The organism is Frankia sp. Allo2, assembly GCF_000733325.1.
In the GTDB taxonomy this organism is placed as follows: Bacteria; Actinomycetota; Actinomycetes; order Frankiales; family Frankiaceae; genus Frankia; species Frankia casuarinae.
The window spans coordinates 122624-168423 of sequence record NZ_JPHT01000009.1 but is presented as its reverse complement, the minus strand read 5'-3'; the positions used below and the strand labels follow the sequence as shown (position 1 = coordinate 168423).

Here is a 45800-nt window from a genome sequence, read left to right as displayed (position 1 = left end):
GACCGGGAGTGGACCGGGCTGGTCGCCCACCGCAACCATCCCATGATCGGTCTGGACAACAACCCGGCCGAGAGGATCATCCGCAAACCGGTGATCACACGGCGGAACACCGGCGGCTCCCGCACCGACGACGCCGCCCGCCGCGCCGCCACGATCTTCACCGTCACCGCGACCGCCGACCTGCACGGCCTCAACCCACTGACCTACCTGGCCGACTACCTCGACGCCTGCGGTCGCGCCGGCGCCAGAGCACCCACCGGGACGGACCTCGACCGGTTCCTGCCCTGGGCTGCCAACCCCGACGACCTCGCCCGCTGGAGGAAGCCTCCCGGCTGACCCAGCCACGCCAGCCCGACTCCAGCGGTGTCACACCCGGTGACACCNCCCGTCAGCATTCCCCCACGCGACTTCCGACTACTTACATCGAATCGACGGTTTCGAATAGGTCGCCACTGCCGTCGCCGCGCAGCGGCATAGGCTTTCTACGTCACCACGTAGGACGCGTGAGCCATCACGCCCGGGCACTTACCAGACGTAGTTGATCGTAACCGACAGCTACCTCCGCGCAGCCCTGCGTCCGCACCAGAGACAGCCGACGTCGACCGGGCAACGCCCCACCATCATCCCAGACACAACCCCGAACGCGACAAACAGGCCACCGCAGCCCCACAGAATTCTCATCCGATCAGGTGGCGGCCACGCCGCCAGGAATGCTCAAAAAGACGCACCCTCTACGTGCTCAAAAAGACGCACCCTCTACGTGCTGCATATCCGGCGGAGTCTCCGGCTGCCGTCGGTCCAGGATTCTCGCGAGGTTCTCGTCACCCGGAACCATGCATACCAGATCGTGGCGGACGGATACGACTTCGACCGGTGCCGATTCGATGATCTATATCGGGCCGGGCGGACTGCCGCGGCTCGGCGCGATGCCGAGGCGGCGAGCCGGCTGTTGGGCCAGGCGCTGCGCGAGTGGCGCGGCCCTGCCCTCGCGGATGTCAAACGTGGCAGCCTCAGCGCACCGCACGTCATGGCGCTGGAGGAGGCCAGGCTGCACGCGACCGAGCTCAGGATCGAGGCCGACCTGGCGCTCGGGCGGCACCACGAGCTCGTGCCCGAACTGGAAGACCTGATCAGCCTGCATCCGATGCACGAACCTGCACGCCCAGCTCATGGTGGCCCACTCCCGGTCCGGCCATCCGAAGCGAGCCGCCTCGGTCTTCCGTCGCCTCCGCTCCACGCTCATCGACACGATGGGCATCGAGCCGACGTTCCGGACGTCCAACCTCATGCGTGCCATCCTCGCCGGCAGCGACCTGCTGCTGGGCGACCGGTGGGAGTCGTCGCCGCAGGCGTTTCGGCAGGGAACGGGCCGCCAGCTGACCCGCGCCCGCTGATCCTGGGCGCTCCGTCGCGGCCTGCGGCCTGGGCCGTCGAGTGCCAGGCCTGTCCTCCACGGGCAGGCCGGCACCCGGCGGCCGCAGCGACTCCCGCCGGACCGAACCCCGTCACGCCTGGTGGGTCATGCCGGTCGGGTGCGGCGCGCTGCTACCCGGGCGCGGTGTTTGCTACCAGGCTACGATGCCGTTCTGGTCGAAGAATGTGCCCGAGGGGGCGTCGTCGGGCAGGGTCGCGGCCCGGACGACGACCTGCGCGGCTTGGTCGGCGGTGAGTTGAGCCTGCTCTCTGTTGATCGGGGTCAGGTCGGTCTGCACGAAGCCCGGGCAGACTGAGCTGATCTTGATGGGGGTGTCGGCGAGCTTCTTGGCGAGCGAGATCGTGATGCTGTTCAGCGCCGCCTTCGAGCTCTGGTACGCCGGCACGATCAGGCCGTAGTAGGGCGATGCGGGGTTCGCCTGGTCGCTGAGCGAGCCCATCGTGGTGGAGACGTTGACGATGCGGCCGGCCGGGCTCCTGCGCAGCAGCGGAAGGAGCGCCTCGGTGACGGCAACCGGGCCGAAGACGTTGGTCGCGTACGTCTTCCCGAACAGATCGAGGGAGGCGAACTCGTGCTGCTCGCCGTCCGTGGCCTCGGGCAGGATCCCCGCGTTGTTGACCAGAATGTCCAGGCCGGCCGGCAGCTCCGCGACCCGCCTGGTGGCTGCCGCGATGCTGTCGGGGGAGGTGACGTCGAGCGCGATGGCGTCGGCGTCGAATCCCTGCGCCGTCAGATCGGCCGCGGCCTTGTCCGCCGCGGCCTGCTCCCGCGCGGTCACGAGGACCCGGTGCCCGAGCCGCGCCAACGCCTGCGCGGTTGCGAAGCCCAATCCACGGTTGCTCCCGGTGACAAGTGCTGCAGACATGCGTTGTCCCGTCCAGGGGTTCGGCCCGCCGCCGGGGCGGCGGCGAGAGCGTTGACGAGGCTCTCGGCAAGGAGACGCCCGGACAGGCCGGAACGTGAGGTGTCGATTGCGATCCGATGCCCTGTGACCTCTCCGCGCCGCGTCAGAGTGCCCCCTCGAGCCGCAGCAGGGATTGCTTGGCCTGCTCGCCGCCCAGGTAGCGGCCGATCCGGCCGTCGCTGTATATGACGCGATGACATGGAAGGATCACGGGCAGTGGATTCGTCGCGCAGGCCGTCCCCACTGCCCGGACCGCGCGAGGGCTGCCCGCCAGCGCGGCGACCGCCGCGTAGCTGGCCGTGCTGCCATAGGGGATGTCGCGCAGGTGCTCCAGCACCGAGAGCCGGAATCCCGTCGCGAGCCGCAGATCGAGGCTCAGTGTGAAGCGTGACCGGGCCCCGGCGAAGTACGCGTCGAGCTGAACGGCGACGGGATCGAGCCGCCCGTTCGCCCGCAGAACGCGGGGGCTGATCCGCTCGGACAGCGACGCGAGCACGGCGTCGTGGTCCTCCACCTCATAGGCGACCCGGACCAGCCCCTGCGGGGTCGCTGCGAGCAGGAGCCGCCCGACGGGCGAGTCCACGCTGCGGTAGGCCACGTCCAGCAGACCCTCCCGCTCGGCCTCGGCCGCGAGCCGTTGGCGCAGGCGACTGAGCCGGGCATCGAGGTCCGGCATGGCGGCGAACGGATCGGGCGCCCGAAGATCGTCGCTGGTCATCGCGACTCGTCCTCCTTCGCCAGTGCAAGCATGCTCCGCAGCGATGCGATGGCGTCAGCGCCCGCGCGCCGCGCGGCGGCGGGATTGCCACCGACGAGCCGGGCGACCTCGGCGTACGGGAGTCCGGCGAGATAGTGGAGCGCGACGGCCTCCCGTTGCCTGGGCGTGAGCCGTTTCAGCGCGTCCCACAGATCCAGCTGCGTGTCACGCTCCTCCCACCGGGCCGGCTCCGGGAGGCGCTCCGTCGGCGCGGGCCGCCGTGACTGGGCCCGCAGCTGGTCGATCGCCTTGTTGCGCGCGATCGTCACCAACCACGCCTCGACGTTGCTGCCCGCAGGCAGCTCCGGATACGCCCGCAGCGCCGCGAGAAACGTCTCCGACCAGGCATCCTCGGCCAGATCCGGCCCGGCGACCGCCCAGCAGACCCGCAGCACCATCGGCCCGCACCGCTGGACCACGGCGTCGAACGGTTCGCGCTCCATGCCAGAAGAACGATCCACACGGCCCAAGTGTGAGCCCGGGCTCGGGCCTGGTCGGATCCGGTCGGCGCAGCGGCCGGGGCCCGTCCCGGGCGGACGAGGACGCGAGGACCTGCCCGGGGCTCACAAACAGCCCGGCCCGGACGTCGTAGGGGTGAACGCACGAACCGTCGCATTCCGGAGGCCGGCGATCAGCGAGATGCCTGTGCACTGAGCCCCGCTTCACGCCGCCGTGACCTACCGCCACGTGGACACGGCTGTCGGCCGGCTCTTCCTCGTGCGGACCCAGCGGGGTGTGGTGCGCGTGGCCTTCCGCGACCAGGACGCCGACTTCGTGCTGGACAGCGTGACCAGGCAGGTCGGGCCGGCCGCCGAGGCCAGGTGCGGCCAGCTCGACGACGTGTACCGCCAGATCGTGGAGTACCTGGACGGCGACCGCCGGGAGTTCGCGGTGCCGCTGGACACGTCGCTGGTTGGCCCGGCCCAGCGGGAGGTCCTGCGTGCCCTGTGCGCCGTGCCCTTCGGCGCCGCGGTGACGGTCGGTGAGCTGGCTGTCGCGGCGGGTCGACCGGCGGAGGCGGCGGCGGTGGGGCTGGAGGTAGCGGCCAATCCACTGCCGATCCTCATCCCCTGCCACCGGGTGCTGCGCGTGGGGCCGGATGCCGCCGTCTATCCGGGTGGCTGCCATGTGCGCCATCAGCTGCGGGCCCTGGAGGCCCGAGGGTGAGCGCGGCCCGGGCCGGCTCTCGAGCGTCGCTGTAGCCGAGCCGCACAGTCTGGTCTGGCGCTACCGCTACCGCTACCGCTACCGCTACCGCTACCGCTACCGCTACCGCTACCGCTACCGCTACCGCTACCGCTGCCACGGCAGGCGCCCGACCGGGCGGCGGAGGCGGCGAGTGCACATCGCCCGGACCGGTCCGCCCCGCACTCGGCCGTGACCGCGACCGGACCTCCGTCTGCGAGAGGAAGCGGCACGATGGACGACCTACGACACGGTGACGGGCGGGCGGCGTCCTGGGCCGGAACTCTCATCGATACGGCGACGAGCGGTGCGGCGTGGCTGCGGGCGATGCTGGACGTGGAGGCGGCCGTCGTGCGTGCGGAGGGCCGGCTGGGTCTGGTGCCTGCCGCCTGCGTCGCCGCGATCGACAAGGCCGTCGCGGAATGCTCCGCGGACGTCGAGCGGCTCGCCACCGGCGGGCAGTGGTCCGCGAGTCCGGTGGGTGGGCTGGTGGCGACCCTGACCGAGACCACGCGGCGCATCCACCCCGCCGCCGCCGAGCATGTGCACCGCCATCTCACCGATGCGGATGTCGTTGCAGCCGCGTCGCTGGTCGTAGCGACCCATGTCCTCGCCCTCGCCGACGCCGATCTGCAGCGGGTGGCCGCGGGACTCGCCGAACTGGTCGACCGACGGCGGCCGGGCGGGTCGGCCGTGGACGGGGCCGGTGCACCGGGCCGGGCGGCGCGCAGTCTTCCGACGGTCGCCGCCGGTTGGCTCAACGACGTCCTCGACGCCCGTGACCGCCTGGCCCGCCTCGTCGCCGACGGCCTGCCCGCCCCGTTCGAGGGGATCCTGACCCTCCAGGTACCGGCGCCGCTCGCGGCGGCGCGGGAAGAGGTACCGGGCCCGATCGACGGGGCCCTGGCCGCGGTGTTCGCTGCCGAAGCGGGCCTGTCCGAGCCGTCACTGCCATGGCGTGGGCCTCGTACCATTCTGCTCGATCTGATGGCTTTCGCCGTCTTCGTCACGTCCACGGCGGCCACGGTGTCCGCCGGGATGCGGCGCTGGGCTCCCGCACGCCCCGAACCGGCTGGCGTGAGGGACGCAGCCGCGGCACGCCACTCGGCTGCGGCGGTCGACGTCATGGTGATCTCCTCGGCCATCCGGACGCCCGTGCTGGTCGTCTCCCTCGTCCACGACCTGGCAGCCGAGCTGTGGAACGACAACGACCGGCACGTCGAGTGGGAGACGCTGCGCGGGGCACTGCGTGCCCTCGGCGGTTCCGCGCACGCTGTCGCGGAGCTGGTCGAGCATGAGGTGACGGACGGCCTGTTCGCCGACCCGGACCGGTACCGACGCGCGGCCGACGCCGAGACCGAGGTCGACGCCGACGCCGACCCCCAGGCAGAGGCCGGCGGCCCTGGTGTCGGCCGGATATTCGTCGATCGGGTACTCGAGCGCTATCTCTTCAGCGCGCGGTGAGCGCGATGCCCAGTCGTCCGAAACTTCAGCGCTGTCGCGGAGAATTGCAGGGTGACGAGCCACTCACGCCGAAGACCACGGGAGAGGTGGATGTATGTCCGTTGCGCTGTCGACCGGCAAGGCTCCAAGAGCCTGTTTTGGATCTTTTTGCATATGCGGAGCGTGACGGAAAGTTGGTGTGGATGTTGCTGGTGGGGTTTGGACGGGGGTGATGGCGGCAGGGGCTGGTCATGGTACGTACACACCGGTATCCATCGGATCTGACCGACGCCGAGTGGGCGCTTGTCGAAGCTGTGTTGCCGCCGGTATCGAAGGACGGCCGGCCCGAGGCGCACTCTCGCCGGGACATCGTGGACGCCATCCTGTACGTGACACACAACGGGATCGTGTGGCGCGCGCTGCCGGCGGGCTTCCCGCCGTGGCAGACGGTCTACGGCTTCTTTGACCGGTGGAAGAAAAAAGGCGTGACCGCCGGGATCCATGACGCGCTGCGGGGCAGGGTCCGGCTCGCGCGGAGCCGACCGCGGGGGTGGTGGACTCCCAGTCGGTCAAGGGCGCCCAGACGGTCGGCGCCGACTCCGGCGGCTACGATGCCGGCAAGAAGGTCAACGGCCGCAAGCGGTTCGTGATCGTCGACACGCTGGGTCTCCTGCTGACCGTCCTCGTCGTCCCTGCCAACGTCCAGGACCGCGACGGCGGCCGGCGCCTCCTGATAGACCACTACTTCACCCATCATCGCTGCCGTCATCTGTTCGCCGACGGCGGTTTCGCTGGCCAGCTTGTTGCATGGGCGCGGACCATCATGAGGACCACCGTCGAGATCGTTCGGAAGAAACCCGGTCAGAAAACCTTCGAGGCCCTGCCGAAACGATGGGTGGTCGAACGTACCCTTGCCTGGCTCACCGCCCACCGGCGGCTTGCCCNCGACTACGAACGCCACCCCGCCACCTCCGCATNGTTCATCCACTGGGCGATGATCCGCACCATGGTCCGCCGTCTCGTTCGCGGGAATCCCGTCCCACGCTGGCAACCCCGCGATACTACAGAGCGTTAACATCACTCAAGATCCAGGACAGGCTCTCAGTAGCCATGGCCACGCCGTGGCGGGAGTCAGGTCCACCGGGTCGTGGAGGGCACGGCCGGTGGATCTGTGAACCACGAATACCCGGCGTCTGTCACCCGGTCGTGTTCTCGCTGCCTGCGGATGCCCGAATCGCGATCGTGATCTCGTTACCGGCCGCGGGGGCGACGGTGCAGTGCAGCCCGAGATCGGTGACACGGCCGTCGCGGGCGTTCCATTCGCGGGCGCCGTCGTCTTGGTGTGACCTGGCATTTTGTTGAACTTTTTTCTTGGTGCAAAATTCGCACAATCCGAACCGTCGCCTGATTCGCCCGGCGGGCGCTGTGGTCCAGAGCTCGTTTGCCGGTGTTGAGTTAACCCCTTAACCGCCTCGGGGTGCCGCTGGCCTCGGTCCGAGTCGCCGGGGCGGGCGTGATGCCAGTGAGTCGCGGTTTGCCCGTGCGGCTGGTCAACGGGCAGTCATGATCAGCGGCGATGCGCGTTGGAACGGTGCGCCCTGGACCTTGAGCTTCCTGCGGCTACCCTTGACCTGTGGGGTCCATCGCCGGAGTAGAGATCGACAGGGCACGCCTGGCCGCGATCTGCGCTCGTTACGGGATCGCGGAACTCCAGGTGTTCGGCTCGCAGGCGCGCGGCACCGCGACCGCTGACAGCGACATCGACATCCTGTACACCCTTGCGCCGGGCCGGCGTCTGGGCTGGGACATTGAGCAGCTCGCCGATGACCTCACCGGCCTGTTCGGACGGCCCGTCGATTTGGTCTCCGCCCGCGGGCTCCACCCGCTGCTCCGCTCGTCCGTCCTGGCTGAGGCACGGCCCGTCTATGCGGCGTGACGTCCTCCTTCTCAGCGAGATGATCGAAGCGGCCGACCAGGCACAGAAACTCACCGACGGAATCACCGTCAGCGCCCTGGAAGCGGACCGGCAGCGCCGCGACGCACTCCTGTGGAACTTCACCGTGCTCGGCGAAGCCGCCANTTAGCTCTCCGAAGAGATCACCAAGAGCTATCCCGACATCGCCTGGAAGCAGCCCGTCCGGCTACGCAACCGGATCGTCCACGGCTACTGGTCCGTCGACCTCGAGATACTGCACACCGCGGCCAGAGAGCAACTACCCCAGTTCTCTGTCGACCTGCGTCGAGTCCTCGCAGCTGTACGCGAAGGCACCTGAACCCACCGAGGGCTGGAGCGTGAGTGGCCTGGTCGCCTGATGTCGGGCGCGGGCACAGGCAGTCGGTGAGGGCCACCGACGGGGTCAGCCGACCGGGGCGACCGACTCGATGTTGGCCACGGTGAAGTCCCGTTGTGCGTCCCGCAGGTGACACCACGCCTCGAGCCATCGGCCGTACAGCTGGTGCGGCTGGATCTCCCGGGCAGTCCGGTTTCCTGCCTTGTTCCGGTAGCTGATCAACACGTCGCGCTGGGCCTCGATCGCGTCGGCAAGCAGGATGATCTCGGTATCGGTCAGGCCAGGGTTCAGCTGCGCCAGCCGCGCGGACGTCTCCGAGATATCCGACCCGCCGCTGTCCGTGCCATCCGGGTCCGCGAGCAGCCGTGCGGCCAGCTTCTCCGCGTCCATCCGGGGCCGGNCCCGGGACGCGGCCCGCGTCGGCGACCGGGGCGCAGCCGCGCGGTGCTCCTGCTGCTTCTCGACGATCACTGTGCCCGTCGCGTCCTCGGCGACCGGGGACAGCCCGGCCGCACGCAGCCGTGCCAGCACCTCGTGCGGCTCGTGCGAGCTGGACAGCACCGTCGGCGCCACCCGCGCCAAGGACAGCTTCGCCAATGACCGGGTATGCAGAATCTCGCTGATCAAGGCCTCTTCGGCCACGACGCACGAGCGCATTCCCCGCACCCGGATCTTCCCGTGGAGGCGAGCCACATCCTTGACCAGATATTCCAACTCCCGTATCGCGGCGGCCGCCTTGTCCCGCAGCTCGCCTGGCCCGTATAGATGCAGCGGGAAGAACCAGTCGACGTGCTCGCCGGCCACCCGCAACGACAGCCCACCGCGCGCCGCGCACAGCATGGCGCGTCGTAGCCCACCGGCGGCCGAGGCCAGGGGCAGCGGCGGGGCCAGTTCCTTGTCTCCGCGGATCTCCCGGCTGGTCGGAGCATGTTCCAACATCAACCATGCGGTCACCAGCGCGGACCACTGATGGGCCGGCGGAACTATGACCATCTCACCCGTGACGAGGTCGACTGCGATTTCCCCGGCGGCGGGCCGGCCCGCTTCTGGCTGTGGGTCTTCCTCGGTGAGGACTCGGTGTGCTTCGTGATGGACGCGACCCGTTCGAGTGCGGTCCTCGCCGACCATGTCGGCCTCGACCCGGACACCGGCCAGCTCAGCGACACCCCCGGGCGGCGCGCCGCGCCGGCTCGTGCTGTCGTCGGACTTCTACACCGTGTACGCCTCCGCCGGCCGGCGGGCTGACGGCCTGGTCAACCTGTACTGCTGGGCGCACGCCCGGCGGCACTTCGTACGAGCCGGGGACGCGAACCCCGCCCAGCTCGGGATCTGGGCCCGCCAGCGGGTCGACCGGATCCGCGATCTCTACACCGCGCACGACGCGCTCGCCGCGGCCTGGCACACCGCCGCCACGGCCCCGTCCCCGCGCGCCGAGCGCGCCCTGGCCGCCGCCTACGCCGGCTGGGACACCGCGATCGGCATGATCGACACCGTCCGACAGGAACAGATGACCTCCCCGGGCCTGCAGGAACCCGCGAAGAAGGCCCTGGCCACGATGGACCGGGAATGGGACGGCCTGACCGCCCACCGCGGCTATCCCATGATCGGTCTGGACAACAACCCGGCCGAGAGAGCGATCAGGGGGCCAGTCGTGACCCGGCGCAACGCCGGCGGCTCCCGCACCGAGGACNCCGCCCGCNACGCCGCCACGATCTTCACGGTCACCGCGACCACGACGCTGCACGGACTGAACCTGCTGACCTACCTGGAAAGCTACCTCGACGCCTGCGGCCAGACCGACGACACAGCGCTCACCGGCACCGACCTCGAACGGTTCCTGCCCTGGGCCGCCAGCCCCGACGACCTTGAGGCGTGGAAACAGCCACCCAGCTGACCAGCGAACTCCTCGCAACACCCAGCGGCGTGACCGACCGTCACGCCGCCCGCGACCATGCACCCACGGGAATTCCGACTACGTACGTCTGAATCGACGGAGGTCGAACGTGACAACGGGTTTCACGGCTTCTAGATCGTAAGGGTTGGGTGAGACTTCCGCGCCCAGCTCGCGCAGGCATCCGATCGGATCGGTGACTCGGTCGAGTTCAAGGCTCGCCTCGAACAGGGATCGTTCGGGTTCGAGACTTACCAGATGGTAGAGAGTGTCTTTGCCGGTCGTGGGTGCTACATCGATGACGGTTCCGTTGAAGACAACAACATCGATGAGGTCAAGCGTCTTCGTGGCCTCGAAGACTTCGTGCACTATCCGCAACGTCATCCAGGCAACGAGCTGCGCATATAGCTTCTTGGCTTCAGGCTCTTTCCACTTTACCGGCCTGACCTCGGGTGCGGTCTTGAATAGCTTGTATTCCCTGATTTCGGGGATCACGGATCGTTGTGGGAATTCGATCTCGATGACGATGTCGTGTTCCTGGGGCCGGTAGGCGATTTTGCGTGCTACGGGGAAGCCGTCGGGATAGGACGTGGCCGCGAGCGCTTGGCCGACGAACCACTCGACCGCTTCCGGGTCACCGTCCAGACACGCCGCCCACTGTGCCGCGATGCGGGCGTTGTGCGCCGCGGCACGGTCGAGGGCCGCAGCCACCTGCTGGTCGTGTCTGGTTCGAGCCGCAGTGAGTTGTCGTAGCCGGTCGGTCTCGACCCGCTGGAACTCGGCCGTGTCGGCTTCCCACGTGCTTCGGGCCGCGTCGAACTCCCGCTGGTATCGACCCGACCCGCCCACCAGCCGGCTGGCCCGACCAGGAGCCGGGGGCTTGTATTGCTCCCAATCCGGCGCCCTACCAGCGATCGCCAGCGATCCCGGCTGAAAGATCGACTGCTTCGGTACTACCTCCAGCGCGGCCACGGTGAAGGCAGGGAGGCCCAAGACGTTGAGTAGCAGGTTCCTGCCCAGCTCTGCGATGTGAGCGGCTGCGGCAGCGGGGCTGGTCGTGCCAGCGGCCCGCCCGGCGGGCGGTTGAACGCGACGACGGTGCGGTGGGGGTGTGGCGGCGGGAGACGTGGCCGCGGGAGACGTGGCCGCGGGCAAAAAAATCGTTGCGGCCACAGGGTCCTGGATCGTCTTCGAGGACGAGGCCGGGGCTTTCGGACGGGCCGTAGAAGCAGTCGGCGATCACCGCGCGGAACGGGATCCCGGCTGTGCGGGCGTCGGTGACCAGGCCGGCGGCGATCTGCCCCTTGGTCTGGAACGACGGGTCGTTGCGCCCCTCGGGTAGGCAGGGGGCCGGCAGGTAGAGCCGGGTGTGCAGCGGGTGGTAGGCCCGCTCGTCGGCCCATGCCGTGGTCACCGCGACGACGCCACGCTCGATGGCCCCGCGGGAACCGAGGTACTGGCGGGAGACTCCCNCGGNGGCGTGCCCGCTCTTGCGGTCCCCGGAGTCGTCGATGACCAGGGCCCCGCCCGGCTGCGGGGCTGTGCCTGGCGCTCTGGCGAGCAGCTCAACCCGCCTACTGTTGATCTTCTGGTGGTCCCAGGAGGACTCCGAGACGAACCACTGCAGCCGCTGGGCCTGCCGGTGCTGGGCGCCGACCACCGGCTCCGCCCCGGCCAGGCAGGTCAGTGTCTTGTTCCGGTCCCGCGGCGCCAGCCAGACCAACCAGACAGTCCCGGAACCCCTGCCGCTGCGCCCGCGACGCGAACAGGTCATCGAACCGGGACGCGTACGCCTCCACGGCGCCGGTGCCGGCGGGCACGGCAGCCGCGCTGTCATCACTGCTCACCCCCATGACCGCAGGCGATCACTTCTCCTTATTCCCTGTTCCCGCTCCCATTACCGATCACAACAAACCACCGCCAGTTACTTTCGCTCCCGGCGCAGGCCTGCCGGTGACCGGATTCGGAACCCCCGCCCGGGCGCTCTGTGCACCTCCTGTCGCCGCGACGGCTTGTCAAGAACCTCACGTAGCAGCTTGGTGGGCTGCTACGGTGTGGGCGTGGCGGCGTCAGGCGCCGACGTGGATGTGGGACGCCCACTGTGACGGGGATCGCGGCGCGTAGTTGCGCTGGGCACGGGTGGCGTTGTGAACGGCCGCGGCCACGTCGCTACCGTCGGCTAGGAACCTGTAGATATTTTCCGCGAGGTCGACGGCGATCTGGTCGTTGATGGGCCACAGCGTGGCGATGACATGCCGATAGCCGGCGAGCTGGAAGGCGGAGGCGAGGTGCATCGCCTCGTCGGAAAGCTCGCCGCCCGGGCGGGCGGTTTCGCACGCGGACAGGTATGCAAGTTCGGCGTCGGTGAGCCTGAGGCGGTTGACGTCCAGAACGGNGAGGGGCTGGTCGTGTAGTAGCAGACGGCTGGTCGATGGGGCGGAGATGGCTGCCTCGCCATGGCAGGCGAAGTGCACCCAGCGTGCCTGCGGCAGGGCGGCCAGCACCGCAGCGCGGGTCGCTTTGTCCTGGACCAGCGTGCTCACCCGTTCGTGCAGAATCCGCGTGAGGATGGCGGCTTCGAGGTGTGCGCCGGGCAGGTCGCCGGCGTCGGGGGTGTGGGGCATCACCACGACCAGCGCGCCTGCCCTCGTCGTTCGCTGACGGAAGGCCGACAAGCGTCGCCGCGTCGGGCGCGGTGCGCCGAGCATGGCCCAAGGCGCGGATCGTTGGAGTGTACGAACAGATCACTCTATCGATCAGCGTGTCCGGCGCCGGATCGAATCGAGCCTGGTGATGGCCTGCCGCGTGCACGGGAAGGAACGACAACAGCCCCGACAGGCACCACCACATCCGCGGCCACGAGGTGCCCGTTGCCGGTGGTCCGTGGATGTCCAGGCGTTCCAACACCGGTCCGGCGAGGACGTCCCACAGCCAGCCGAAGACGTTCGAGAGCCCCTTCTCGTCGCCGCGTTCGACAGCCGTCAGGAAAGCGAGGACCTGGTCACCAACGGCTTCTTCAGTGAGGTCCGGCAGGGGTAGGAGCTGCACGCCGGCCGTGGTCAGGATCAGGGCATCGCAACGGATCTCGCTGACGTTGACGGCCACGATCGGCCCCTGGCTCGCGGCGTGCCGAAGATCGTCGATGGTTGGTGGCAGAAGAAAACGCTCGAAGTCCGGCAGGCTGCGGATCTCGGAGACGAGGCTTGCGAACCGCGCCGCGCGGGCATGCCGCCGGTCGGCACCGCGTCGTGCCGTGCCCGTCGCGTCGTTTCCGACGAATGGCGGGGATGCCTGCTCCGCCAGCGGTATGTCGGATCCGTCGAAGGCGGGAGGAGCGTCGAACTCATCCTGAAGCCGCCTGAACAGCGCGGCCTTCTCCGGGTCTCTTGCGGCAAGGAGGGCGAGGTCCGTACGGGCGTCGAGAATCTGGCCGAGGATGACTCCGCGTCCTTGCTCCCAGAGTTCCAGGGCGCGTTCGACCTTGCCGACCTGTAAACACGCTGCGGCGGCCTGCGATCCCAGCCGGGACAGGGTGACGAGACGATACTCCTGGTCTTCGCGGTCAAGGCTGCGCGGCGCGACCTGTCCCAGCAGGTCCACAGCGGTGCTGTAGCCGGCGACAGCCTGCTGCCAGTCGCCCGCGGTGGCCGCCAGGCTCGCCCATGCTCCCGCCGCCTTCGCTCGGATGCTGGGTGCTGCCGTTGCCAGCGCGGCGGCACGTCGAAACACGGCGATACTGACATCCCGATCCGCCGGCCTCCCAGTGTGTTCGAAACGGTTCCACAAACTAAGACCGAGGCCGGACAGGGAAGTGGCAGCATCCGGGTCATCGCCGCGAGCATCGACCGCCATCCGGTACGCCGCCACGGAACCGTCCAGGTCGGGCATGTCTTCTGTCCGGTCAAAGCGGAGATGGAGGGTCTCGCCGAGATTCGACGCCGCGGCCGCGACAAAGGCTCTGTTCTCTTTGGCCTCGGCGGCGGCGAGCGCCGCGCGGGCAGTTTCCACCGCCTCGTCCAGATCTGCGGAGGTACCAGCCAGCCGGGCGCGTCGTGACAGCGCCCTGCAGAGGTTCACCATGACGGGGACCCAAGCCGTGTGCTCCGTCGAGGTGGCAGCCGCCGCCTGCCGGCCGACGGTGACTGCCTCGTCCAGGTCGGCCGCGCGCCCGATTCGATCCGCGCGCAGACCCACCACGGCCCCAAGATTGGTCAGTATCACGGCCCGTTCCGCGTGGCTGGCCGGCGTCGCCACTACCGCCTGCCGGCAGACCTCCACAGCCTCATCCAGGTCAACCAGCAGCCCGACCCGATCAAAACGTGCCCGGAGAATGTTGCCCAGATTGGAGAGACGCCGGGCACGGTCCGGGCTGCCGGGAGGAGTCACAGCCACTGCCCGCCGGGCCGTCTCCACCGCCGTGGTGAGGTCGGAGTCCGTCCCGGTGTGCAGCGCCCGGACCAGCAGCGCAGCACTCAAGTTTCCCAAGACGACCGGAAAGTGCGGATGGCTGGGAGGCGTTACTGTGGCCGCGCGGCCAAAGATATCGATGGCGGCCGTTAGATCCGTCGAGACCCCGGCCTGCACGAAACGCGTCTGCAGCGCGACGGCCAGATTGGTGAGCATCGTCGCGTACTGAGGATGGTGGGCCGGCGTCACATCGACGGCGCGTCGACCCTGTTCCACTGCCTCGTCGAGATCGGCTCGCGCGCCCGTCCACTCGAACCGGGAACGCAGAATGTTACTTAGGTTTGACAGATAACGGCCGCTATTAGGATCTTGTGGCGGGATGACCGCGACCGCCTGCCGGATTGCCTGCAGGGATTCCTCCAGGTCCGCCGGCGACTTCCGGTGCACACATCGCGCCCATAGCGAACCACTGAGACCCGACAGCACCAGGAAGCGGGAAGGGTGGTTCTCCGGTGCCCGGGTGGCGGCCAGCCGGCCGAGGTCGACCGCCTCGTCGATGTCGGAGTCCGAACCCGTCCAGGCGAACCGCGTCTGTAACGCCGTCGCGAGATTGGAAAGGAGCCCGACGTGAAGCGGATGACTCACGGGCGTAACAGCAGACGCGCGTCGGAACAGGGCGATCGCCTCGCTGAGACCGTCGACGTCACCGGTTTTCGTCGACTGGCCGTACAGGTGTTCGGCGCGAAGTGCCANCCTTTCCCGGCTGCTCGGGTTCATGTCAGCCTCGTCAAGGGCGTCACGGATCTCGCTGGGTAGAAGGGTCGGATTCGACCGGTGGACCGATGCCAGCAGTTCCCGTGCCCGCGCCAGGTCCGGCCGGCCATCGTCACCTCCCAGCACAAGATAACGACACCAGTACAGAAGACCGGCCGCGAGCAGAACATCCGTGTCGATGGACGGATCCGGGACGGCGTTCAAGAGACCCATCACCTCCAACACCGCATCGTTGGCCAACACGATCTCGGGGGAGCTTTCGGCGGCGAACAGCTCCAGTCGCTCCTGGACCCTGGCAAGAAGATCGTCCCGCATCGACTCGTTCCCCTCTCCTCTGTGACGAGGCTTCCTCAACGTCCGGCCTTCCGGGCCGGACCCATACCTGCCGAATTTGCTGGTTTCGAATGTGGCAGAGTCTCCCCTTTGTCCGCAGTGTCTGTCCAGAACCTCGACGTTTGAGAACCTCGACGTTTGAGGAAAAGGACGCGTGACGGTGTTGGCAATGTTGTTGTAGCGAGATCAGAGGGAGATCACGGGGTGGGCTGTGTGAAGTTAGGGGTGTTGTTGTCGGAACCGCGCCAGAGGTAGGCGGTGAGGGCTTGCCCCGCGGGTTTTTCTTCTGCGGGGGTGTGGGGGAGCGGCCAACGAAGGTGGGTGTAGAGCTGGGTGCGGTGAGTGTCGAAGGCGACTTCGATCAGTTCGCCGAACGCCTGCGCACGGGCGGGGATGACNACGGTGACGGTGATGGTGGCGACGGCGAGACCCGCAGGGATGGCAAGCAGGGTGTAGAGGCCACCGGTGGCGGCGAAGAGCAGCGCCCACAGGGTAATGGTGGCGGCAGTGTCGAGGGCGGTGCGGGCGGCGGCGAGGTCGGTCCGGTGGGTGTCAGGGAGCAGAGGCCAGAGACGGGGCCAGCAGATGATGGTGTCCAAGCCGTATTTGTCAGTGGGGCGTCGTTCGGCGGCGCGCAGGATGTTGCCCGTGCGGGTGGCTAGGAAGAAGCCGGGGGCGCCTGGGGATGGATGCTGTCGGCGACGCCGTTCGAGGCGGGTGTAGACGACGAGCTGCCGGNTTGTGGGGGNGTTCGGGGGNTGCACGGCAGTGTGTGCTGTCTGCCAGGCGAGGTCGTCTGCGGCGGCGCGTGCCGCAGCGCGGGCGGCGAGGCGGTGGCGGAGGGGGTCGGCGATGGCCGGCCAGTAGCCCTCAAGCAGTCGGAGCAGCGGAGTGGCAGCGCTGCTGACCAGGACCGCGGTGGCTGCGATGCCGAGTAGGGCGGTGAGGATGGCGAGGGTTTGGATTGCGGGGGTCTGCCGGTCGAGCCAGCTGGTGTGGTTGCTGAGGGTGTGAAGGCCGCCGTGGTGGTAGGTCCAAACGGCGAGGAGGGCGAGCCAGTACACCAGGGCGGGGGCGGCGATCGATGCCCATCGGTCGGCGACTTTCTCGCCGACTGTTTTCCAGAACTCCTCGAGCATGCCTGTCAGCCTCGTACGAGGGTGACCTGGTGGGTGGGGCAGGTGGGGATGGCGCTGCCTAGGTCGGGCCGGTACCAGGTGTAGTCGCCGCGCGGGCAGTTGTACCGGTCGGCGGCGACTGGACCTGGGTCGCCGAGGGGGCTGGGGCGGGGGGTGCGCTGGTAGCGGGGCTGCTGGTCGGGCGGCCTGTAGTGCGGGGCGTCGGCGAGAACATCGCGCAGGAACCGGCCGGTGTGAGGGTGGCCTTCGAGGAGGGCGCGCAGCTGACCAGCCTGGGTTCCTGCGTCGGCCGGGTTGGCAGTGGTGAGCAGGGCGGCGATCCCTTGGTCGAAGGCTGCGGCGTCCTGGGGGGCGAACCAGTCGGCGAGGTAGGGGCGGATGGCACGGCCGGCTTCGATGATGCCGTGGTTGTCGCTGGTCAAGGCGGAGACTCCCTGCAGAAGGGGGTGGGTCGGTCCTGGGGCAGGAGCCGGCGGCGGGTGGGATCAAGCGCCGGCGTGCAGGTGGGATGCCCACACCGACCCGGACCTGTGCCGCTGGCCGGTAGCCCGGCTGCGACGTCGGCGAGGTGGGCGGGCAAGTCGCCGAGCTCGACATGAGGTCGCACCCGGCCAGTAGGCGGAGGTGAACTCCGCCTACTGGCGGACGTCGAGAACATACGCGCCGCCGACCTGGTCTGGCCGAACCGTCAGGTCGATAGGCGGTCGAGGAGGCCGAACCGCTGGGCGAACGCGGATATCTCGTCGCGCTGCTGAACTGGATCGATGGCCGTGGCGCCCACGACGATGCGGGTCACACCCTGCGCGGCGAACGCCTCCACCCGTTCCGGTGTCATGTCGATCGACCCCCATCGCGTGTACTCCAGAGCATCCGGATTACGGCCAGCCTCGAAGGCGGTCGACCGGGCGAGGTCTAGTTGGAGGCTACGCTCATCAGGACCGAGCGCACCGCCGGGAAAGTAGCCGTCGCCTCGCAGCCCGGCCCGGCGTGCAGCCGCCCGACTTGATCCACCAACGTGGATGGGCAGCTGGGTAACGCCGTAGGGCTTCGGGAAGCTGCACAGGTTGTCGAAGTCGAAGAACTCCCCGCGGAAGCTGACCCCGTCCTCGCCCCCGGCCCAGAGCAGTCGCATCACGTCGATCGCCTCGTCGGCGCGGCGACCACGGGTGCTGAAATCCACCCCCACCGCCTGGGCCTCGCCCGGCAAGGTTCCCAGCCCCACGGTCAATAGCCGCATCCGCCCCTTGGACAGCACATCAATGGTGGCCAGTCGCTTGGCGAGGACCACTGGATGGTGGTAGGGAAGCAGCAGCACGCCCGTGCCGAGCAGCATCCGGTTCGTGGCCGCGGCGACGAGGCTCAGGCAATCGAGGGGATCGGCGTAGGGCAGCGACGGCGGGATCTCGATGGACCCGACCATCGCCCCGGGGTACAGCACGATGTGCTCCGGCAGATACAGTGCCTCGAAGCCGCATTCCTCCGCATGCTGGGCGTAGGCAGTGATCCGGTCCGGGTCGACACCGTAGTAGGGCGTGCTGTAGCCGATTGCGAACTTCATCTCATTCTTCCGATCTGCTGATNCCCCATTGCNCCCCGCCCGCCGTTGGCCGGGCGGACAGGGACGTTGAGCTCGATGACTGTTCGTCGGTCAGCGACGGCTACTACGGCCGCATCGCGATCGTTTGAGCGAGCTGGCTCTGCAACTGCTGCCGTACCGCGTCGAGCCGCTTGATACAGACATCGACTTCGGCGAGTTTGCGTCGCAGCACCAGCACAGAGTCCGGGCAAACGTGTCCCGACGTGTTGCCGGCCCGCAAACAGGCGACGAACGGGCGGATGTCGTTGAGGTCGAAGCCCACAGCGAGCAGGGCCCGAATTTCGTGGACGACTCGCAGCTCTGTCTCGTCGTAGACGCGGTAGCCGTTGGCGGAGCGCCGTGGCCGTACCAACCCGTGTGACTCGTAGTAGCGCAGCGTGCGGGTGCTCGTGCCGGCCCGTTCCGCCAGTTCGCCGATCAGCATCCGACCTCCTTCACCCGCCCGGGGCAAGACGCTAAACCTTGTCGCCGGCGTCAAGGCAACGTGCCGCCGGTAAGAAAGTTGCCGGAGGAGGTCACCCCGGCCACCGCAGCACGGTGGCCGGGGTGACGAAGAAGACGTCCCAGCGGGCCCGGGGTAACAGCCGGGACAGCGCCGCGAGGATCACCCGATCTACCTATCCCAGCCCCGCCCAAGCCAGCCCAGATGGAACGTACTGCCTGTCTCGTCTCATCTTGGCAGGTAGGGGGGCTCCGGTTTTCCCCCGGAGGTGATCGTGCTGGCGGTGCGCCGGTGGACAGCCGGTGGACAGCCGGTGGACAGCCGATGGACAGGAGTATCGAACACGCGAGGGCTTATCGCATGATTCCGGTGTGGCCGAGGGAGTAGCGCCCGGGCTGCGGCCAGACAGCGAGCCCGTGCGGCTCGTGGCCCACCGGGATCTCGGTCAACAGCCGGCCGGTCGTCGGGTCCGACCCGCCGTTCCCGCCGGTATCGAACACGTACACGACGTTGCTGCGCCGGCCGGACAGCCACAGCCGGGTCCCGTCGGCGTTGACGTTGCCCATATCGGGGGTCCCGCCGCTGGGGATGGCCCAGTTTGCGACGATCTTCCTGGTGGTGAAGGAGATGACCGACACGGAGCCCCGATCACCGGTATGCGGGAACGGGACCATGTCGGAGGTCATCATGCCGCCCCGGTTGACGACGTAGAGATAGCGGCCGTCGCGGCTGGGGTACAGGCCGTGGGCCTCCGGGCCGGTCTGGACAAAGCCGGTTTTGGTGAGGGTGTCCCCGTCGATGAGGTGGACGCCGCCGGCGTTCATGTCGGCGACGTACCAGACCCGGCCCGCAGGATCGATCTTGATGTCCTGGGGGGCCGCGGTGCGTCCGAGATCGAGGTAGCCGAGGACCCGCTCGTGCGCCAGGTCGATCTTGACCAGTTGGCCGGCGAACTCGCAGGTGGCGATCGCATAGGTGCCGTCCGGGGAGAAGTCGACGTGGTTGACGCCCGCGCACCGGCTGCCCACGTCGAGGCTGTGGCGCAGGGCGAAGGTGTGCGGGTCGCGGAAGTCGACGCTGTGGTTCGCCTCGGCGATGACCATCGCGCTCTTTCCGTCGAGGGTGAAGTACAGGTTGTANGGGTCGGTGACCGGTATGGCCCGGCCGGCGAGGCGCCCGGTCCGCGGGTCGATCGGTGACAGACTGTTCCCGACGTTGTTGTTGACCCACAGTGTCCGCAGGTCCCAGGACGGGACCACATGCTGCGGGCCGCGCCCCGTGGGGTAGGTGGCCACTACCCGCAGCGTGTGCTGGTCGATGACGCTGACCGTGCCGTCGGACAGGTTCGGGACATAGACGAGCTGCGGANCGTCGCGCACGACCGGGCTCAGCATCCCGGCATGGGCGTGGGCGTACACATCCACAGCAGTGGTGGTAGCACCAGCAACGGTGGTACCACCAGCAACGGCGGCGGTGGGGCTTGCTCCCGCCCTGGCCGGGGACGCGGCCGGGGACGCGCCCGGGGACGCGCCCGGGGACGCAGGCGGTTGCGGGNGGGNTCCAGCGTTCGCAGCCTGGTTGCCCGGGTCACGGAGGGCCCAGCCCGCCAGCAGGGCGACGACAAGGACCACCAGGCCGGCCAGCAGGATCGGGCCGTACGGCCGGGGCCGCTTCCCGGGCCGGGGTTGATGCGATTTCGCCCTGGTTGGCATGCCGACACGCTAGTACCGTCTTTTCACGCGGGGCCCTTCGACCCCGTCGGACGGTCGCATAATCGAATATGGTAGAAAGGCGTTTTACTGATCGCTTGCCTGGTTTTACTGATCGCTTGCCTGGTTGTGATCTATCGTCGACAAGAAGGCTCGTGTCGGGGTCTGGCCGCCCGTGGCCTCACGGTACCCGGCTGGTGATCCTGGGTGCCCATCGGGCGCCTCCAGTGGCCGGGATATCCCCGTAGCCGAGATACCCTCAGCGTCATGTCTCAGCCGGCCGGTCGTGGTACCTCTCGTCGTCAGTTCCTGGCTGTGGCCGGTACGGCGGCGGCTACGGGGCTGGCGGGCTGCGGTACCGGTGGCTCGACCCCCTCGGCGCCACCAGCGTCCTCAGGAGCAACGCCGTCACCCTTCGCCCCTGCCCTTGGCGGCACATCGGGTGAGACCGCGGCGGCCTCTTCCGCTGCCGGCGCGGCCGGCGGCCCGGAGCTGGTGCCGGGAGGCGCGGCGGCGGCGGTCACCCACGGACCGCGTGACCGGTCCCGGGTCGCGCTCACCTTCCATCTCGGCCCGCACGAGGCGGGTCAGGATCTGTCCCTGGCCCATCAGCTCCTCACCGACGCCGCCAGGCTCTCGGCACCGATCACCGTGTTTGCGGTCGGGCAATGGCTCGACCGGCACCGCGACCTCGTCCCCGTCATCCTCGCGGCCGGCAACGAACTGGCGAACCACACCTACACCCACCCGGCGCTGACGACGCTTCCAGCCGATCGGGTGACCGCGGAGATCACCGGCTGCCGGGACGTCCTGGCCCGACTGGCCCCGACGCAGGGCCGCTACTTCCGGCCCTCCGGCACGAGCACCGCCACCCCGCTGATCCTCACCGAGGCCGGCGCCGCCGGGTACCGCACGGTTGTGGACTTCGACGTCGACCCGCTCGACTACACCTCCCCCGGAGCCGACACCGTCGTCGCGCGGGTGCGGGCCGGCACCCGGCCAGGCTCCATCGTGAGCATGCATTTCGGCTACCCGGGCACCGTCAGCGCGTTCCCCCGGATCGTCGCGAACCTGCGCACGGCCGGCCTCACCCCGGTACCGGTCCACGACCTGCTCACCTGACCTCGGAAGGGCCGGCCCGGGTGAAACTCCTTGGCTCCTTGGCCGGGCATTTCTTGACCGGGAGTTTCTTGACCGGGCATTCCTCGGGCCCTTCCGACCAGGACGAGATCGTCGCTTCCGCGGAAATGTTGCCGTTGTCAGCCGACGGCGCGGGAGGTGCCGAACATGGTATCCAGGGTGACCGGCTGAAGGTTGCGCTGCTCGATCAGTTGTTGGACCTTGTCGAACAGGCCGAGGATGGTCTGGTGGTTGGCGTGGCCGAGCATTATCGTGCCTGGCTTGAGGTACTGCTCGGCAAGCCCGATGAGCTGCTGCGGGGTGAGTGTGGTCGAGTCGCCGAAGCTGCCGTTCCACAGCAGGACCCGGGTGTAGCCGAGCTCGCCCACGAGCCCGTCGACGTGGGGGTTGTGGGCGCCGTAGGGCGGACGGAACCAGGGCCGGCTGGTGATCCCGAAGGTTCGCTGAATCCACTGCTCGTTCCGCTCTATATCGGCCCGGATCGCGGTGTCCGTCTCGTGCAGCAGGTTCTTGTGGGTCCAGGTGTGGTTGCCGATCTGCACCTGGCCGGACTCCACCAGCGGACGCAGGACGTCGGCGTGGCGGTCCCAGATCGCCCGGTAGGCGCCGTTCGGCGAGAACGTGATGGGGATCTTCGATCGCTGGGCGAACGCCACGTAGCCGGCGACCGTCGCGGCATCGTAGCCGTCGTCGATCGTCAGGGCGATCTGCTGGGTCCGGGCGGGTGCCTGGAAGGTCACGGTGGGTCGGCCTGGATGCGGCGGGGGCATCGGCGGAAACGAGGGCGACGGACCTGTGACCACTCCATCCCCGGGCGTGGCTACGGAATTCCCGGGCGTGGGTACGGGTGCGACCGCTGGGACGGGGCCAGGGCCGCGCACGGTGTCGGTGGCGTGGGTGTCGGGCTTGGCGGGCGCCGTGCCGGCCGAGCATCCGATCAGCGCCTGCGCGGCGCCGATGCCCAGTAGGGAAAGGAGCATCCGTCGATCCATAGACCGACATTAACGGACATATGATTACGCTTTACCATCGGTGCGTGTAATCGCGGTTCTTCCTTGTCGAGTTGCTTCGTATGTTTCTCGAAGGGATCATGCGGTGGCCGTCCCCTTTACAGACCGCCACTCTGGGGTGTCGTAGGACCGTCGCGGAGTGGCGCAGGACTGTTCTGGGGTGGCGCAGGACTGTTCTGGGGTGGCGCAGGACTGCTACTCCACGTGCATCACATCCGTGGACTCCACTCCACGGCCTGTCATCATGACGGTATGACGGGTAGCGATCTCGGGCGATGCCGGTGGAGCATGCTCGTGGTGGGTCTGGTGGCGGCCGTGGTGGTCGCGGGTTGCCGTGACACGGGCGCAGCGGAGGTATCCCGTAGCCGGCAGAACGTCGCGGCAGCGACATCGCAACCTTCTGTGACGACGGTGACACGTTCGCGGCAGGCGATGGTGACCGTGCAGGCGGGACGCTCGCGCACAGTCGTCGGGCTGAGCGCGGTGGCCCTGCACGGCAGGGTCACCGGGCCCGCGGCATCCACAGCGTGGACGATGCTGTCGGGACCGGCCCCGGCCCGATTCGCCGGTGACGCGCCGGACACGACGGTGACCCTCCCGGCTCCGGGCAACTACGTGTTCCAGCTGACCGCGACCGACCGGTCCGGCCGTTCACGATCCTCGCGGACCAGGCTGACCGCGCTGCGCTACGTCGCGCTGGGTGACTCGTATTCCTCCGGGGACGGAGCCGGCCCCGTCGCCGACTACCTCCCGGGCAGCTACCGGCCATTCGGTGGCTGCCGACGCTCGACCGATGCCTACCCGGCTCTCGTCCACGCCGCCCNGGCCACCAAGGACCCGCCGCCGTCCGCGACGTCTGATCCACTGTTCACCTTCGGGGCCTGCGCGGGCGCACGCACTCGGGACTTCTCCACGTCGCAGGGGCCTGGCACCCCACCACAGGACACCTATCTGGACGGGTCGGCCGACACCGTCGGACTGGTCACCCTCACCGTCGGCGGCAACGACATCGGTTTCGCCGACATCGCGGTCTACTGTGCGGCACTGCACGTGACCACACTTCTCCCGTCCTGTCGGGACCACTCCGCACCGGCCGTGGGGGCCGCTCTGAACACCCTGCAGCCACAACTCACCGCGACCTACCGGGCTGTCCGACGGGCCCGCAGCCTCGCCCCCGGGGCACGGATCCTCGTCCTGGGCTATCCCCGGCTGTTCCCCGACGCTCTGGACGCACCCTGCCCGGTCAGCGTCCTCGGGAAGCTGGGGGTACGCATCCAGCCGGCCGACGCGGCCTGGTTCAACCAGACCGTCCACGACCTCGACAACACGATCCGCGCCGCCGCGAGGGCGGCCGGCGTGACCTACGTGGACACCGAAAACGCCTTCGCCGGGCACGAGTTCTGCAGCAGTACAGGCAGCCCTCCCGACGTCGACCTCCTCGGAACGCCGTTCTCCGCCGCGTTCCACCCCAACGGCCAGGGGCAGCNTGCGCTGGCCACCGCGATCACCGCCGCCTATCTTCCCACCGGCCGTTGACATCATTCGAGGTTGACATCATTCGAGGTTGACACATCCGAGACTGACACATCCGAGACTGTCTCCGGGTCGGTCAAAAACACCCCGGTCAAAAACACCCCTAGTCGGCGAGAACCAGGCGGTGGAGTTTGTCAGGGTCGAGGATCAGGTCGATGGTGGCGATCCGGCCGTCGCGCACGGTGAGGCCGGCGACGGCGATGACACCGGTCGATGTGCGCGCGACGATCCCGGCGGTGCCGTTGACCAGGGCTGGCTGGCAGTGCCGCGCGAAGCGGGGGCCTTGGATGGCGGTGTGCTGTGCGACGTCCGCGGAGCCGGTGAGCAGCGTGGGCATGAGCCGGGTGCGTGAGCCGGTGTCGACGCGGAACACGACGTCGGGATCGAGCACCGCGACGAGGGCGTCGAAGTCGCCGGCCCGGGCTGCGGCCAGGAACGCGGCGACGACCTTGCGCTGTGCGGCGAGGTCGGGGTCCGGGACCGTCGGGGCGCCTCGCACCCGCCGTCGGGCGCGGCTGGCGAGCTGGCGGGCCGCGGCGGGGGTCCGGTCGACTATCGGGGCGATCTCCTCGAACGGCACGGCGAACATGTCGTGCAGGACGAACGCGAGCCGCTCGGACGGGGTGAGCGTCTCGAGCACGACGAGCAGCGCCAGGCCGACGGAGTCGGCGAGCACGGTCTGCTGCTCCGGGCCGTCACCGTCCTCGGCGCTGACGATCGGCTCGGGCAGCCAGGTGCCCACGAAGTCCTCCCGGCGCGCCTGGCGGGCACGCAGCATGTCGATGCATACCCGACCCACGACCGTCGTCAGCCAACCGCCGAGGTTGTTGATCGCCTCGTCGCCGGAGCGGCTCAGCCGCAGCCATGCCTCCTGGACGGCGTCCTCGGCCTCGCTGAGCGAACCGAGCATGCGGTACGCGACCGCCTGCAGCCGCGGGCGCTGGCGCTCGAACTGCTCGGCCTGCCACGTCGCATCCTCCATTGCCTGCACCTCTCGCTTGCACCCCGCCGAACCAGCCTCTCCTGAGCAGTTGACGAACGCGGCACCGCCGATGTGACGACGCCACCCGTCCGGGTCCGGGGGACGGCTGGTGGCTGGTGGCCGGTGGCCGGTGGGCACGGCGGTCACATCTGTCCGGCGGGNTCCGACAGACATCCGACGGACATCCGACAGGCAGGTGATCCGCGTACCCGCGGGTCAGGAGGAGCGCAGCAATGAGGATTGTCGTGTTCGGAGCGAACGGGCCGACTGGCCGGCTGCTGACCGAGCAGGCGCTGGCCGCCGGTTACGACGTCGTCGCGGTGACCAGGCGCCCGGCGGAATTCCCGATCACGCACGAACGGCTCGACGTCGTGGGGGCCGACGTGCACGACGCCCAGGCCGTCGATCGGGCCGTCGAAGGAGCCGACGTGGTGCTGTCGACGCTTGGCGTGCCGTTTACGCGCGAACCGATCAACATCTACAGCGACGGAATCCGGAACATCACTGCGGCGATGTTCCGGCACGGGGTCAAGCGAGTGGTCGTGGTGAGCTCGAGTGCCACCGAGCCGCATCATCATGCCGATGGCGGTTTCCTGCTCAATCGGGTCCTCCAGCCGCTGATCACCGCGACGATCGGCAAGACGACCTACCGCGATATGCGCCGCATGGAGGAACTTCTGCGCGATAGCAACCTAGATTGGACGATCATGCGTCCCTCGGGTCTGTTCGACGCGCCCGCCGTGACGAGCTACGAGCTTCACGAGGACCAGGCGCCGGGTATCTTCACCAGCCGCGCGGACCTGGCCGCGAGCCTGCTCGAACAGGCGATCGAGGTACGGTTCGTACACAAGGCGGTCGCCGTGACGACCCGCGAAGGCGCCCCGACGCTATTTCAGATGTTGCGCCGGGAGGCATTCAAGCGGGACTGACCTCAGTAAACGCGGCCAGCAGCCGGGGCCGGCCTCATGGGACAGGACGGCCGGCGCCCGGCTGACGGCGTTGTTCGTTACTTGTTTCGCTATTCGCTATTCGCTATTCGCTATTCGCTATTTGCTTAGTGCGGCGACGGTGTTCAGCGTCTTGCCGGAGCTGGACGTTCCACCCAGCACGTACACCCGGCCGTCACCACCGGTCGCCGCGGCATGCCCGGCCCGGGTCGAGGGGGAGCTGGTCGGTCCGGCGGCCCACCGGTCGTCCTTNGGGGTGTATNCCTGCNCCGCCCCGGTGACGTTCCCGGCGCTGTCCCGCCCGCCGATGATGTAGACCCGGCCGTCGGGGCCGGTCGCCCCGGCGGCACCCGCGACGCCGTCCGGCAGGTCGGACATCTGGGCCCACGAACCCTTCTCGGCCGCTTTCGAACCCGGTGTATAGGCGAAGACGTCGGTGGCTGCCCGCGCTGCGGAGCCGCCGCCAGCCCCGATGCCGCCGGCGGCCAGGATCCGGCCGTCCGGCAGGGCCGTCAGGACCGGAGCCCTGTTCCCGGATGGCGGCGCCCCGGCCGTCGACCAGCTGTCCGAGCCGGGGTCGTAGATCGCCAGGGTCTTCGCGTCGAGAACGTAGATCCTGCCGTCGGTGCCGCGGGCCGCGCTCGGGTCACCCATGGCGCTCGGCAGGGGCTTCCCCGTCGACCAGCTTCCGCTGGACGGGGTGTACACCTCGACGATGTCCGTGGGCTGGTTCGAGCTGCCGGACCGGCCGCCGATCGCGTAGATCCGGCCATCGAGGTCGGTCGCGGCGGCGAGGTGGGTACGCGCGGTCGGCAGATCGGGCGCGTCCGTCCAGGCGTTCTTCCGCGGGTCGTAGACCTGGACCGTCCCCACCGGCGTCAGGGGTGCGACGCCCGGCGGTGACGTGGGTGAGCCGGTGCCCGTCGGTGTCCCGGGCGTGGTCGGTGAACCGGTCGGACTCGCGCCGGGTGATCCGGTCAACGTCGCGGTGGGCAGGTCGGTGGTCGGGCTGGTGGTCGGGTCATCGGTTGACGGGCCGAGCGGACCGGCCAGTGGCTTCCGGGTCAGGCTCGCCGGACCCACCGTCGATGTCGTCGTCGCGGAACTTCCGGGCGTCCCGGTGGGGGCCGGCGACTGCGTCGGTGATGCGGGTGCGGTTGGCGAAGTGGGTGTGGTGGTTGGTGAAGTGGGTGTAGTCGGTGACGCGGTCGGGCCGGGCGTCCCCGTAGGCGATCCCGGGGCGCCGCCGCCGGCGCCCGTCTCGGCGGCCTGGCCGCCGATCGCATAGATTCGTCCGTCACATCCCGTGGTGGCCGCGAGATGGACACGGGGAGTCGGCAGGGCGGTAACCGTCTCCCAGCTTTGCAGTGGGCCGGCGATCTGGGGCAGCGACGGGCATCTGCTCGTCGGGCTGCCGGTCGGTGCTGCCGCCTCGGCCACCGAGCTGAGCAGCCCCGGCGCGGCCAGGGCTGCTGCCAGCGTGGCGGTCAGGACGAAGGCGCGCGAGGCGCACCGACGTGATGTACGGGACCAGTTCATGAAGTCTCCCCCCTCTGAGGACCGCGGGTGCGGCCCTGACCGACGGGTGGATGGCATGGGTAGATGACGGTGCACGCACGAGAACTAGCTGTACGTTGTGCATCCTGACGTTGTGCATTCCCATTGATTCGAAGAGTAATCACCATTGGGTTCGGTGCCCGCGGGTCCACCCGGACGGGACGAGTGGGCCTGACGTGGTGCGGGACCATCCCCCGACGGGGGTGAGTGGCGCGGGTCAGAGGTGCGGGGGTGAGTGCGCGGGTCAGAGGTGGCCGCGGCGGACCAGCAGGGCCAGGACGCAGGCCGACGGGGCCATCGGCAGCCATACCGTGATCATCCGGTAGCCGAGGACCGCCGCGAGCGCGATGGCGGCGGACTGGCCGGCAGCCATGATCGCTGCTGTCAGGGCCGCGTCGAGCGAGCCGAAGCCGCCCGGCGAGGGCACCAGGGCCGAGGCCGCGCTCGCCGCGAAGTAGATCGCGAATACCGCGCCGACCCCGAGCGGAAGGTGCAGCGCACGCATGATCGCCCACAGGGTCGCGGCGTGCAGCATCGGGATGGCGGCCGAGCCGCCCCACAGCAGGGCCGCCCGGCTCGGCGACTGCAGGGTGGTCTTCATCGACCGTAGGTGGTCGACGACGCCCGCCCATGCCCGGCGGGCCGCCCGGCGGACCGGGGCGATCAGCCAGCCGAGCAGGCCGAGCAGAGCGAGCCCGGCGAGCACCGCCGGGACCACCATGGCCACCGGCTCGCCGCGGGGTAGGCGTGCCACGTCCNCCGGCAGGAATCCCCCCGCCAGGAGCATGATCAGCACGGCCAGGTGCGTGGTGACACCGGCGGCGGTGTCGAGGCCCACCGCCGTCACCGCCTCCCGCAGGGTCAGCCCCGCACGATGCAGGAAACGAAGCTTCACCGCGCCGACCCCGAAGCCCGCCGGCAGCACGTGGTTGGCGACGCTGCCGGCGACCTGGACCGCGAGCAGCGGACCCACTGGCAGGGGCCGGGCCACCGTGCCCTGCTGGCAGGCCGCTCCCGCGATCCAGGTCAACTGGGCGACAGCGACCGCGCCCACCAGCCAGGACGGGTGGGCGCGCGTCAACGCGTCGACACCGCTCTCGACCGTTGTCCACGAACGCGCGAGCCAGACCACCGCCAGCAGCGGCGCGGCCACGGCTGCAACCCCCTTCGCCCGGATGTATCCCATCCGCCGTCTCGCCATGGAATTCAACCGCCTTGGCTCACATCGATCCGGTCTGGAACGATGTCGTCCGAAATCATGCCGCTGGGCCCGATGTTGCTCGAGACGACGCCATCCGGGACCTCCCGATGCGCCGCCGAGGATCCGAAAGAGTGTCCCGCGACACCCTCAAGATCGGAATCTGGCCCGCCCGCGAGCAGTCCGGCGAGCCGCCGGCTCAACTCACCCCAGTTCCAGTTCCGGCACATCCAGTCCCGTCCGGCGAGGCCCATCCGGGCGGATCTCTCGGGGTCGTCGAGCAGGTCGGCGACGGCCGTCGCCACGGCGTGCCGGTCGCGGCCGTCCACGACGACGCCGGTGCGACCGGGCAGGACGACGTCGGGTGCCCCGCCCTGGGCACCGGTGACGACCGGCAGGCCGCTCGCCGCCGCTTCCAGGGCGGACAGTCCGAGACCTTCGAGGTCCAGGCCGAGCAGGCGGGNGCGGGACGGCATTGCGAAGACGTCGGCGGCGTCGAGATAGGCCGGAAGATCCTGCTCCGTGACCGCGCCGGCGAAATGCACCGCGTCGGCGACGCCCACCTGGGTGGCGAGCCGTCGCAACCGGTCCGCGGCGGGACCCTGCCCGACCAGCAGCAGCCGTGCGGCGGGATGACGTCGCAGGACCACCGGCCAGCCTCGGATGAGCATGTCCTGCCCCTTGCGCGCCACCAGGCGGGCCACGCAGATCACGACCGGTCGGTCCGACCAGCCGTGTTGCCGGCGGATCTCCTCGCCCCCGACCCGCGGCCGGAACCGTCCGGTATCCACCCCGCCGGTCAGCCGCGCGAGTGTCGTGCCCGGCGGGGCGACGGCGAGCAGCCGGCGCCGGGTGAACGCCGTCAGATAGGTCAGGACGTCGGCCCGGGCGGCGACCGCTCGGACGAGCGACCACCCGCCGGGCAGCCGGGACCAGGCGACCTCGTGCCCGTGGCTCGACGACACCACCCGGGAGATCCCGGCCGTTCGCAGCGTCGGGGCGAGCAGGCCGAGCGGCGCCGCGGTGGGAAACCAGGCCGCCTCGCAGTGCTCGGACCGCACGACCGATCGCAGGAGGCGCCGGGATCCGGGGGAGGTGAGGATCCTCTCGTCCATGCGGATCACCGGGAAGGGCAGCGTCCGGTCGAAGGCGGCGGCGCTGGGGGCTGCCGGCGCCACGACCACCACCCGGTCAGCCGGAAGCCCGGCCGCGAGATGGTAGGCGAACGTCTGGATGCCGCCGAGCACCGGGGGGAACTTGTCGGCGACCACCAGCATGCTTGGCACGTCGACCAGGCCGGTACCGGCCCCGGCGGTACCGGCCCCGGCGGTACCGGCCCCGGCAGGATCGGTACCTGAGGCCGGTCCGCTCCTCGCAGGGCGGATCGGCGCGTTCGGATCATCGGTGGGGCCCGGCGGGAGGGGAAGTTCCCTCACGCGTCGTCCGGCCGGCGACAGGGCTGAACGAGCGGCATCGGGCGTGTGGCGTCCCGGTTGACGGGATGCGACGGCAGGGGGTGACCCTTCATGAAGGGAGATGATTGCAGCCTCACGATGTGGCGCTAATGAGACCTGCGATCGTGACGAGCGTCCGCGCCAGGGGCGCATCCCGTGGCGAGCTGGACGGCGGCGGCCCGTGGGGCACGGGACTCCTGGAACCGCCCGGGAGCCTGGGCGTCGGTGCCGGTCCTCTCCTTCGGCCCCACGCCGGCGAGCGAGTACGCCTTCCAGTTGACCGCCGATCTACTGATCCACGGCTGGGATCTGGCGCGGGCGATCGACATGCACGGCCGGCGGGCCGGTGACACCTCGTCGGTGGCGGGTGTCGGCTCTGACCGGGACCTCGTGCACCGGGTCCACGAGCAGCTGGCGTCGCAGATCGACGCCTGGCGGGCGGCCGGCATCTTCGCCCGCCCGGTGCCGGTCCCGGATGACGCCGACGAGTGGACGAGGTTGCTGGCCCTCACCGGCCGCTCGCCCGACTGGCGGCCCGGATCCGGCGGATAGCTCGGCACGACGGATATCAGCACAAGAGCACAAGGGATATCGACACAACGGATATCAGCACAATGGGTAGATGAGGATGGGGGCGCCCGACCCCCCGGGTGCGGAGGTGGCCGGGGCCGTGCAGCTGTGTCGCGGGCTCGGTGCCGTGGGTGTAGGCGGATACTCGCCACTCGGCACCGGGCTTGGCACCGGGTGTTTCGCCCCGCCCACCTCCGTCGGCGTCGGTGACGCGGTGGCCGACGAAGGCCCGCTCTTCAGGGAGGGGCCCGCCGTCAGTGACGAGGGATCCGTGAGTGACGAGGGATCCGAGCCGCCGCCGATGCCCAGCCTGCCGATCGCCGCTGGCAGCGAGCCGTCCTTGGCGATGGCGAGGTCGGCCGCTGCCGCGGCGCCCTCGGCGCGTCCCCAGCTCACCCGTAACCCGGACGTCGCGATCAGACCGCCGACGGCGAACGCGGCCACGGCGCTCACGACGACGAGTAGGGCCAAGAGCAGCCGCACGGTGCGACGGTCACCGGAATCCACCGGAACGCTCACGACCGTCTCCGACCGTCCGGTATATCGATACCTGGAGTGAATACCCGTGAGCACAACTGTAGGCGTCGGTATCGGGCGGCGGCCACGGAATCCCTCCGCATTGGGTGACCGTAGCGGATCGCGACGGGCTCCAAGGGACAGCGGCACGCCGGATGGGAGTCGGATCTCGGGTCGAGGGGCCGCCGGGTCCCGCCGGGCTNAAGAGCTCAGGACGCCGNCTCCTGTCCCGGCTCCTGNCCCGGCNCCCATCCCGCCACTCGGTCCCGCCTCCCGCTCGGCCAGCAGCACCGCGAGGTCGTCCTGCAGCCTGCCATCCACGTGGGCGCGCAGAGCCCCGGCGAGACGGTCGAGCGCGTCGTCCTGGCTGCCGCCCCGCAGCAGGTCCAGATGATCGTCCAGAGGGAAGAACCGCCCCCGGCCGTCCCGGGCCTCGGTGAGACCGTCGGTGAACAGCAGCATCCGATCGCCGACCGCCCAGCTCGCCATCGTGACGGAGAAACGCTCGGCCAGCCCGAGCGGCGGACTCGGCGACTTCAGTTCCAGCGTGGTGCACTCGTCCGCCGAGACCAGTCGTGGCGGGTGATGCCCGGCCGAGCACAGGCCCAGCCGACCGTCCGGGNGGNTGTCGACGATGAGCGCCGTCACGAAGTCCTCGGGTTCGGCCTCCCGACCCACCGCGCGGGCGCAGGCGGCGGCCACCTGTTCCGGGTCGAGCCAGGTCACTGCCGCCTCGCGGAAGGCACCGAGCACTATCGAGGCCAGCCGGACCGCGGGCAGGCCCTTGCCGCGGACATCGCCGATGATCATCCGGATGCTCTGCGAGGTGGAGACGACCTCGTAGAGATCGCCNCCCNCCGACGCCTCCTGGGCGGCGGAGAGGTACCGAGCCGCGAAACCGGCCCCGTTGAGCCGGCTCGGGACCGCCGGTAGCAGTGCCCGCTGCGCGACCTCGGCGACCGCTTTGACCTGGTGCAGTTGTGAGCGTTGCCGTTCCCGGCACACGCAGATGCAGACCGCGATCACGGACTGGAGGGCGACCAGCGTGGTTGCGGCGAGATGCGGACCGGTCCCGAACCAATGATCCCAGAAGCCGGAGAGGAGCGCCGCGATCACTGCCAGCGCTCCGACCGCGGCGGTGACCCGGGGTGGACTGGCCGCCGCGATGATCAGTGGCCCGAGACCGAAGTACCCGACCAGGATCAGCCCGGGCGTCGCGTCGAGGATGACGACCGTGACGAGGACGAGCGTTCCGGCTATGAGGGGACGGACGTCCTCCNCCCCGCCGAGCCCCTCTAATCCGCCGGGCCCCTCCACCCTGCCGAGTCCGCCGAGTCCGCCGAGTCCGCCAGCGCCTGAACGACGTCTTCGCATGGGTCATTGTCCCGGCCGGATCGGGATCCCGTGAGAGGGCCTCGCATTTCGGCTATTCGGTAACATCCCGCTACCCGTAAGGTCAGATCGGGCCGTGGACCAGGTCGGGCCGTGGACCAGGTCGGATCGGGTGCCCGTCGGGTCAGATCGTCAGATCGCGTGGGCCGAGCGTTCTCCCGGCTGATGGAGGTGCCAGCGCTCGCTGTCCTCCACCTGCGCCGCGAGGGAGATCAGCAGGGTCTCGCTGTTCGCCGGCCCCATCAACTGGGCGCCGACGGGCAGTCCCGCCGCGGTGCGTCCGGCCGGTACGTTGACGGCCGGCCAACCGAGGACGTTCCACGGCCAGGTGTAGGGACACGCCGCCACGATCGCCTGGTCGGTGGCCCAGTTGCTCTCCCGGTTGAGCTCGCCCACCCGGGGCGGCGGAGTGGCGGTCGTCGGGGNGNGNATGACGTCCACCCNCCGGAAGACGCGGCCGATGTTGAGCCGGGCCAGTGGTTCCGCGGCGCGTGTCAGCGGGAGGAACGGGCGCAGCATCCGTCCGGTCCGCGCGTTGGCCATGGTCCGCGGGTCAAGCAGGGTGGGATCGGGCACCCGCCCGGCCCAGTCGCGGATGCCGTCCATGGACCGCGGCAGGAAAATCGTGCCAAGCAGGCCGTAGGGCGGCTCCACCGGCACGATGTCATGCCCGCAGCGGGCCAGGATCTCGGCCATCCGTTCCACGGCGGCCCGGACGGCCGGATCGAGGGCCACCGGCATCCCGCTGTACGGGTGGTGCAGGGAGAGCCCGATCCGCAGGCGGGGAGGGGGATGGCCGGCGGCGGTGAGGAACGGCTCGGCCGGCGCCGGCGGNCGAGCGCGGNCGATGGGNAGGCTGCCGGACAGGACGTCGAGCAGCAGGGCCCCGTCGGCGACGGTTCGGGTTAGCGGGCCGTAGACAGTGAGCCCGTTGAACTGCTCGCGGACCGGGGCGCTCGAGATGCGCCCCCGCTGCGGTTTGATCCCGACCAGGTGGGTCCAGGCGGCGGGGATGCGCACGGAGCCCGCCCCGTCCGAACCGATCGCAGCCGGTACCAGCCCCGCGGCCACCGCGGCCGCCGCGCCTCCGGAGGAACCGCCGGGAGAGTAGTCGAGATCCCACGGGTTGCGGGTCACCCCGAACGCCTGGCCCTCGGTGAACGGCCACTGCCCGAACTCGGGGGTGTTGGTCTTGCCGATGATGATGGCACCGGCCGCCTTCAGCCGTCGCACCATCTCGCTGTCCCGGACCGCGGGGGGGAACTCCCCCATGGCGCCGAAGGCCGTGGGGGTACCGGTCAGGTCGGTGTCATCCTTGATCGCAATGGGCACGCCGAGTAGCGGTCGCCATCCCGGCGTGCTCCACCAGCCGCCGCGGCCGTCCCGGCCGGGACGGCCGCGGCGGGCGGCGAGCGCGACGTCCGCCGCCTCGGCCTCTGTCAGGGCCGCCTCGGCCCGTACCCAGCGGAAGGCGTTAAGGGTGGCCTGGGTCGCCGCTGTCCGGGCCAACGCGGCTTCGACGAGCTCGCGGGACGTCATCTCGCCGGAGGCGAGGCGTGCGGCCAGTGTGCGGATGCCTTCGAGCGGACCGTTCCGGTCGGCTGCGGAGGGCATTGTGGGCACATCCGACATCAGCCACCCCCTGACGCTCATGGCTGCTGTCCGAACCGTAGCCGACGCCGGGTCGTCCGCACCGTCGATCGCCTGATACCTCCCATTGTCCCCTGCTGTGGGCAGGTTGGGGAGAGATGAGCCATGATCGATATATTAGCCGTTATGTGGCATTTATGTGTTTGTGGATAGTGTTGGGCATCGGTGACGCGGCCCCGTGTCCTGTCAGGGCGTCTACATCGGGTTATCCGCATTGATTCCGGGTATGACGATGAGAAGTACGGCTAGTGAACATCCCGCCCGGTCGGCTTTCTCCGCGAGTCACGGGGAGCCGGCGGCAGGTCTGATCGCAGATGTGGCCTGATCGCAGATGTGGCTCGGCGAGGTGGTCCGCGTCGGTCCCGGTCGGACGGGCCGAGCGTGATGCCAGCTCAGCCGTTGACCAGCTCAGCCGTTGACCAGCTCAGCCGTTGACCAGCTCAGCCGTTGATTCCAGATCGGACCCGGTCTCCAGGTCAGACACCGACACCTTCCAGGGAGGAACCGAACGATGCCAATGGACCCGAGTTCAGTGATGCCGGAGCCCGCACGGACCGCGTCGCTTCCCGCCGACGACACGACCACGGCTCCGTTCGCGTGCCCTCCGGTCCCCCCGGTCCCGACCGGTACCGAGAGGGTAGGTGCCGGCCCGGCACCCGGCCTGAACGGTCACGCTTCCCCGGCGCCGAGCCCCGACGTCATCGCCGCGACCACCTCCGCCTCACGTGTCACCGGCCCGGGAAACGTCACCGGCCCGGGAAACGTCAGGGAGCCGGGAAACGTCAGGGAGCCGGGAAACGTCAGCGGCCCGGACCTGGCCGGCCCGGACATGACCACCCCGGGCGCCAGGGCCAGAGTGGCCGGCGGAGCCGCCGAGGTGCGCCAGAAGGTCAACGAGGCCGTCCAGACCCTTGCTCCCCATGTGTCGGTCGCCACCGAGAAGACGAAGGGGGCGGCCGAGAAGACCCTCGCCACCAGCGGGAAAGCCGCGCGGTCCGTCGGGCAGCGGATGCGGAGCAACCCGAAGGCCACGGGTGGGGTCCTGGCCGGCACGGTGGTGCTGCTGCTGGTGGTCCGGCGGGGACGGCGGCGCCGGGGATGAGTAATCCAACCACCTCGTAGGGAGAAAACTAATGATCACCTTCATCGTCGTCATGATTCTGCTCGGACTTGTCGCCGGGGCCGTCGCACGCGTGTTGCTGCCCGGCCGGGATCCCATCGGGATTCTCGGCACCATTGTGGTGGGAATCATCGGATCTTTCGTCGGAGGATTCCTCGGCTACGTCCTGTTCAATAAGGATGTCGGCGAAGGCGCTCTGCAGCCGTCCGGCATTCTCGGGTCCATCATCGGTGCCATCCTGGTTCTCCTGGTGTGGCGGAACGTGGGGGGCCACGGCGGCCGGTCGGGGTCGACCCGCAGCCGTCGTTACGCCCGCCGGTAATCGCGATACCCGCCGGCGACCGGGTGACCGCGATCCGGTCAGCAGCACACAGAGCACCTGCTCTGACCCGACGCCTGCTTCGGCCTGGGTCCTCCACCTGCGGAGGAGCTGGGCCGGAGCCTTCGGTGGTGTCGTTATGCGCCTGTGGTGTCGTTTGGCGCCTGCGGTGTCGTTTGGCGTCGGGTCGATTCCCCTGGCTGCGCCGCGTCGTCATCGTCGTCGTCGTCGCGGGGCGGTGGAGAAGAAGCGGAGCTGTCATGCTCGCTGGTCTCGCTGGTCTCGCTGAAGTTCCGCGCCCGTTCCGCGGCGTCGGCACTCGCGCCGGAGAACAGCCGGGCGTCCTCGGCGGCGTCGGCAGGCGCACCCGTGGGCGCGGTGCTCGTCCCGCCGTCCGTACCGGTCTCCGCCTCCCGGCTCGCGCTGCCGGCGGCGGTAACCGCGGCCGAGTTCGTGGCATCCATGATCGTGGGGGAGAGGAGACCTTGCACTGGGACGGGAACCGCCCGCGCTGGTTCTTCGCCGCGGCGGATGCCGTTCGTCTTGCGGAGCCGGTCGGACCTGCCGTCGGGATGGTCTCCATCGGGATGGTCGCCGTGGGGATGNTCGCGGCCGTGGAGATAGTTGTGCCGGCCGTTGCCGGACGGATCGGGGTGGCGGCCGTCGCGGTCATCGGCCCGGCCCTGATCCGGGATGCGCAGACCGAGCAGGTGCGCGGAGGCGTCGAACTCGATGCGGGTCCGGGGCAGAGCTGTCGGATGGTTGTGCTGGACCCATCGGACGAGTGCCTCGCGCATGTGGCAGCGCAGGTCGAACACGGTCGGTCCGTCCTTGCCGCTGACCAGGACGCGGATGCGGATGTGATCATCGATGGCGTCGGTGACCTGCAGGACGCAGACTCGCTTGTCCCACAGGTCCGTGGCGTCCAGGACCCGGTGCATCTCGGCCCGCATCTCGTCGATCGGGATTGCCCAGTCCAGGTCCAGCTCGACGGCACCGAGGACCGCGGACTCCTTGCGGGTCCAGTTCTGGAACGGTGTCGTGGTGAAGTAGGTCGACGGAAGGACCATCCGCCGGTCATCCCAGATGTGGACGACGACGTAGGTGAGAGTGATCTCCTCGATCCTGCCCCACTCCTTCTCGACCACCACCACATCGTCGACCCGGATGGCGTCGGTGAAGGCCAGTTGGAGTCCGGCGAAGACGTTGGACAGTGAGGTCTGGGCGGCCAACCCCGCGACGATGCCGACCACGCCGGCCGAGGCGAAGATGCTGGCGCCGGCGACGCGGACGCTCGGGAACGTCATGAGCATCGAGGCGCCCGCGATGATCGAGATGATGGCCACCGTGATCCGTCGGAGCAGGGTGACCTGGGTGCGCACCCGGCGGGCATGCCGGTTGTCGACGATATCCATTCGGTAGCGGGCGAGCGCGAGGNCCTCGAAGGCGAACGCGAGCACCGTGACGCACCAGGCGATTCCAGCGATAAGGGCGACATTAGACACTCGCAGGGCTGCCCCGGTCCAGGTCTGTTCAGCCGTGGAGGTGAGGCCGACGAGCAGGGCCACCAGCACGAGCGTGAGTCGCGTCGGCCGCTTACCGCGCTGTGCGAGATCGGCGACGATCTCCGAATGGCGGCCGATCCGTCTGGCCATGCGGTGCAGCAATACGGAGACGGCCAGGGCCAGCAGGACCGCACCGCCCAGGATCGTCAGGACGGCGACGGTCGATTGCATGTCGGAGAAGGACAGATCGGGCGCGGCGCTCAGACGCACAGACAGGCTCCTCGTCCTGGGCCATGGTCAGGGATGAAAAGGCTCGATGTCGGCCTGGGATACGGGTCCGGGTCACAGNGTGCCCGGTTGCCGTTCCCCGCGCCGGGGCCCAGCGCAGGGCTCCGATGGCAGTCGCAGCGAGGGCGTAGCAGTCACATGCATGGGGTTGGTCTGCCCGGNACATTCAGATCCAATGAAGTGATCCGAATCACGTCTGCCTGAAGGGTGGGGCGGACGATTGCGGTGGGTCCCCATCCGACTTCGTTCACGAATATAGACGTGTGGTGCGGACAAGAAAAACGTGGTTCTACCGGCGTCGCCATAGGTGTGATCGTGACACGAACGGGTCCTTCGCGGAAACACGCCGTCCTCCGTCGCCAGATTGTGTCTCGTTGAAAATAGCTACCTGGCAGGGAAGAAAGGTACGCGGGTCTGCAAGATATGGTGTCAACTGCTCGGCGCCGAGCCGGCCGTGGTGGAACACGTCGAGTTCGACGCGGACCAGAATGCGACCGCCACCCATTCACGGCGACGAAAGTGGGACTGGAGGCGATGCTCCTGCTGTAGAATCGTTCGTCCAGGTGCGGAAGGGGTATGGGAGTGTGTCGCTGGCGGACCTGGGGTATCGCCCCGCCTACGTGGAGACGCCGGTGTTCGTAGCAGTTGTCGCTAGATCAATGTTCCCGGGGGGGCAGGAAGCGGTACATCACGTGGAGGTCGACGTCGCCGAGCCAAGGATGGCGGAAGGCCGCCGGAAGGGTCCCGACGAGGCGGAACGCCAGCGAGCGCCACAGCGCGACCAACCGTGGATTGGCTGCGACGACGGCGTTGAGCTGCATCGCCCGGTAGCCGAGATCGGCCGCGTACTCGATCATCTGCTCCGCGGCCTGCCGGCTGACGCTCTCCCAGCGGTCGCCTTCGGCTCCCCGGCCGCCGTAGTAGCTACGTCCCCCGTACGGCCCGTAGCCCCGGTACATTCCGGCCCCGCCGCGCGGAGCCCCGTGATCCACCCGCTTAGGATCAACGAGCAGCATCGCCTGGACGACATGATCTCCCAGACCCGGCTGACTCGGTGTGAGCAGCGCGGTCGCGACGATCGAGGTGTCGCCCGGGCCGTCCTCCTCCATCACCAGAACCTCGGCCGGCGGGGGCAGCATCCACGCGCTTTTCGCGACCTCCTCGTCGGTGTCCGGTGTCCAGGCGCAAGTCTCGCCCTCGACCACAACGGCCCGCCAGATCGGCCAGATCGCGCCCCAGTCCTCCTCTGATGCCCGCCGTGTCCGCACAGATCGATCCTGCCTGTTCACCGGGCCGGAAGGTAACGGCCTGGAGCGCTGAACCCGCGGCAGTCACCCATCCTGGCGTTCGGTGGTTCGGTCACCGGCCGGGTTTTAAGATCGGGTCGACGGCGTAACCGCTGCATCCCTGCAGATGAACCCGGCCCATCAGTTGATCGGGATGGCCGGCGCGGGGCCGCACGGAGAGATTCGTCATGGCATAGCCGTCCGGGTGGTTGATCCAGCGTTCGCCGCTGAGATTCACCGCCCCATCGGTGTAGGTGATCCATACGAGAAACACACCGTGGGGAACCTTCGGATTGGTCGGCAGCGGAGAGAAGTCGAAAGTGGTCCACCGCTGGCAACATCGAGCGTGCCCGTCGAGCTACTTTGTGCCGGTCGCGGCCGGTACGGTCGCCTTGCCGGACGGGCCGGATAGTGGTCCGGTCCGGTGGCGTGCCGCTGATGTGGCGCGGCCGCCGGCGAGGACACTCGAGCGGACGACCTGCTGCGGCGCGCGCTCGGCGCACGCGATCCGACGCTGCTCCCGCATCAGCAGGAGCAGGTGCTCCGCTCGCTGCGCCGCTCGGGGGCCATGGCCTGAAACCGGTATCGCAGCGGCGCGGCTAGGAGGTTTATCCAGGATGGCTCTACATCGTCAGGCGAGTGGTGATCGGGCGGAGGAGACGGTCGACGTACGGCCGCACCTGGCCCCGCTGGGCGAGGAGGTCGTAGTCCCGCGGTTCCGGATGCCGCAGGAGTCGATTGCGCCGGAGACGGCCTACCAGATTGTCCACGACGAGCTGATGCTCGACGGCAAGGCGCGGCTGAACATGGCCACGTTCGTGACCACCTGGATGGACTCGTACGCCGACCGGCTGATGGCCGAGTGCGCCCCGAAGAACATGATCGACAAGGATGAGTATCCGCAGACGGCGGCGCTGGAAGAACGCTGCGTCAACATCCTCGCCGACCTGTGGCACGCCCCCGACGCCGAGCACGCGGTCGGCTGCTCGACCACGGGGTCGTCCGAGGCGTGCATGCTCGCCGGGCTTGCCATGATCCGCCGCTGGCGGGCGCGTCGCCGGTCCGCCGGCGCCCCGGCCGACCGGCCGAACATCGTCATGGGTGTCAACGTGCAGGTGTGCTGGGAGAAGTTCGCCCGGTACTGGGACGTGGAGGCACGGCTGGTGCCGATGGCGCCGGGGCGCACGCATCTGACCGCCGACGAGGCCGTGGCGCACTGCGACGAGAACACCATCGGCGTGGTGGCGATCCTCGGCTCGACGTTCGACGGCAGCTACGAGCCGGTCGCCGGGATCGTGGCCGCGCTGGACCACCTCGCCGCCTCCGGAGGGCCCGATGTTCCGGTACACGTGGATGCCGCGTCCGGCGGGTTCATCGCCCCGTTCTGCGACCCCGATCTGGTCTGGGACTTTCAGCTCGACCGGGTGGTGTCCATCAACACCTCCGGGCACAAGTACGGCCTGGTCTATCCGGGGGTGGGCTGGGTGCTGTGGCGCGACCGGGCGCATCTACCGGCCGAACTCGTCTTCCAGGTGGACTATCTGGGCGGGACGATGCCGACCTTCGCGCTGAACTTCTCCCGGCCGGGCGCACAGGTCGTCGCGCAGTACTACACCCTGCTGCAACTGGGCTATAAGGGCTACCGCCGGGTGGCCCAGGCGTGTCGGGACAACGCCCGCTGGCTGGCCGCCGAGGTGGCGGCGATGGGGCCGTTCGAACTGGTCTCCGACGGTAGCGGCATTCCGGCGTTCGCGTTCAAGCTCCGTGACGACATCACGGACTACACCGTCTTCGACGTCTCCGAGCTGCTGCGCACCCGTGGCTGGCTGGTGCCCGCCTACCGGTTCCCGCCGGGGCTGACCGATCTCGCGGTGTTGCGGGTCGTCGTGCGTCACGAGTTCAGCCGGGACCTCGCCGGGCTGCTCATCGCCGACCTGCGCCGGGTGGTGAACCGGCTGGCCCATCCGGGCCGGCGCACCGCGGGCGACCGGCCCGGCGAGTCATCGTTCCACCACTGAGCCGGGCGCCGGGCGCGGGGGCGAACCCGCCGAAGACGACCGAGTGCCCGCGGGGGGTCAGTGTGTACTCGATCCGCGGGGGTACCTCCACAGCGGGGGTACCTCCACATATGTGGACCGGTGGGGAGGCCATCGCGTCCCAGGCCGCGCAGGGACTCGGTGAGCACCCTGGGCGTGATGCCACGCGGCAGCACTTGGAGCTCGGAGAAGCGCCGCGGGCCGCCGAGGAATTTTTGTCGGTGCCGGGGTCCAAGGTGATGTGGCACGGTCCGCCTGATACGGGTCCGCACGACACGAAGGAGCACATCATGCCCACTCGAGAGACCGCCCCGGCCGGAGCGCCCTGCTGGGTCGACCTGATGACCTCCGACCCGGCCCGGGCTCGGACGTTCTACAGCGAGCTGTTCGGCTGGACGGCGGAGGATCCCGCTGAGGAGTTCGGCGGGTACTTCACCTTCACGAAGGACGGTGTCCAGGTCGCCGGCTGTATGCCCAAGCCGGACGAGGCCGTCCCGGATGGCTGGTCGGTCTACCTGGCCACGCCGGATGCCGAGAAGACCGTCGCCGCCGCCGTGGACCACGGGGGTCAGGTGATCGTCCCGGCGATGGTCGTCGGAGAGCTCGGCGTCATGGCCGTCGTGACCGACGCTGCCGGCGCGGCGATCGGCATGTGGCAGCCGGGGCTGCACCGTGGTTTCGGGGTGCTTGCCGAGCCGGGCGCCCCCGGCTGGTTCGAACTGCTCACCCGCGACTACGCTGCGGCTGTCGGCTTCTACCGGGACGTGTTCGGCTGGGACGTTCACGTCGTCAGCGACACCCCGGAGTTCCGCTACGCGACCTTCGGCAAGGACGAGGGCGCGCTTGCCGGCATCATGGACGCGGCGGGCTTCCTGGCCGAGGGCGTCCCGGCGCACTGGTCGGTGTACTTCGCCGTGCGGGACACCGACGCGGCGCTCGCGAAGACCGCCGAACTCGGTGGGTCGGTGGTGCTGCCCGCCGAGGACACCCCCTACGGCCGCCTCGCGGTCGCCGCCGACCCAACCGGCGCCGTGTTCAAGCTGGNCGGCCCGACCAAGTCTGAGCCCGCCCCCGCCGCCGCGAGCTGACCCGCCCGGCCTGGTTCCCGCCGCGGATGTGCCTGGGGCACGGCACTGTCGTTGCGGGAACCGAGGGCTGGCCCGTTACCGTCGGCCCCGGCGTCGGTGACCTGGACCAGCACCATGTTGCTCTCCACCGCCTTCGGGTCGACGCGGCCGGGTGCGGCGTCGGCCAGCAGCGCGGCGAGCTCGGCAGCGCGTTGATGGTCCTCCGCGAGCCGGTCGACATGGTGGTGCAGCGCGTGCAGGCCGGCCGCGGCCAACACGCCGGCTTGGCGCATCCCGCCGCCGAGCCGGCGGCGCCACTCCCGGACGGTGCCGACGCGGCCGGTATCACAGACGACCAGAGAGCCGACCGGCGCGCCCAGCCCCTTGGACAGGCACACCGACAGGGTCGTGAAAGCGGCCGCGAGGCGCCGCGGCGGGACGGCGCTTGCGACCGCGGCGTTCCACAGCCGCGCGCCGTCGCAGTGCAGCGTCACGCCGGCGGAGTCGGCGATGGCACGGAACTCCGCCAGCCGGCCGAGCGACCAGACCCGGCCGCCGGAAACCGTTGGCCGAGTGGAGCGGATCCGCCCACCTCGCGGGCAGGCCGGTGGACCGCTCACAGGACGCTGAACCGGGTCAGACCTGTGGAGCGGGCTGCTGGAACGGCCGTGCGCTGGTGGTCGCCTCCCACCTCCAAGAAGTGCGTCGAGGCCGGCCGTCGAGCTCACTCCGGCCGGTGCACCACAGCAGCACCTGAGCCGGGTCTCCGTCCGGTGCATCGGGGAACAGACGGCGAAGCACCCGTATGCCCAGGGGTGCTGGGAACCGGCAGGGGACCGTCAGCCCCGCGGCGATGTCCCAGGTATGGAGGAGGATTTCGGCGACGCCCATCGCCGCGAAGCCTTCGGGATCGCATGGCCCCCAATGCCAGGCCTGCGTTGCGGGGTCGGCGGTGGCCAGCGCGCTGCTGAGCAGTCCACCGCACGCGGTGATGACCTGGAGCACCTTGCGCGGTGGCGTGTCCGGGGGAACGGTCAGATCGAAGGGCAGGTAGGCATGGGTGGGCCGGCCCTGCCCCAGCCCGCGGCGCATGAGATCGGCGGCGGTCTCGCTCAAGGTCCGCGATGTGTCTCGCGCGATCGACATCGCCTGCCGATGAAGATCGTCAGGTAGGTCAATCGTAGTGCGCACACCGCGGTCTTAGCGTAGCGACGTAGCGATCGGTCGAGCATGGCATACGGAACGTATATCGCTCGTGTACTCAAGGTTGTATGGGTACGTGTCATTGCACTGTGCCCGACCCTCGGCTATTACCGGCGCGGGCGGTATCGCCGCGTTCCTCGCGGCCTGCGGCAGCTCCGGATCCAGCGCGGACACGGGCGCGGCCGGCGCGTCAGGCGCCGCNGGACGCACCTGGTCGTTCACGTTGCGCAAGGGCGTGCTCTTCTCTGACGGCACCCCGCTGGACGCGCCGACCGTGAAGGCGTCGTTCGACCGGCTGCTGGACCCGGCGAACAAGTCCGCCGCCTTGTCCGCCTTCGCGTCAGTCCTCAAGGCCGGCGGCGTGGCGGTGTCGGGGGCGGACACGGTGGTCTTCCACCTCGAGCGGCCGTTCTCCGACTTCCCTTACCTGGTCTCCGCGGGCAACTACAACGCGGTCGTGCTCAAGAGCGACTACAAGGTCGGCACGTTCGCCACGAAGGCGATCGGCACCGGGCCGTTCCGGCTCGACTCCTACGACGTCGGCCAGGGAGCCTCACTGCGCCGCAACCCGAAGTACCGGGACGCCGGCAAGCCGTACCTCGACGGAGTCAAGGTGACCTTCCACAAGGACGCCCAGGCCGACCTACTGGCATTGCAGAGCGGCGCCATCGACGCGCAGATCCTGTCCGAGGCCGACCTCGTCGTCCCGATCGCCGGAAGCAACTCCATCGCCGTCGACAAGGCCAGCGGTACCAGCCTGACCGCGTTCACCCTACGCGTCGACAGGCCGCCGTTCACGAAGAAGGAGGTCCGGCAGGCCATCTCCTACGCGCTGGACCGGCCGGGTGTCCTCACCGCCGTCTACAACGGGGTCGGCGTCATCGGCAACGACCACCTTCTCGCGCCCGCGTTCGCGGCCGCACCGAAGGACCTCGCGCAACGCGCGAAGGACGCGGCGAAGGTCCGGTCGCTGCTGTCCGCCGCGGGGTCGAGAATCTGCGGTTCACCCTCAGCTTCGACGCCCCGAACAAGGCCTACGCGCTGGTCATCCAGGACCAGCTCAAGCAGGTGGGGATCACCGTCGATCTCGACCAGCAGACCTCCGACGTGTTCTACGGCGGCAATCAGGAGACCGACACCCCCTGGCNGTTCACCACCGCGAACCTCGTCGGCTGGGTGGGCCGCCCGACGCCGAGCCAGTTCATCATCCCGATGGTGAAGAGCCACGGGGTCTGGAACGGTTCGAAATACGCCANCCCCGCCTTGGACGCCGCGGCCGACGCCTACGACGCCGCGACCGACCCCGCCGAGCGGAAGAAGCAGGCCGAGATCATCGCGCGGGCCCTTCACGAGGACGTGCCGGTCATCATCACCGTGTGGTCCGGGGCCGTCCGGGCCTACCGGTCCGACCGGGTCAGGGGGCTACGCGCCCACCCGTCGGCCTTCCTCGACCTGACAACCGTGAGCCGGGCCTGATCCGGCATGGTGCGTTTCCTGGCCCGGAGGTTGGCGGCGATCCCCGTCACCATGCTGGCGGTCAGCTTCCTGGTGTTCATCGCCACCGAACTGATCCCCGGCGACGTGGCGCGCGTCGTGCTGGGTCGGGAGGCCAGCCAGGCGTCGGTGGACGCGCTGCGCCACCAGCTGCGTCTCGACGAGCCGCTGATGCCCCGCTACCTGCACTGGCTGGGTGGGTTCGTCACCGGTGACTGGGGGCGCTCCTACACGCTCGGGGTCGACGTTCGCCCGCTGGTGATCGAACGTCTGCTCGACAGCGCGACGCTTGCCCTGCTCGCCTTCGTCCTGCTGGTGGTCTTCAGCGTGAAGCTGCACTGGCTGCCCTCGTCGGCGCAGGCACCGCCGGGGGCTGATCCGCTGACCTCGATCCGGCATCTGCTGCTGCCCGCGGTCTGCCTGGTCCTGCTGTGCACCGGCTATGTCGCCAGGCACGTGCGGGCGAGTACAGCCGCGGTCCTCGCTAGCCCGTTCATCCGGGCGATGCGGGTGCGTGGCATGTCCGAGGCGCAGCTCGTGCGAGGGCACGTGCTGCGCAACTCGCTGGTGCCGGCGACGAGCGCGCTCGCCGTGCAGCTGCAGTTCCTGCTCGCGGGACTGGTGACCGTCGAGCTGCTGTTCGGTTACCAGGGCATCGGCGACCTGCTGCTGTCGTCGGCGACCTGCTGCTGTCGTCGGCGACCAGCTGCTGTCGTTGGCGACCAGCAAGGACGTGCCGACCCTGCAGGCCGGCGCGATCGTGCTCGGCGCGGTGGGAATGGGCATCTACGTCGTCGCCGACCTGGTGTACGCGCCGCTCGATCCGCGCGTGCGGGTGGGGAGGGCGCGGTGAACGACATCACGGTGGATTCCGCGGCGAGCGTCGCGGCTGGCCCCGCGGTCGGCGGTGCGCCGGGCCGGTCGGCGGCGGATCCGACGCACCGCCGACGGCGCGGATCGCTAGACCAGCGGCGGCTCGTCCGCCGGCCGTCGTTCGCGGTCGTCGACGTGCTCGCGGTCTTCCCGAATCTGGTCGCGGCCGTGGTGGTGGTGGCGCTCGTGGGCCGCTCGACGACCACCCTCGTCCTGGTCATCGGAACGTTCTTCGTCCCGATCGTGACCCGCAGTGTGCGGGCGGCCGTGCTGGTCGAGTGGGAGAAGCCCTATGTCGAGGCCGCCCGGCTGCGCGGCGAGCCGTTCTGGTCGCTGCTGTGGCGGGNGNNNNT

General features: G+C 69.5%; 44 protein-coding genes and 5 pseudogenes (1 of these 49 cut by a window edge). 24 read left to right on the top strand and 25 right to left on the bottom strand.

Features of this window, described 5'->3' with window-relative positions:
• The 3 genes and pseudogenes from ALLO2_RS09390 to ALLO2_RS27145 all read left to right on the top strand — a co-directional run.
• The coding region (locus ALLO2_RS09390) for a transposase (protein WP_035731165.1) at positions 1–336 on the top strand (336 nt) is incomplete at its 5' end.
• A gap of 424 nt (positions 337–760) precedes the next feature.
• A pseudogene (locus ALLO2_RS28180) lies at positions 761–1241 on the top strand (BTAD domain-containing putative transcriptional regulator); the annotation flags it as partial.
• A gap of 9 nt (positions 1242–1250) precedes the next feature.
• Entirely contained in the window at positions 1251–1394 is a 144-nt protein-coding gene (locus ALLO2_RS27145; RefSeq protein ID WP_232234994.1) for a hypothetical protein, read from the top strand.
• 171 nt (positions 1395–1565) lie between these two features.
• Here ALLO2_RS27145 and ALLO2_RS09375 read toward each other — a convergent pair whose 3' ends face one another.
• The 3 genes from ALLO2_RS09375 to ALLO2_RS09365 all read right to left on the bottom strand — a co-directional run bounded on the left by ALLO2_RS09375 (position 1566) and on the right by ALLO2_RS09365 (position 3539).
• Positions 1566–2300 (bottom strand): SDR family oxidoreductase, encoded by a 735-nt coding sequence (locus tag ALLO2_RS09375; protein ID WP_011434621.1) that lies wholly within the window; start codon positions 2298–2300, stop codon positions 1566–1568.
• Between the two features lie 142 nt (positions 2301–2442).
• On the bottom strand, positions 2443–3015 hold the full coding sequence (locus ALLO2_RS09370; protein ID WP_347272520.1) for a methylated-DNA--[protein]-cysteine S-methyltransferase: 573 nt from the start codon (positions 3013–3015) through the stop codon (positions 2443–2445).
• 38 nt (positions 3016–3053) lie between these two features.
• Positions 3054–3539 (bottom strand): RNA polymerase sigma factor, encoded by a 486-nt coding sequence (locus ALLO2_RS09365; protein ID WP_023840196.1) that lies wholly within the window; start codon positions 3537–3539, stop codon positions 3054–3056.
• A 229-nt stretch (positions 3540–3768) separates the two neighbouring features.
• Between ALLO2_RS09365 and ALLO2_RS09360 the strand changes: the two genes are divergently transcribed.
• From ALLO2_RS09360 to ALLO2_RS27140, 6 genes and pseudogenes are all read left to right on the top strand, one after another.
• The gene (locus ALLO2_RS09360; RefSeq protein WP_023840195.1) at positions 3769–4263 is read left to right on the top strand and encodes a methylated-DNA--[protein]-cysteine S-methyltransferase; all 495 of its coding nucleotides are present in this window, start codon (positions 3769–3771) and stop codon (positions 4261–4263) included.
• Positions 4223–4477 carry a hypothetical protein gene (locus ALLO2_RS25545; protein ID WP_157493332.1) on the top strand — a complete coding sequence of 85 codons (255 nt, stop codon included), beginning with the start codon at positions 4223–4225 and terminating at the stop codon, positions 4475–4477. Before ALLO2_RS09360 ends, ALLO2_RS25545 begins: the two co-directional genes overlap by 41 nt.
• Positions 4478–4515: 38 nt before the next feature.
• Positions 4516–5745, top strand: coding sequence for a 3-carboxy-cis,cis-muconate cycloisomerase (locus ALLO2_RS09355; RefSeq protein ID WP_011434625.1), 1230 nt, complete (start codon positions 4516–4518; stop codon positions 5743–5745).
• A gap of 230 nt (positions 5746–5975) precedes the next feature.
• Positions 5976–6799: pseudogene (locus ALLO2_RS09350) on the top strand (IS5 family transposase).
• A 558-nt stretch (positions 6800–7357) separates the two neighbouring features.
• A complete protein-coding gene (locus ALLO2_RS09345; protein ID WP_011434627.1) occupies positions 7358–7660 on the top strand; it encodes a nucleotidyltransferase family protein in 303 nt (100 codons plus the stop codon).
• A gap of 160 nt (positions 7661–7820) precedes the next feature.
• Entirely contained in the window at positions 7821–7997 is a 177-nt protein-coding gene (locus ALLO2_RS27140; RefSeq protein ID WP_255361196.1) for a DUF86 domain-containing protein, read from the top strand.
• 84 nt (positions 7998–8081) lie between these two features.
• On the opposite strand, the gene ALLO2_RS09335 is transcribed toward ALLO2_RS27140, so the two are convergent.
• Positions 8082–8969, bottom strand: a complete 888-nt coding sequence (locus tag ALLO2_RS09335) for a WYL domain-containing protein (protein WP_051875031.1) — start codon at positions 8967–8969, stop codon at positions 8082–8084.
• Positions 8970–8984: 15 nt separating this feature from the next.
• Between ALLO2_RS09335 and ALLO2_RS27135 the strand changes: the two genes are divergently transcribed.
• On the top strand, positions 8985–9260 hold the full coding sequence (locus ALLO2_RS27135; RefSeq protein WP_063578502.1) for a hypothetical protein: 276 nt from the start codon (positions 8985–8987) through the stop codon (positions 9258–9260).
• The gene (locus ALLO2_RS09330) at positions 9208–9909 is read left to right on the top strand and encodes an IS66 family transposase (protein WP_232234993.1); all 702 of its coding nucleotides are present in this window, start codon (positions 9208–9210) and stop codon (positions 9907–9909) included. Before ALLO2_RS27135 ends, ALLO2_RS09330 begins: the two co-directional genes overlap by 53 nt.
• Positions 9910–9987: 78 nt before the next feature.
• Here the strand turns inward: ALLO2_RS09330 and ALLO2_RS09325 are convergent, their stop codons facing one another.
• Complete coding sequence (locus ALLO2_RS09325) at positions 9988–10878, bottom strand: hypothetical protein (protein WP_139168504.1); 891 nt, start codon at positions 10876–10878, stop codon at positions 9988–9990.
• 50 nt (positions 10879–10928) lie between these two features.
• On the opposite strand from ALLO2_RS09325, the gene ALLO2_RS28175 reads away from it, so the two are divergent.
• Positions 10929–11132: a winged helix-turn-helix domain-containing protein gene (locus ALLO2_RS28175; protein WP_369808140.1), complete on the top strand. Its 204-nt coding sequence runs from the start codon at positions 10929–10931 to the stop codon at positions 11130–11132.
• A gap of 23 nt (positions 11133–11155) precedes the next feature.
• Here ALLO2_RS28175 and ALLO2_RS27125 read toward each other — a convergent pair.
• Together ALLO2_RS27125 and ALLO2_RS27120 are read right to left on the bottom strand one after the other, a co-directional pair.
• Positions 11156–11680 (bottom strand): annotated as a pseudogene (locus tag ALLO2_RS27125) (transposase); the annotation flags it as partial.
• Between the two features lie 295 nt (positions 11681–11975).
• The gene (locus ALLO2_RS27120; RefSeq protein ID WP_232234992.1) at positions 11976–12530 is read right to left on the bottom strand and encodes a CHAT domain-containing protein; all 555 of its coding nucleotides are present in this window, start codon (positions 12528–12530) and stop codon (positions 11976–11978) included.
• A 259-nt stretch (positions 12531–12789) separates the two neighbouring features.
• Here ALLO2_RS27120 and ALLO2_RS27115 point away from each other — a divergent pair, with 259 nt between their 5' ends.
• Both ALLO2_RS27115 and ALLO2_RS27110 read left to right on the top strand, forming a co-directional pair.
• The gene (locus ALLO2_RS27115; RefSeq protein ID WP_162865053.1) at positions 12790–12945 is read left to right on the top strand and encodes a hypothetical protein; all 156 of its coding nucleotides are present in this window, start codon (positions 12790–12792) and stop codon (positions 12943–12945) included.
• Positions 12946–13032: 87 nt separating this feature from the next.
• Positions 13033–13401 carry a hypothetical protein gene (locus ALLO2_RS27110; RefSeq protein ID WP_035731157.1) on the top strand — a complete coding sequence of 123 codons (369 nt, stop codon included), beginning with the start codon at positions 13033–13035 and terminating at the stop codon, positions 13399–13401.
• Positions 13402–14562: 1161 nt separating this feature from the next.
• On the opposite strand, the pseudogene ALLO2_RS28170 reads toward ALLO2_RS27110, so the two are convergent.
• From ALLO2_RS28170 to ALLO2_RS09280, 6 genes and pseudogenes are all read right to left on the bottom strand, one after another.
• Positions 14563–15090 (bottom strand): annotated as a pseudogene (locus ALLO2_RS28170) (tetratricopeptide repeat protein); the annotation flags it as partial.
• A gap of 527 nt (positions 15091–15617) precedes the next feature.
• Positions 15618–16559: a hypothetical protein gene (locus ALLO2_RS09300; RefSeq protein WP_035731154.1), complete on the bottom strand. Its 942-nt coding sequence runs from the start codon at positions 16557–16559 to the stop codon at positions 15618–15620.
• Between the two features lie 5 nt (positions 16560–16564).
• Positions 16565–16981 carry a hypothetical protein gene (locus tag ALLO2_RS09295; protein ID WP_011434632.1) on the bottom strand — a complete coding sequence of 139 codons (417 nt, stop codon included), beginning with the start codon at positions 16979–16981 and terminating at the stop codon, positions 16565–16567.
• A 266-nt stretch (positions 16982–17247) separates the two neighbouring features.
• The gene (locus ALLO2_RS09290) at positions 17248–18117 is read right to left on the bottom strand and encodes a TIGR03619 family F420-dependent LLM class oxidoreductase (protein ID WP_011434633.1); all 870 of its coding nucleotides are present in this window, start codon (positions 18115–18117) and stop codon (positions 17248–17250) included.
• A gap of 103 nt (positions 18118–18220) precedes the next feature.
• Positions 18221–18580: a MerR family transcriptional regulator gene (locus ALLO2_RS09285; RefSeq protein ID WP_011434634.1), complete on the bottom strand. Its 360-nt coding sequence runs from the start codon at positions 18578–18580 to the stop codon at positions 18221–18223.
• A 371-nt stretch (positions 18581–18951) separates the two neighbouring features.
• Complete coding sequence (locus ALLO2_RS09280) at positions 18952–20310, bottom strand: YncE family protein (RefSeq protein WP_035731151.1); 1359 nt, start codon at positions 20308–20310, stop codon at positions 18952–18954.
• Between the two features lie 492 nt (positions 20311–20802).
• Here ALLO2_RS09280 and ALLO2_RS09275 point away from each other — a divergent pair, with 492 nt between their 5' ends.
• The gene (locus tag ALLO2_RS09275) at positions 20803–21429 is read left to right on the top strand and encodes a polysaccharide deacetylase family protein (RefSeq protein WP_023840184.1); all 627 of its coding nucleotides are present in this window, start codon (positions 20803–20805) and stop codon (positions 21427–21429) included.
• Between the two features lie 137 nt (positions 21430–21566).
• On the opposite strand, the gene ALLO2_RS09270 is transcribed toward ALLO2_RS09275, so the two are convergent.
• Positions 21567–22427, bottom strand: coding sequence for a polysaccharide deacetylase family protein (locus ALLO2_RS09270; protein WP_023840183.1), 861 nt, complete (start codon positions 22425–22427; stop codon positions 21567–21569).
• Between the two features lie 441 nt (positions 22428–22868).
• On the opposite strand from ALLO2_RS09270, the gene ALLO2_RS23255 reads away from it, so the two are divergent.
• Positions 22869–23993: an SGNH/GDSL hydrolase family protein gene (locus ALLO2_RS23255; RefSeq protein WP_198030976.1), complete on the top strand. Its 1125-nt coding sequence runs from the start codon at positions 22869–22871 to the stop codon at positions 23991–23993.
• Positions 23994–24093: 100 nt separating this feature from the next.
• Here the strand turns inward: ALLO2_RS23255 and sigJ are convergent, their stop codons facing one another.
• A complete protein-coding gene (gene sigJ / locus ALLO2_RS09260; protein WP_011434639.1) occupies positions 24094–24972 on the bottom strand; it encodes an RNA polymerase sigma factor SigJ in 879 nt (292 codons plus the stop codon).
• A gap of 233 nt (positions 24973–25205) precedes the next feature.
• On the opposite strand from sigJ, the gene ALLO2_RS09255 reads away from it, so the two are divergent.
• A complete protein-coding gene (locus ALLO2_RS09255; protein WP_011434640.1) occupies positions 25206–25901 on the top strand; it encodes an NAD(P)-dependent oxidoreductase in 696 nt (231 codons plus the stop codon).
• A 117-nt stretch (positions 25902–26018) separates the two neighbouring features.
• Here ALLO2_RS09255 and ALLO2_RS09250 read toward each other — a convergent pair whose 3' ends face one another.
• The 3 genes from ALLO2_RS09250 to ALLO2_RS09240 form a co-directional block, all read right to left on the bottom strand.
• Positions 26019–27458: a kelch repeat-containing protein gene (locus ALLO2_RS09250; RefSeq protein ID WP_035731147.1), complete on the bottom strand. Its 1440-nt coding sequence runs from the start codon at positions 27456–27458 to the stop codon at positions 26019–26021.
• A gap of 262 nt (positions 27459–27720) precedes the next feature.
• Positions 27721–28662 carry a lysylphosphatidylglycerol synthase transmembrane domain-containing protein gene (locus tag ALLO2_RS09245; RefSeq protein WP_232234990.1) on the bottom strand — a complete coding sequence of 314 codons (942 nt, stop codon included), beginning with the start codon at positions 28660–28662 and terminating at the stop codon, positions 27721–27723.
• Between the two features lie 20 nt (positions 28663–28682).
• Positions 28683–29951, bottom strand: a complete 1269-nt coding sequence (locus tag ALLO2_RS09240; RefSeq protein WP_035731235.1) for a glycosyltransferase family 4 protein — start codon at positions 29949–29951, stop codon at positions 28683–28685.
• 333 nt (positions 29952–30284) lie between these two features.
• Between ALLO2_RS09240 and ALLO2_RS09235 the strand changes: the two genes are divergently transcribed.
• Positions 30285–30680, top strand: a complete 396-nt coding sequence (locus tag ALLO2_RS09235) for a hypothetical protein (RefSeq protein ID WP_011434644.1) — start codon at positions 30285–30287, stop codon at positions 30678–30680.
• A 54-nt stretch (positions 30681–30734) separates the two neighbouring features.
• Here ALLO2_RS09235 and ALLO2_RS28165 read toward each other — a convergent pair whose 3' ends face one another.
• Entirely contained in the window at positions 30735–32588 is a 1854-nt protein-coding gene (locus ALLO2_RS28165) for a SpoIIE family protein phosphatase (protein WP_369808138.1), read from the bottom strand.
• Positions 32589–32738: 150 nt separating this feature from the next.
• Entirely contained in the window at positions 32739–34238 is a 1500-nt protein-coding gene (locus ALLO2_RS09220) for an amidase (protein WP_035731229.1), read from the bottom strand.
• Between the two features lie 553 nt (positions 34239–34791).
• On the opposite strand from ALLO2_RS09220, the gene ALLO2_RS23250 reads away from it, so the two are divergent.
• A complete protein-coding gene (locus ALLO2_RS23250) occupies positions 34792–35358 on the top strand; it encodes a hypothetical protein (RefSeq protein WP_051623781.1) in 567 nt (188 codons plus the stop codon).
• A gap of 31 nt (positions 35359–35389) precedes the next feature.
• The gene (locus ALLO2_RS09210) at positions 35390–35698 is read left to right on the top strand and encodes a GlsB/YeaQ/YmgE family stress response membrane protein (protein WP_011434649.1); all 309 of its coding nucleotides are present in this window, start codon (positions 35390–35392) and stop codon (positions 35696–35698) included.
• A gap of 134 nt (positions 35699–35832) precedes the next feature.
• On the opposite strand, the gene ALLO2_RS09205 is transcribed toward ALLO2_RS09210, so the two are convergent.
• From ALLO2_RS09205 to ALLO2_RS09195, 3 genes are all read right to left on the bottom strand, one after another.
• Positions 35833–37470 (bottom strand): mechanosensitive ion channel family protein, encoded by a 1638-nt coding sequence (locus tag ALLO2_RS09205; RefSeq protein WP_035731143.1) that lies wholly within the window; start codon positions 37468–37470, stop codon positions 35833–35835.
• A 674-nt stretch (positions 37471–38144) separates the two neighbouring features.
• Positions 38145–38756 (bottom strand): GNAT family N-acetyltransferase, encoded by a 612-nt coding sequence (locus ALLO2_RS09200; protein WP_011434651.1) that lies wholly within the window; start codon positions 38754–38756, stop codon positions 38145–38147.
• A 91-nt stretch (positions 38757–38847) separates the two neighbouring features.
• Positions 38848–39048 (bottom strand): hypothetical protein, encoded by a 201-nt coding sequence (locus ALLO2_RS09195; protein WP_011434652.1) that lies wholly within the window; start codon positions 39046–39048, stop codon positions 38848–38850.
• A gap of 343 nt (positions 39049–39391) precedes the next feature.
• Between ALLO2_RS09195 and ALLO2_RS09190 the strand changes: the two genes are divergently transcribed.
• Both ALLO2_RS09190 and ALLO2_RS09185 read left to right on the top strand, forming a co-directional pair.
• Entirely contained in the window at positions 39392–40792 is a 1401-nt protein-coding gene (locus ALLO2_RS09190) for a glutamate decarboxylase (protein ID WP_023840175.1), read from the top strand.
• 308 nt (positions 40793–41100) lie between these two features.
• Positions 41101–41898: a VOC family protein gene (locus tag ALLO2_RS09185; RefSeq protein ID WP_035731223.1), complete on the top strand. Its 798-nt coding sequence runs from the start codon at positions 41101–41103 to the stop codon at positions 41896–41898.
• On the opposite strand, the gene ALLO2_RS28160 is transcribed toward ALLO2_RS09185, so the two are convergent.
• On the bottom strand, positions 41802–42497 hold the full coding sequence (locus ALLO2_RS28160) for a beta-eliminating lyase-related protein (RefSeq protein ID WP_369808137.1): 696 nt from the start codon (positions 42495–42497) through the stop codon (positions 41802–41804). The two genes, ALLO2_RS09185 and ALLO2_RS28160, sit on opposite strands and share 97 nt — an antisense overlap.
• A gap of 16 nt (positions 42498–42513) precedes the next feature.
• A complete protein-coding gene (locus ALLO2_RS27100; RefSeq protein ID WP_232234989.1) occupies positions 42514–42993 on the bottom strand; it encodes a hypothetical protein in 480 nt (159 codons plus the stop codon).
• 163 nt (positions 42994–43156) lie between these two features.
• Between ALLO2_RS27100 and ALLO2_RS09170 the strand changes: the two genes are divergently transcribed.
• Both ALLO2_RS09170 and ALLO2_RS27095 read left to right on the top strand, forming a co-directional pair.
• Positions 43157–44299 (top strand): ABC transporter substrate-binding protein, encoded by a 1143-nt coding sequence (locus ALLO2_RS09170; RefSeq protein ID WP_198030975.1) that lies wholly within the window; start codon positions 43157–43159, stop codon positions 44297–44299.
• A gap of 263 nt (positions 44300–44562) precedes the next feature.
• A pseudogene (locus ALLO2_RS27095) lies at positions 44563–45800 on the top strand (ABC transporter permease subunit) (it continues 259 nt past the right edge of the window).

Bases quoted from the DNA above. Each gene is read 5' to 3' on its own strand.
- sigJ (WP_011434639.1), bottom strand. From the start codon at position 24,972: ATGGAGGATGCGACGTGGCAGGCCGAGCAGTTCGAGCGCCAGCGCCCG.
- ALLO2_RS09255 (WP_011434640.1), top strand. From the start codon at position 25,206: ATGAGGATTGTCGTGTTCGGAGCGAACGGGCCGACTGGCCGGCTGCTG.
- ALLO2_RS09290 (WP_011434633.1), bottom strand. From the start codon at position 18,117: ATGAAGTTCGCAATCGGCTACAGCACGCCCTACTACGGTGTCGACCCG.
- ALLO2_RS09190 (WP_023840175.1), top strand. From the start codon at position 39,392: ATGGCTCTACATCGTCAGGCGAGTGGTGATCGGGCGGAGGAGACGGTC.
- ALLO2_RS09370 (WP_347272520.1), bottom strand. From the start codon at position 3,015: ATGCCGGACCTCGATGCCCGGCTCAGTCGCCTGCGCCAACGGCTCGCG.
- ALLO2_RS27135 (WP_063578502.1), top strand. From the start codon at position 8,985: ATGGGCCGGCGGAACTATGACCATCTCACCCGTGACGAGGTCGACTGC.
- ALLO2_RS27145 (WP_232234994.1), top strand. From the start codon at position 1,251: ATGGGCATCGAGCCGACGTTCCGGACGTCCAACCTCATGCGTGCCATC.
- ALLO2_RS09355 (WP_011434625.1), top strand. From the start codon at position 4,516: ATGGACGACCTACGACACGGTGACGGGCGGGCGGCGTCCTGGGCCGGA.
- ALLO2_RS09270 (WP_023840183.1), bottom strand. From the start codon at position 22,427: ATGCTCCTTTCCCTACTGGGCATCGGCGCCGCGCAGGCGCTGATCGGA.
- ALLO2_RS09285 (WP_011434634.1), bottom strand. From the start codon at position 18,580: ATGCTGATCGGCGAACTGGCGGAACGGGCCGGCACGAGCACCCGCACG.
- ALLO2_RS25545 (WP_157493332.1), top strand. From the start codon at position 4,223: ATGTGCGCCATCAGCTGCGGGCCCTGGAGGCCCGAGGGTGAGCGCGGC.
- ALLO2_RS09365 (WP_023840196.1), bottom strand. From the start codon at position 3,539: ATGGAGCGCGAACCGTTCGACGCCGTGGTCCAGCGGTGCGGGCCGATG.
- ALLO2_RS09375 (WP_011434621.1), bottom strand. From the start codon at position 2,300: ATGTCTGCAGCACTTGTCACCGGGAGCAACCGTGGATTGGGCTTCGCA.
- ALLO2_RS23250 (WP_051623781.1), top strand. From the start codon at position 34,792: ATGCCGGAGCCCGCACGGACCGCGTCGCTTCCCGCCGACGACACGACC.
- ALLO2_RS09210 (WP_011434649.1), top strand. From the start codon at position 35,390: ATGATCACCTTCATCGTCGTCATGATTCTGCTCGGACTTGTCGCCGGG.